Raw genomic sequence first — 57,671 nt, 5'->3', positions numbered from 1 at the left:
AAAAAGAATATCTCGGGTTATTGAGTGACGTGTTCAATGAAGGGCAAACTTTTCAAGAAGAACTAAAACAGTTCTTTGCCAAAATGTACAAACATGTAGTTGAACACTTCAGTGATACTGAATTTCACTTTGAGTTATTTTTACCAAGTGAAGATGAGTCTTTGATAGATCAAGCCAATGCATTAGTTGGCTGGGTATCGGGTTTCTTATTAGGGTTTGGTTTAAAACAAAAAGATTATGGTAAGTTATCTGCTGATGTTAAAGAGGTGATCAGCGATTTTACGGAAATAACCAAACTCGATACACATTTTGATGACACCGAAGAAGACCAACAAGCTCTGCATGAGATCATTGAATATATCCGAGTATCAGCCATGCTGTGTTTTGCTGAAATGGGCAAAGATCTAACAACAACTTCGAAGACTATACACTAATGATTGAAACAAAAGAGTTTTTACAACGCAGAACACGTTTGTTATCACAGTTAGATAAAAACGCAGTGGCTGTGATCCCTGCGGCGGTTGAGTTGACGCGTAGCCGCGACACTGAGTTTCCTTTTCGTCAAGACAGTGACTTTTATTATTTAACCGGCTTCAATGAACCTGATGCTGTACTGGTTTTGTGCAAAGATAGAGATGAACAAGTTAGCAGTCATTTGTTTTGTCGGAACAAAGATAAAATAGCGGAGATTTGGCATGGCCGTCGCGTTGGCTATGAACAAGCAAAAACGCAATATTTATTTGATCACAGCTATCCACTGAGTGAGCTTGATGAGCAATTGCAAGCGCTGGTCAACACCAAGCGTGTACTGTATTACGACAGGGTACATATAGCCACTTTGATGATAAAATTTGGTCGTTATTGAGCACGTTGCGCGGCGCGCCCAAAAAAGGGTTTCGAGCGCCAGAAATCATTAAAGACATTCGTCCTCTAGTGCATGAAATGCGTCTATTCAAATCTGACGCTGAAATTGCGGTAATGCGCAAGGCGGCAAAAATAAGCTGCGAAGCACACAAACGAGCAATGGGTTTTGCCAAAGCGGGTGCTACCGAGTATCAGCTAGAGGCTGAATTACATCATCACTACGCAATGAATGGTGCGCGTCATCCTGCTTATGGCACCATTGTCGGCTCTGGTAACAATGCCAATATTTTACATTACACCGAAAATAATGATGTGCTAAAAAGTGGTGATTTGGTATTGATTGATTCAGGGTGTGAGTTAGAAGGTTATGCCGCAGATATTACTCGTACATTTCCGGTTTCAGGGCGCTTTAGTGATGCACAAAAGCAAGTGTATGAGTTGGTGTTAAAAGCACAACAAGCGGCATTTGAGCATGTTAAACCCGGTGGTACTTTGGTTAAAGCCAACCAAGCAGCCATGAAAGTAATGACACAAGGTTTGATCCAGCTCGGTATTTTGGCTGGAGATATAGATACACTAATGGAAAATCAAGCGTGCAAGGCATTTTATATGCACGGTTTAGGACATTGGTTAGGGTTGGATGTGCATGATGTCGGCGAGTACAAGCTTGATGAAGCTGATAGACCGTTTGAAAGCGGCATGGTGCTAACTATTGAACCTGGGCTGTACTTTGATGAAGATGCTGAAGTACCTGACAAATATAAAGGTATTGGTATTCGTATTGAAGACGATTTACTCGTTACCGAAGATGGCTTTGAGAACTTAACCGCGGATGCGCCAAAGACCATTACAGAAATAGAAGCGCTCATGCAACACTAGGAGAGCAGGTTGCAACACTTTGATATTCTTATTGTTGGTGGTGGTATGGCTGGTGCCACCGCCGCGTTGGCAATTAGCAAGCTTAATGCTGATCACAAAATTGGCGTTGTCGAAGCCTTTACTCCCAAAGATAAGACACATCCTAGCTTTGATGACAGAAGCATTGCACTGGCGCAACAATCGGTATGTTACCTTGAAAAGTTAGGCTTATTTGAGCCGAGTTGGCCTTTTGCACAGGCTATAAAACAAGTACATGTTTCTGATCGCGGCCACTTTGGTAAAACGCATATTCATCATCAAGACTATCAATGTGATGCTTTGGGGTATGTGGTTGAGGTAAACCCCTATGGCGCATATCTACATCAACAGTTAAAAGATGCGGGGGTTACGCTGTTTTGTCCCGCAACAATTGAAGCATTAACGCAAACCACGGATAGCGTGGAACTAACTTTAAGTGTTGGGCAAACCATTTGCACAAAATTGATGGTGATTGCCGATGGGGCACAATCTCCAACCCGAGCACTGTTGAACCTGAACTTTAACAGTCTTGCCTATGAGCAAGGGGCGTTGATCGCTAATGTTAAAGTACAGGATGGTCATAACGGTCATGCTTTTGAGCGCTTTACAGAACATGGGCCCATGGCATTATTGCCAATGAGTAATGACCGATATTCGCTTGTGTGGTGCATGGAAAATAGCCAGTTAGAGCAGTATCAACACATGGATGCTGACCAGTTTATCAAGCAATTACACGATGCGTTTGGATATCGAGCTGGGCTATTCACGCAAGTCGGTATGCGAGCCAGTTACCCGCTAGTACTGGGGCGTGTCGAAAAAGTGGTTCACCATCGGTGTTTGGTCATTGGTAATGCGGCACATGCTATCCATCCGATAGCGGGGCAGGGTTTTAACCTTGGACTACGAGATATACAGTGTTTAGTTGAATTATTGGTAAGTACCGATAAAGAGCAAATTGGCGACTATAACTTCACGCGTCGTTATGAATTATCTAGAGAACAAGATATTAAAACGGTGATGACACTCACTGACTCTTTGGTGCGCTTATTCTCTAATTCTTCAAGACTAATGGCATTAGGCCGCAGTTGTGGTTTGTTTGCAATGGCATTGTCTTCGCGTCTAAAAGCACCACTTGCTAAACAATTAATGGGCCATGTGATCAAAGGAAATCGCTAATGCAGCAAGTTCAAGTATGTATCGTTGGCGGCGGAGCCGTAGGTTTAACGCTCGCACTCGGGCTAGCCAAAGCGGGTATAACTGTTCAAGTGATAGATAGCTCTGGCGAACCGCAGCCTTTAGGAGAGCTATTTGCTAATCGTGTCAGTGCTATCAGTCTTGCTAGCCAAACATTGTTTGAGCGGTTGGAAGTGTGGCAGGACATAAGGGCTTTACGGGCAACGCCTTACACTCATATGGATGTACGCGATCAGGACAGCTTTGGCAAAATCGCTTTTAACAGCAGTGAGTTGGATTTGCCTGAGCTGGGTCATATCATCGAAAATGACGCAATCCGCTACGGGCTCTACAATAAGCTCAAACAATTTAGTAATGTGAGCTTGGCGTTTAATACACGTTATCAAAGTATCCATCAAACCGACAGTGACGTACTTGTAACCTTAGAGTCAGGTACACCATTGATGGCCAAATTACTGGTGGCATGTGATGGCGCAAACTCTGCGATCCGTACTCAGTTTAAGATGCCAATGACATTTTGGGATTATGATCATCACGCCATCGTTGCAACGGTAAAAACCCAACTTCCTCATGATGCCACAGCACGTCAGGTGTTTTTGCCCACCGGACCGCTTGCCTTTTTGCCATTGCATGATGAGTATCATCATTCGATAGTTTGGTCGACCTCACCACAAGAAGCTGAGCGATTAATGGCGTTATCAGATGAGGACTTTAACAAAGCACTGAACGTCGCCATTGATGGGCAATGTGGCTTGTGTGAAGTGGCACCCGACAGAGCGGTGTTTCCTCTGAGAATGCGTTATGCAAAGCAATGGCTTAACAACAAAGTGGTGCTGATGGGCGATGCTGCACATACCATTCATCCTTTAGCTGGTCTGGGTATGAATTTGGGGTTAAAAGACGCAGAGTTATTAATTGATTTGTTGAGCGCAGAGCAAGGTAGTGAGTTTGCGACTCACAGAACTTTACGAGAGTATGAAAGAGCACGCAAACTGGACGCGCAAAAGCATATTGCCATGATGCAAGGGCTCAAAGAACTGTTTGAAGGTGCTCATCCACTTAAAAAGCTAGTACGCGGTGTTGGCCTAAGTATGGTTGACAAGCTTGGCCCTTTGAAACAGTTATTTGCTAAGCAAGCGGTCGGTAAATAATCGGATGTTCTCGTAGAGCTCTGGTTATATACAGAGCTCTACATCACATTTAACTTATTAAATTATAAACTTTTATTTCCTTATCAGTGATTCATCAGTTATTTATCAATAGATTATCAATCCTTTAGTTGCACACTTAAGTTAGGGTTTTGGCTCGTTTTATAAGGAGCCATTATGAAAAACTTATTCATTGCCATCGCTATATGTTTATTTAGCCCATTAAGTTGGGCTATTAACGCTGTACTTCACGAGTTGGATATTCATTCTGACGTTTTACAGCGTCGCCTTAAAGTGAATCTCTATGTGCCATATAATTATGAGAAAACTGATACTAAACAATACCCCTTGCTAGTGACCAGCGCCGGAAGTAGCCGTATGGAAGTGTTACGTTCGCAAGTTGATTGGCTTAGTCATGTTGATTTTGGTCCTATGCCACAAATGATTATTCTTCAACTACCAGATATAGAGGTGGCCCAAAAGGAGGAATTAGCCCAGGGGGCATATACAAACAAGCTTGCTCAAGTATTACACAAAGATATTTTCGTTTATTTAAAAAGCGTTTTTCGCATAGCGCGATATACGGTGTTGGAGGGGTTTTCCTCTCGGGGAAATATCGCACTGGAGCTGTTTGCTCAGTATCCGCAGCAGTATCAAGGGGGTATTATTACCAGTCCAGCGTTGGGGCTGGCGGATGAAGATTGGCGAAAAGCTATGAGTAAAGCGCTAGAAAATACTTTAAAGGGTCGCTCTTTACATTTGTCATTGGGATCGTTCACTGAGAATAAGCCACACTTTGTAGCTTTAACGAAGCCGTTGTACAACTTTGAGGAGAGTTCTTTTGTGGATCTCAGCGCAGAAAACTACTTGAGTGCACCGCTGCTGTCTTTTGAGCAAGGAGCAAAGTGGTTGTTTTCTGATATGCGAATTGTGGACTATGCGCCTTATGCCAAGGGAGGAATAGCTGCTGTGCTTTCACAACAGCAAAGGGCTAATAAAAAGTATGGTTATGACATGTCACCAAACGGCAAGTTACAAGGATTAGCCAACTACTATTTTGAACAAGGGCAGGCGCATAAAGGCAAACAGGTATTTGAACACTTAATCAAACACAACCCAACCAATGTGATCTATCACCTACGCTACGCACAGGCTTTACTTAAAATATCGCAGCCCATTGCCGCAAAGCCTTTGCTAAAAAGTGCTTTAGCACTTGCTAAAGCGCAGCATAATGAAGAAGCACAGAGTTATATTGGGAGCTTAATCAATAATAATTTTCACTAAATTGGCGTGATGTTCACCTGCTGTTGTTGCTAACAGCGACAGTGGTGTCAGTTTTATATCACTGACTAGGTGCACTCGTTCATCGTACTTACTTAGAAACTGCTTGCTGTGCTCGGTTGGATCAAACGCCCAAATTGTTTGGTCCTTTAACGGCACCACCAACCGACTATCACGATAATAAAAACGCCATTGCAGTTTTTGGTCTTTAAAAGCGCTCTCTTGAGTAATGGAGTGGCCCTCAAGGCGCTGGAGATAGCCTGTTTGTGTGGCAAAAAACACCTCATTTTGCTGTGTTTCTTGCGCCCAATTTACTGGCTCATTTAACAAGGTTGTGACTGTCAGTGTGTTAAGGTCAATTTTTAAAAGATGATTGTTGTTGTCTTGGCTGGCTAGTAAATAGCGATTTTCCTGTTCAAACTCCACATGCTGAAAAAGCTGTCCAAGTGTTACCGGTAATGAGAGCATTGTCAGTTGCCCATCCATGGTTAGCCGGTAGAGCTTCGCATCACTTAAAAACCAAAGAGCTTGACCATTTTGCTGCCATACAAAGTTGCTCACGGGCTGTGCAAAAGTGAGCTGCCGAGGTTGCTGTGCTGTGATCCAAAGTTGTGATGAACCTGAGCGAGAGGATAAAAACGCGATGTTATGTGTGTTTGGCTGATATTGAGCATCACCTTCTATAAACTCACTTTCACTGATGAAATGGTCCTGATATTTCCCCGTGTCATCAAACCGTCTTTCGGTAATGTCCTGATCTTGATACGCCTGTGTTGCCAGTAAAGTGTTTGCGTCAATTACATCGTTTAATTCTATCTTGTATGGACTGTGGATGAGTGCTTGCCCCGTTAACGCGCTGTCTTGGTAGAAAAATAGCTGATTGTTATATGCATGAACCTGTTGCTTGTTGTTAAGTTTCACTATGCTTGTTTGCGTTGGCGAAGATGACAATGACTGGGCGTTTAAGGTATTTAGCGTATAGCCCTCAATGCGCACCAACCACAATTTAGCTTCTCCCGTTGGGTTAACTCCGCTGAGCTGCACAGTGCTGGCATCATGCGGTTGTATATCAACTAGGCGCTTAACATCATTAGGTAACTGTAATGCCTGTGCTTGTTCTGGTGACGCGAGCGAGAGCATACTCAATTGGTTGCTTGCCAATAAAACAACTCGGTCTTCGCTAAGCCAGAGTATTTTCTCAATAAATGGTTGAGCACAGTTACCAACATCTTGCTGTTTAGTAGTTGTTAAGTTGATAAGTACTAACTGACTACATTTATGAAGCTGTGGCTGCAAAGGCTTGCGCTGTTGGCTTATCAGCAAACGTTTTGATTGAGGGGCAAAAGCGGGCGCACTATAAAAATGAGCGGCATGAAGTAAGACTTGGCTTTGCTGTGTGCTGCTATTGAGTACCGTGAGCACCTGTTGCTGTGGTGCTATATCAGTAATGTATGCGTAATGATAGTGGCCATATGTGCCGCTGTGTTCGGAGGCTTTGCTGTATGTTATGGGGATGACTTGCCGTATTTGCTTTGTTGTGGCAGCTACGGAAGAGTCGGTTATTAACTTTTGGAGCAGCAACAATGCAAATAGTGATACTAAAAAACAGGCACTCACAAACATAAAAGCTCTATTAGTAAAAAGGTTGCTGTGCTGAGGCTTGAGGCACAAGCGATAACCTTTTTTCGGGAACGTTTGGATCAGTGTCTTGTCGTCATCATCAAGGTGTTTACGCAATTGAGTGATACAACGTTGTAATGCATTTGGTGCAACTACCGTGTTATGCCAGATACTGTCTAGCAAGGTTTGTTGTGAAACCAACTGTCCTTTAGCTTCATATAGTGCCAATAAAACAGCCAAGACCTTGGGCTCAAGTTGAATTACTTTGTCTTTGTATGTGAGCTCATCAGTTATAGGGTCAAGTCGTTTGCCATTTATTATGATCATTGTTTGGCCTTAAAACCTATGTTTATGACGATTAGCCAAGTCGAAGCGCGATAAACTCGGCGAGCTTGTCGACCGCATTAACCGATTCACCAGAGTTCTTAATAAGGCAGATACCAATTTGTCCTAGCTCCGGTAAAATTGCGGTGTGACTTTGATAATTAAGCTCATTGGGCACGGTGCTTTTTGCCAGTACGGTGATCCCTAACCCCTCTTTAAGCGCGGCCGTCAGTCCGGTTAAATCGGCGTTGCTATAAATAATGCGGTGTTTAATGCCTGCTTGCTGTAAGGCTTCAATTGCACGGCGTCGATAAATGCAGCCCTCAGGGGCTGTGACTAACGTCACCATTCCTTCATTGGCTTTGGATAAGTCTCCAACCCAAACCAACTGATCCTGCATAAAAATAGGGTGTTGGCCAGAATCGAGTTGCTCATTCAGTGCCAGCACTAAATCAAATTGATCTTGCCTTGAAGATGACAGTAAATGCTTACTTAAACGCGATTTAACTTCCAGCGATACATCCGGATATAAAGAGACAAAATCACCAATGATGGAAGGTAAAATACGCGCTGCAAATTCACTGGGGATCCCTAAGCGCACTTTACCCGTTACGCTTTCGGAGGTGAATTGCTGAATGATTGCATCGTTGTGTTGCAACATCTGTTTGGCAAGCGGTAATAATAACTCACCGTATTGGTTAAGTACCTGCCTCTGACCTTGCTTTTTAAACAACTTGCAGTTGAGCATGTCTTCTAACCGCTTGATTTGTAATGATACGGCAGGCTGTGACAAGCCTAACAGCTCGCCAGCTTTAGCAAAGCCGCCAACATCAACCACGGTGACTAACGTACGTAGACCATCTATCGATAAGTTCTTCATATTAATAAATACTATTTAACAAAGCTAATTACATAAGCATTATTTATCAATGGATAAATAATTACAATTTGTTGTTGGCTTTTAGGGTCAATATACTCTGTGCTTATCGAAATTTAATTAAGGTGTCTCTATGACATTTGCACCGACAATGTTTGCTAAGCACCGCCAAGGCTGCACACCAGCCGTTAATAGCATGGCGATGACACAAGACTTAACCGTACTTGATTTTAGTGGGTTTGAAGCGACACCTTTTTTAAATCAACAAATGGGTTTAAATCTCAACAAGCTAATGGCGCCGGGTCTTGGTATTCAAGGCAAACTAGATGGCGGTCAATCTTATTGCGTGTATTACTTCAGTGAAACGGCTTATCGTTTTGTGGTACAAAGCGGTGCGGTAGAGATTTTAGAGCAGTTTGTGGCTGCGCATGTTGAAGACTACGACATAGAGCTGGTGGTACGTGATGATTTAGCGATTACCACCGTATCCGGCCAGCAAGCGTTTGAAACCCTAGTTAACAGCTTTGAGTTGACACCAGGATTACGTTTATCCGACGAACAGGTGTGTTACGGCAGACAAAGCGGTGAAGTATTCGTCACCTCTCTATTAGAGCAAGGTGAGCAGCGTTATCAGTTAATTGCACAATTAGCGACGCTGAATAAATGGCAAGCAACATTGCAAGCGCAAGGCTTTGACCTAAACTAAATCAAAATAACAAGGGCACGCTATATGGCGTGCCCTTGTTGCTATTTGAATTAACCCCACCTCGTTTGAGGTAGTGTCAACAACTCAGCTTGTTGATTAAATATTAGTGAAGGAATGATATGACTTCTAAAACAGTTTTACATGCCAAGCACCTTGAAGCTGGCGCAAAAATGGTTGACTTTCACGGTTGGGAAATGCCTATCAACTATGGGTCACAAATTGAAGAGCATAACGCGGTGCGTAACGATGCTGGCATGTTTGATGTTTCTCACATGACCATTGTTGACGTGGCTGGCGATGATGCAAAAGCATTTTTGCGTAAACTTGTTGCCAATGATGTGGCTAAGTTAACTGTACCGGGTAAAGCACTATACACAGGCATGCTTAACGAGCAAGGCGGTGTTATAGACGACCTTATTATCTATTTCTTCACTGAAACTAGCTATCGCTTGGTGGTTAACTCAGCAACACGTGAGAAAGATTTAGCACACATTGCTAAAGTATCTGAAGGTTACGCTGTAGAAGTGACTGAGCGTCCTGAGTACGCGATGATAGCGGTACAAGGTCCAAATGCCAAAGCTAAAACAGCGACCGTATTAAGCGAAGAACAACAAGCAGCGGTTGAAGGTATGAAGCCTTTCTTCGGTGTGCAAGCGGGTGACTTATTTATTGCTACGACAGGTTATACCGGTGAAGACGGTTATGAGATTGTGGTGCACAATGATGACGCAGCGACACTGTGGGCAAAAATTATTAGACGCTGGTGTTGCTCCTGCTGGCTTAGGCGCGCGTGATACGCTACGTTTAGAAGCGGGCATGAACCTGTATGGTTTAGATATGGATGAGTCTGTATCGCCACTGGCTGCAAACATGGCGTGGACCATCGCGTGGGAGCCTGCGGATCGCGACTTTATTGGCCGTGCCGTTTTGGAACAACAACGCGCTGAAAAAAGCACTGATAAATTAGTCGGTTTAGTTTTAGAAAGCAAAGGTGTACTTCGCAGTGGCTCTAAAGTTATCGTAGAGGGTGGCGAAGGGGTGATCACTTCTGGTACATTCTCACCGACTTTAGGCTTTAGTGTGGCATTAGCACGTGTTCCTCGCTCAACGGGCGATACGGCACAGGTTGAAATGCGCAAAAAGTTAGTTGACGTGAAAGTAGTGAAGCCTTGCTTCGTACGTAACGGCAAAGCAGTTATTTAATATTAAGAAAGGGTGGGTTAACCGCCTAAAACACCGAACCAAAGGAACAAAAAGATGAGCAACATTCCTAGCGAGTTAAAGTACGCGTCTTCACACGAGTGGGTTCGCGCTGAAGGCGATGGCACTTACACAGTAGGTATCACTGAGCACGCTCAAGAACTTCTAGGCGACATGGTATTCGTAGAATTACCAGAAGTAGATGATGAAGTAGATGCTGGCGAAGACTGCGCAGTTGCTGAGTCTGTTAAAGCAGCTTCTGATATTTACGCGCCAATCTCAGGCACTATCGTTGCTATCAACGAAGAGCTTGAAGATTCACCAGAAACGGTTAACAACGACGCTTATGGCGACGGTTGGTTATTCCGCATCAAAGCATCTGACGAGTCAGAGCTTGATAACCTTTTAGATGCGGAAGGTTACGCGAATTCAATCGACGAAGACTAATCGTTTTACGTCTTTTTAAAGGCCCCATTTATGGGGCTTTTATTGTTGTCGTAGAGAATTTTTTGGCCCGTGTGCCATATCACATGGGCTGATTTTGTTTTGTTACTCTGCTGTTACCAAGGCTAGCGTGACAAACACACTTTTTAATTTGGATCATAGGAATCTGGACTAATGTCAAACGCCAAATCTCTTGAACAATTAGAGCAAAAGCAAGATTTTATTCGTCGCCATATCGGCCCAAGCCCGGCGCAAGTAACTGACATGCTAAACGCTCTTGGGGTATCGAGTGTTGAAGAGCTGATCGGTCAAACTGTACCTGCGGCTATCCGTTTAGAGCAAGGGTTAAACATCGGCGAAAGCCGCACTGAAGTGGAAACTCTGAGCTACCTAAAATCAGTTGCAAGCAAAAACAAGGTATTCAAGTCATATATCGGTCAGGGTTATCACCCAACGCATGTACCGAACGTAATTTTACGTAACGTACTTGAGAATCCAGGTTGGTACACGGCTTATACTCCTTATCAGCCAGAGATCGCACAAGGCCGTTTAGAATCATTATTAAACTTCCAGACTCTTACCATTGACCTAACAGGTTTAGACCTAGCCTCGGCTTCACTACTTGATGAAGCGACTGCTGCGGCAGAAGCAATGGCATTGGCTAAGCGTGTAGCGAAAGCGAAAAAAGCTAATATCTTCTTTATTGCTGATGACGTACACACACAAACCATCGACGTAGTGGCAACACGCGCTGAACAGTTTGGTTTTGAAGTGGTTGTGGGTCCTGCTGTTGACGCGGCAAACCACGAGATTTTTGGTGCCTTATTCCAATACCCAAGCACAACGGGTGAAGTGGTTGACGTACAAGAGCTAATCGCACAAGTACAAAACAAAAAAGCGATTGCCTGTGTGGCGGCCGACATCATGAGCTTATTGCTACTTAAAGCGCCTGGTCAACTCGGTGCTGATGTAGTATTGGGTTCTGCACAGCGTTTTGGTGTACCTATGGGTTATGGTGGTCCTCACGCGGCGTTCTTTGCAACGCGTGATGCGTATAAGCGTTCACTACCTGGCCGTATCATTGGTGTATCAAAAGACCGTTTAGGTAACGATGCACTGCGTATGGCGATGCAAACACGTGAGCAGCACATCCGCCGCGAAAAAGCCAACTCAAATATTTGTACAGCGCAGGTATTGCTTGCCAACATGGCAGCGTTCTATGCGGTGTACCACGGTCCACAAGGCCTTAAGACAATTGCTCAGCGTATTAACCGTTTTGCAAGCATTGTCGCAACGGGCCTTAAGTCGAAAGGTGTTGCGCTTAAGCATGACACTTGGTTCGACACTTTGACTGTTGTTGCTGATAACAAAGATGAAGTCATTGCACGTGCATTGGCAGCAGAGGTAAACTTTGCCACTAATCACGCAGGTGAATACTCACTCTCAGTAAACGAAACGACTACACGTGCAGACGTGGCGCAGTTGTTTGATATCATCCTTGGTGAAGGCCATGGTTTAGACGTTGACGCGCTAGATGCACAAGTGAGTAAAGACGACATCACGGGTATTCCTGCAAGCCTAGTTCGTGACGACGAAATTTTAACGCACCCTAACTTCAACTCGTACCACAGCGAGACTGAAATGTTGCGTTACATCAAGCGTCTAGAGAACAAAGACTTAGCGCTTAACCACTCAATGATTTCGCTTGGTTCATGTACCATGAAGCTAAATGCGACTGCGGAGATGATCCCAGTCACTTGGCCTGAGTTTGCAGAGCTTCACCCGTTCTGCCCATTAGACCAAGCACAAGGCTACCAAATTATGATCAACGAACTACATGATTGGTTAGTTGACATCACAGGTTATGACGCCGTATCACTACAGCCTAACTCAGGTGCACAAGGTGAATACGCAGGTCTTATCGCAATTCGTAAATACCATGAGTCACGCGGCGAAGGTCATCGTAACATCTGTTTGATCCCAAGCTCAGCGCACGGTACTAACCCAGCATCTGCGCAAATGGCCAGCATGAAAGTTGTGGTGGTTGGCTGTGATAAGAACGGTAACATCGATATGGAAGACCTACGCGCCAAAGCCGCTGACGTAGCAGAAAACCTATCGTGTATCATGGTAACTTACCCATCTACGCACGGTGTTTACGAGCAGACCATCAAAGAAGTGTGTGACATCGTACACCAGTACGGTGGTCAGGTTTACATGGACGGCGCGAACATGAACGCACAGGTAGGCGTAACAAGCCCAGGTTCAATCGGCTCTGACGTATCGCACCTTAACCTGCACAAAACATTCTGTATTCCACACGGAGGCGGTGGCCCAGGTGTTGGCCCAATCGGTGTTAAATCACACCTTGCGCCATTTATGCCTAACCACAGCGTTATTAACGTAGCGGGTACCACAGAAGGTAACGGTGCGGTTTCAGCAGCGCCTTACGGCTCAGCAGCAATCCTACCTATCTCTTGGGCATACATTGCCATGATGGGCAGCGAAGGCTTAAAGCAAGCCACAGAAATGGCGATTGTGAACGCAAACTACCTAACTGAAAAGTTAAGCGAGCACTACCCAATTTTGTATCGTGGTCAAAACAACCGCGTTGCACACGAGTGTATCGTTGACTTACGTCCAATCAAAGAAGCTTCAGGCATCACTGAAATGGATGTAGCGAAGCGTCTACAAGACTACGGCTTCCACTCACCAACCATGTCGTTCCCAGTAGCGGGCACCTTGATGATTGAGCCAACTGAATCTGAGTCTAAAGTAGAAATTGACCGTTTCATCGAAGCGATGGTGTCAATCAAGGGCGAAATCGACAAGATCATCTCAGGCGAGTGGTCAATCGAAAACAACCCACTGGTATTTGCACCGCACACCCAAGCCGACGTACTTGGCAACGAGTGGGATAGAGCATACGACCGCTTCTACGCTGCATTCCCAGTACCAAGCGTAGCAAAAGACAAATTCTGGCCAACGGTAACTCGTATCGACGACGTATACGGCGACCGTAACCTAATTTGTTCATGCCCAGCGGTAGAAACTTACGCGGAGTAAGTGTTGGGTAAAAGCTAAGTTTAGGCTTGGCTTTGATTAGAATTTAAAAACCGCCTTGTGAAAGCAAGGCGGTTTTTTTTTGCAAAGGGTTAACGACAGCGAACGCAGTGAGTGCGTTTCCTTTGCGCAAGGTGCAATGAGATAGTTTAACCACTGTTACGGGAATCTCTTCCGTCGGATGGCGGCGCTGCGCGCCTTATGCCGACCTACGAGTTTGATGTGTAGGTTGGAAAAGCCGAAGGCGCCTTCCAACGTTGATTATTCCTTGCTTATTTGCTGCATTTCGATTGAGATGTTTTTAACAACAAGTTTTTACTAGAATAATTTGCAAGCTAGCAAAAAGGATCGCGCAATTGGAAAATATATTTCTCAGTTTAGGGTGGGTACTGCTATTCGTCGCTATAGCTATAGCTATAGCTATAGCAGCTGCAGTTTTATTTAAATGGGATAGAGAAAGTAAAGATAAAAAAGAGTTTGATTATGGCATTATGCTCGTTCTATTGCTGCTTTGTTCGTTTGGAAGCATTACCTGTTTTTATTTTTACAGATTCGACTTTAGCCTTAAAGAACCTCTCGAGTCGTGGGTCGAAGCTGCTACTTACTTCAATAATGCCTTTAACCCAATCCTTTTAATTGCCACAATTGTTTTGTTGTACAGAACATGGAAAACCAGTAAATCTGAACTTGAAAATACCAGAAGTTTGGTAAGTACACAGGTTCTTCTTGAGCAATCAAATCGCCTAAAAACGAGTTGCGAAAAGCTACAGAGCGTGATTAAAGCTCCTCTGAACACGTATGGTGTGTTAAATGCAGCTGTTTTAAGTGTATTTGAAAATGCAGTAGATGAATCCGAAAGGAATGATGTAAGTACTCTTATCATTAATAGTGGATATAGGCAAAAGGGCGTAGAGGAGATATTGAGTGAGCCAGACTTAGCATTGTTCAAATCAGTGTTAGAAGTATCCAATTGCAACTCTGCGCATACTCACTATCTACAAAATCCAGAGTATAAAGCCTTTTTAAAGTACGAATGTGGAGAACTTGAGTATTTAAAAACCTTTGAAGATTTGGTTTCTGTGTTTATTCACAGCAAGGTTTCAACGAAGAGAGTGAATAGCTTTCAAGAATCAGTATTACAAAGGCTCTTTAGTAGTCTAAGAGAAGACTTTGAATCGCCCTTCATGCTTAGGGCATATGAAACACTGTACTATTTTAATTTGATTGCAGATGAACTAGTAATGCTATTTAAGTTGATAAAAAATGGTCCCCAAAGGGAATTGATTGAGTCATCATATATAAGAACGGTTAAGCTGTCGTTCAATGAGATACAGCTGGATAATCTTTGTTATCTAAGTAATCGTGATGACGTTTTAGAGCTACTGAAAATTGATAGGCAAAGGGATTTCAAATTGTTCACTGAAGATGAACAGAAATCGTAGGTTGGAAAAGCCGAAGGCGCCTTCCAACAAAGGGGATTTATCGTCGGATGGCGCTTCGCTTATCCGACCTACAAAAAAGCAATCACACGGAGGTGGTATGCGGTATCGGCGCAATTATGTGGCGGGTGGCACGTATTTTTTCACGGTGAATTTGTTAAACCGTAACAGCGCATTGCTGGTGGAGCAGATTGATGTTTTACGAGAATCGGTGCGCTGGGTAAAGCAACGGCAGCCGTTTGATATTAATGCTTGGGTGGTATTGCCGGACCATCTGCATGTGGTGTTAACTTTGCCTGATGATGATCATGATTACTCTAACCGTTGGCGTGAGATCAAAAAGCGCTTTTGTAAATCATTACCAAAAACAGAACTTCTAACCGATTCGCGAAAACGAAAAGGTGAGCGCGGCATTTGGCAACGGCGTTTTTGGGAGCATACCATTCGTGACGAGCGTGATTATTGGCACCATGTTAATTACGTTCATTTCAACCCAATGAAACATGGTTTGGTTAATCGAATTATTGATTGGCCGTATTCGAGTTTCCACAAAGCGATTGAGCAGGGTATTTATCAGCCATGTTGGTGTGGAGAGGGGTTAATGCTTGAATTGTAAATAAAAAAGCTGTATTAGCCTGCCAAAAAACTGAGGAGGGACTCTCAATCGTCGGATGGCGGCGCTTCGCACCTATGCCGACCTACGAGAGTTTGACATTTTTGTAAGTTGGAAAAGTCGCAGGCGCCTTCCAACAAGGTGAATGGAGGCAGTTTAAAGATCGTTAAGTGACTCACCATTGTCGGATGGCGGCGCTTCGCACCTTATGCCGACCTACGAGAATTTGACATTTTTGTAGGTTGGAAAAGCCGCAGGCGCCTTCCAACAAGGTGGACGCAGCCAGTTTAAAGATTCTAAGTGACTCACCATTGTCGGGTTTGGCGGCCTCTAAAGTGTGTTCATCTTCAAATTGAAAACATAACAGTAGGGAGCCGAGGAAAAGGGGATATTCCACATCAAACCAGCACTATAGTATACCGACAACGTTGACTACCTTTTGCTGCACCTTAGAGAGCATGTTTCATGAGCACTCCAAATAAATGGCACTATATAGCGATAAACGCGGATTATTACCAAGCTGTCGCTTCGATGGAAAAGCGCAATATTCAACTTAACGCTTCCCATACACATTGTGCTGCGCGGCTGCGACCCTTTTTACTCAAACATACCAGATGAACCGGCTGTTTATCAGGGTGCTGAAAGTCAGGTAATACAGGTACAAGCTGTCCTGATTGGATTTCTGCGTGAATATAGCTGGGATCGATCATAATGATCCCTTGTCCTAGTACAGCAAACTGCACCAGTGCACGTGCGTCATCAAACAGTGCTGCGGGTGTTATTTTTAGGTTACTCACTTTTCCATCAGGGTGAACAAACATCCATTTGTCCATTGTAATTGTTTTGTTTTTGAATACTAAGCAGCGATGAGTTAGTAGAGCTTGAGGGTTAGCGGGTGTCCCTTGGCGAGATAAATAGTCTGGGCTGGCAAACCAAGCAAAGCATTTATCTGCAATTTTTTTTGCCAATAAAGAGGAGTCAGGCAAGTGTCCAATACGTATTGCGATGTCAATTTGATTATCAATTAAATCAACTACTTCATCGGTTAAATTTAACTCAAAACATATTTCTGGGTAAGTGCTGCTAATGTCAGCTAAACGGGGCAATAGGTAACGCTCGGCGACTAGGGTTGAAGCGCCTATTTTGACTTTTCCTTGTGGGCGGCTTTGCTGTTGAACGCTCAATTGTTCGGTATGATGTAACACTTCTAGCAGTTTTTCTGTGCTTTTAAGCAGTTCACTTCCACTGTATGTCAGTGATAGCTTGCGTGTACTGCGTTCTAATAAACGTAAGTTTAGCGCTTGCTCTAATTGTGCAATTCGTTTACTCACCGATGAGCGTGGTAAAGCAACTTTATCAGCGGCTCCTTGAAAACTGCCACATGAGGCAACCAATCTAAATAGGTATAAATTTTCTAGCTGTTTGTGCAATTCCATTTATTGTTTCTCAATAAGAACTTATGAATTCATCTTTTACCATCTAATCAGCACCAATAGCAATTGCTATGCTAGCGCCACACACTTTAAAAATATAAAGGAAAGATGATGTCATTACCCATTATTTTAATTACAGGCGCTACTGCTGGGATTGGTTTCGAAGCCGCAAAACATTATCTGAGCGAGGGCTGGCAGGTTATTTTTACGGGGCGTAACAGCGATAAAATCGCCACTACGCAAGAGCTACTAGCACAATATGCACAATCGCCTGAGCAAGCTCATGGGGTCTTATGTGATAACGGTGATGCTAATCAATTTACTGTACTGTTGGCCGACTTGCAGGCTAGGGCGATAAAACTTGATGCGTTAGTGTTAAATGCTGGGGTGTTTTATCCAAAAGCATTTAGCCAAACGGGCATTGATGATATTGCTACCACGATGCAAATTAATTTCATCGGTCCAGCTATGTTGATGCAAACGTTATTACCTGTGCTAAATAATCCATGCAGTGTGGTGTATGTCTCTAGTATTGCCGTACAGCGAGCGTTTGTATCAGCGTCGGTGTATGCGGCAAGTAAGGCAGCGTTCGAAGCGCTGGCAAATACAGTAAACATAGAACTTGCAGAGCAAGGTGTGCGCGTCAACTTTTTACGCCCTGGGGTTACGCTCACTGAAATTCAAACGAAAGCGGGGATGAGCGAAGAACAAATTGCACTTTTAAATACAAGTCTCGAAGCGACACCACTTGGGCGGATGCTTAAGCCACAAGAGTTAGTTTCAAGCTTAGCTTATTTAACCAGCCCTGCAGCCGCTGCGTTGCGTGGTGCGCACATTACAGTGGATGGTGGTTTTTGTTTATAGCGGCCTTGATAAGTAACTGTGGCCGCTAGAATAAATGTAGGCAAGGTGGAGTGAGCTAGTTTAACCTCTGTAATGGGGCGCTCTATCTCGCTATTGTTGGATGGCGACGCTTTGCGCCTGATGCCAGCCTACGAGTTACCACCTGCAACAGCTCAATCTTCTGGGCCCAAGAGGGTAAAGGTGAGGTGCTTGCGCATATCTTTTAAAATCACGCCTTTTTTAAGCATGGCGGCGCTTAAACGTTTTTGCCATTTGAGTAAGTCGGGTTTGGCGGCCGTTAATGCTTGCTCATCTTCAAATTGAAAACATAACAGTAGGGAGCCGGGGAATAGGTGATATTCCACATCAAACCAGCACTGTACCATACCGGGAATTTCTGCGCGTGCTTGCTCTTCGAGCATATCGGCTACGTTGATAACCAACGTTTGTTGTTTTTGTTGGACCTTGGAGAGTTTTTTCATGAGCATTCCAAATAAATGGCAAAATACAGCGATAGATGAGGATTATAACCAAGCTGTCATGACGATGGAAAGTTGTAGGTTGGAAAAGCCAAAGGCGCCTTTCAACAAAAGTGCAAAGGGTTAATAAGGGCTCCAAGTTCAAACAAATCACAAAAAAAACCGGAGCTGGCTCCGGTTTTGCTGATTGACGGGGGTTATTTCTCTTGCAAGAAGTTTAATAGGTCTTGGTTTAGTTTATCTTTGTGTGTATCGGCGAGGCCATGTGGAGCGCCTTTGTAAACAATAAACCTAGCGCCTTTGATTAACTTGGCAGACACGGCGCCTGATATTTCAATGGGTACGACTTGATCATCATCGCCGTGTATCACAAGCGTAGGTACATCAATTTTTGCCAAATCTGGGCGAAAATCAGTGGCCGAAAACGCAGCTATTGAATCATAGGTATTTTTAGCTCCACCCAGCATGCCTTGTCGCCAGAATGATTGAATTAACCCTTGTGATACTTTTGCGCCCTCACGGTTAAAACTAAAAAATGGACCCGATGCAATATCAAGATATAACTGTGAGCGATTGTCGTTTGACGCTTTACGTATGCCATCAAAGAAGTCTTTTTCTATACCGTTAGGGTTGGTATCAGTTTTCACCATCAAGGGAGTTACAGCGCTGACTAAAGCCACCTTGTTGACACGGTTTGTTCCGTGGCGACCGATGTAACGGGCCACTTCACCACCGCCAGTTGAAAAGCCAACTAGGGTGACTTTGTCTAATTTCAGTGCATCTAATACGGCTTTTAAATCGTCTGCGTAATGGTCCATATCGTTGCCTTGCCAAGGTTGACTTGAGCGGCCGTGGCCGCGACGGTCGTGGGCAATTACGCGGTAGCCTTTATCGGCAAGAAATTGCATTTGTGATTCCCAGCTGTCAGAGGTCAGTGGCCAGCCATGGCTGAAGGTGACCACTTCACCATCTTTAGGACCCCAATCTTTATAATAAAGCTGCACGTTGTCGCTAGTGGTAATGGTGCTGGCTGTGCGATTAAAGTCATCCGCTTGTACGTTGGTAGTAGATAGTGCCAGTACGCTGGCTAAGAGGGTTGTTTTCAGTATGGTGGTGAAGCTTTTCATTATCATTCTCCAATGAATTTAATGGTGTTTTCGCTTTTTGAGCGGTTTGTTTATTTGTTCTGTTGATGGGTGTTATTGTGCACCTCTTTGCGATACTATTTATTACAGTTAGTCCTTAAAACATTGCAGATCGTATTTTTATGGTGGATCGTCTTGCTTCTTTGTTTGAGCACTTCTCTCTAAGTGCGCATACCTTTCAATCAGGCCCGCTGTGTGGCACTAACATTGTTGCAACTGAAGGGTCTTTTGGGCAATTGCATTTAATCCGTGAAGGCAATGTTGCGGTGTGGCATGGTCGCAAACACGCTTACAGCATTACCGAGCCGAGTTTGTTGTTTTATCCGCGCCCGTTACAAAGGCACTTTGTGGTGGCCGAGCAGACACCAGCGCAGTTTTTATGTGCTAACGTGTCGTTTGAGGGGAATGAGGCCAATCCCATAGCAAGCGCTCTACCTGATAGTTTGTGTTTACCACTGAGAGCACTGCCAAATTGCGAGCAGGTATTATCGCTGTTGTTTGCTGAGGCGCAGGCGTGTCATTGTGGGCGACAAGTGCTGCTTGATAGGTTGTTAGAGGTGTTTTTAGTCCAACTGCTCCGAGAGTTAATGGAAAACCAAGTGATCAAAGTGGGAATGTTGGCAGGACTGGCCCATCAAAATTTGCGCAGGGCTATCGTTGCAATGCATGAACAGCCAGAAGAGGATTGGGCGGTTGAACGCCTTGCCAATGAGGCGCATATGTCTCGTAGTGTGTTTTCAAATTTATTTCGTGAAACAATTGGGCAAACTCCAGCTAAGTACTTACAAAGTTGGCGAATTGGCTTGGTACAAAAGTGGCTAAAAAGTGGTATGCCTCTGAAACTTGTTGCTGAGGAGGCAGGTTACAAGAGTGAGTCCGCACTATCGCGCGCATTTAAAGCACAAAGCGGCCTATCACCAAGGCTGTGGCTGATTGACAATCGAAATTGAATCCTAGTCAGTTTGCGCTCACCGTAACAGTAATCGTATCTGAGTACGTACCCGCATCGTTTAAGCCGTTTATCTGTGGGGTGATTTTAAGTAAGGTGGCTTTTGTTTCACCTGCGCTGCCAGTACCTGCCGCTGTGGCGTTTAAGTGCTCATAAGCGCCAGCTTGTAGGTCTACATCGGTTGTATCACCAATATTGAGGGTATAAGCCAGTTTACTATTTTGTGCGTTGTTTGCGATAAGGTAACCGCCATTCGCTGAGCTGTAGGTTGTGGTGGCATTATCGCCGGTGTTACACCACACATCTAACGTGCCAATTTCTTGTGCTTGTGAGGCTGTGCTCAAGTTTAAGCCTGTAACACTGTTTGTGCCACTGCTGGTTTTACACATGGGTTCCACCGTGCCAGTAAAGGAATACTGGGCATCACTGCTGGTAGTGTCAGTCACTGCCGCCAAAGCAGAAACAGAAAAAACAGTTGATATAGCAAAGAGTGGTTTTAATAATGTGTTCATGGCATTGCCCCCTAACACTAAAGTACAGCAGTTGTATTTCAGTTTGCAACTATTTTACTGCATATGTTGCGCCTGTTTTTCGTTACAAGCACAATTAATCCCAAGGGAATGGTTTTTTATTTAATTGATGCGCTTCAATCAACGCTTCCAAATCAGTTAGGCGCTCAGCAGGACAGCGCCAAAAGAAACTGCCACTATCATATAGTGGTTGGTGATAGCTACGCTGTTTAGCGCAGTATATGGCGATTAAAGTGGGGTCATCCTTGTGTTGAAAAATAGCAATATTGTCAGTGGTTTCAAACTCAACCGTCTTGACCTTGGGCAAGAGTACGTAGTGAATGTGTAATTTACACTCCTGTAAGTCTAAGACCAGAGAGTGTGCTATTTTAGCTAGGCCAAATATGATGGTTGATACAAAAATAGTGACAATGACACTGGATAAAATAAATAGGTTCTTAGGATCACTCAAAAAGCCGCGATCATAAAAACGTTTAGCCCCAGCTATCGGATCATACATGTCAAAACCAGCCCAAACACACATTAGGGCCAATAGTCCCAAACAAAGGTAATAGCTACTTTTGTTTAAAGTGAATCGAATTGGTGTCATATAAAAATGCCGAATGTATACACAACAGTGTGCTACGTCTTTCGTTCAACTGATTTTGTTTGAACCTATTCTGGGTAATATTGTGGTGGATGTAAAGTGTTTCTGCTTACAGAGGTTCAATCTTTTGACGATCACCCATCTGTTGCGGCATGGCTCGTAATACCAGCGTGAACGTAAAAGGGGGGAGTTAAATTGCCGTGTGGGCAAAAAAGTGCAGTGGCAATGTGTGTGAATTGCCGCAAGAGAGGTCGGATGGCATAAAGCCAATCCGGCCACTTAGTTCTATTTGCGGGGTAGAGCAGTGAATATTTCTTCACTGCCAAATACAACTATTAGTTAGGGCTTACTGTCACTGTGATAGTATCTGAGTAAGTACCTGCATCGTTCATGCCGTTTGTTTGTGGGGTGATTTTAAGTGAAGTTGCTTGTGTTTCACCCGTACTGCCAGTACCCGCAAGCGTTGTTAGGTGCTTGTAAGTGCCACCTTGTAAGTCAACACCTGTGGTATTACCGATGCTTAGTGTGTATGCAATTTTACTGCTCTGAGCATTGTCTGCGACTAAGAACCCGCCATTTGCTGAGCTATATTCAGTGGTTGCGTTTTCACCTGTGTTACACCACACATCTAATGTACCAATCTCTTGTGTTTCTTGAGTTGAATCTAGATTTAAACCAGTAACGCTGTTTGTGCCGCTATCAGTTTTACACATAGGCTCAATTGTACCTTCAAACGAGAAGCTCGCTTCAGTGCCTGTTGTTTGCGCAACCGCAGCTGCCGCAGACATTGATGTGATTGCAGACGCAACAAATAGTGATTTTAGTAATGTGTTCATGGCGTTTCCCCTAAAATAAAATACAGCAAAATGTTTTTATATAATTTTAATGATTAGGTATTAGTTACCTATTTCCCAAACATAAAGCAAAGGGTGTGCCAAGGTTTTATTTTCTTTGGTGGTTTTTTTATTCCTAAAGTGGTTTGAAGTTGTTAATTGTATATTTTTCAAGTGGTTATCTTGGGTATACTGTCAGCGATAAATTATCACGATAATAACCCGCAGGCATCAACTCGGTGTTACCTAAAATAAATTCAAAGCCAAACCACTTATTTCTGACGCCTGGAAAATAGTTATAGCTACGGATCAGTCGCTCAGAAGACGAGATTTTGACATTATCAAAACTGATCGAATAATCAATCAGTGCTTGAGTGTCGGTTTCATGACGCAAGCCATTGTATTCAGAGTCTAAAACAATGTCATAAGAACTATTGCTGAGGATTTTTATGCCCCAGTAGAAGCGCATATTACTTTCAAGTTCTCCCAAATTGATTTGGTAGTGACCATTGCTGCCCGAGACTTTACCTCTGCTGGCGTTATCTAAAGATACGGCAACCTGTGGCTCGGAGTAGTAAGACATGTTGAGGTATTGCTCTTGGATAACTCGGTTCTTACGCACCACGGAGACTTTGACGCTGCCAGTATAAGCGCCTGCTGGAAACAGACTATAGTGCCGTAACCTTACCCACATCTGAGTGGCTCGATTATTCAAAGGTATACGCCATATGCCATTTTGCGCCCACATGGTATTAAATTGTGAGTCCAATAGCCTTGGGTATTTATATTCAGTTGGTCCTGTAAATACTAATGAATAATAGTATGTGTCCTCGACCCATATTTCATCTGCACAATCCAGCAGTGTGTCAGAAACTTGTACTTTTAAGGGTAGATACACGGAGACGCGGTCACTGTGTTCTTCAATGATTTCGGAAGGGTCTGACGTAGCCAGTAAATTGCCATAACAGCGGCCGTGTTTCGCCCATGCTTGGTTTGAAGACCATAGAAAACTCATAAAAATTAAGATAAAAATCTTTAGTTTCATCTGGTTGAGTCTCCTTTTGAGTGACCTTTCTCAAGTGTAATGGTGTTAATTGTAATAAATCTTTGTTCTGTATCTTTCACCTGAAAACGACCCTTAAAATCATTGATTTCAATGATATATTCACCAACACTAATGCCTTCCACGACAAATCTACCTACTCGGTTGGTAAAAAATGCCCGACTCAGCGGCGCGGTTTCACGTGCGTCACTATTTTGTTGTTTTATCGCCAGCCCTCGTTGCATTGCAATCGGCGTGCCTTGATCATCCACGAGTGTCCCAATGACGGTATAAGATAACTCTGACCCTATCTGGATATGATGTCCTGTATTTGCGCCACCTGTCATTTGATACATTCCGGGGCCCCAGTCGTAGCCGAGCGGTGCTTCAGGTACATCAATGTTAAATTGATAGCTTGTATAACCGGAGCCGAGGTCAATGAGCGCGCCAATCTTTTGACTAGGTGTTGTCTGTGCGCGACCATAATGATCGACGTTAACCAGCACGTCTGTTTCTTTTAAGGTTTTGTGCTTAGTGACCACGGCAAATGGCGTGGTTGTAGTTGCGCCCATACCGATGTGGCCATCTGCCACACCTAAGCTTGTTGATAGATTGATGTTTGCACCGCTTTCGCTGTTTCGCTGCGAGCGAGTATAGTTGTTTGCTCCCACATCCGCCCTAAAAAAGGCACCGGTATAGCTGGCTTTAAATTGCTCTTGTCGGTAGTCACTGCCTTTTTCCGCCCTGACTTCATAACCGTAGTCATTGACAAAATTGTTGTTGGTTCTGCCATAGCTGGCGCTGGCAACTTTACTTTGATTGTTGTACTGCGCTCTGGTGCGAATATTATTGTGGCGATTGTAGTCATTCCAGATAAAGTTAAGCACAAACTGGTTTTCTGATATTGCTCGTGGGTCTTCACTTGCGCTGTGGTTATAGCCGACTCTAACCCGAAAGCCTTCATAGCGCAGGTTTAACTCTGCTGCCATGTTTTTAGTAACTAGCGCATCACTGTTGGTTGAGCGCGACGCATTGAGGTTAAAATCAAGATTATCATCAATGATATAGCTGTAATCTACATAGGCTCTTTTGTTACTGTTTGTTGTACTGAATGACAGCCATGGGGTATTGGTGAAGTCAGTTTTTACTTCATAGCCTAAACGTAAATTTGGTGAGCCATAGTTACCATGGCCAAAAACACTGTGTTCTGTTTCAATCGAGTAAGCGTAACCTTTAGCGCTTGGTGTTTGTATATCGCTTTGCGAATAACGAAACGATATGTTGCCAAGCGCGCTATTGAGTGTGGCGACGGACCCCAATACATGCCCCAAAGGATGAATCGCCCCATTTACGCCAAGCGTCAACTGGTCGGTTACCCCGTATTCATAGCTACCAGATATCAGCAAGTCATCATCATAGTGATAACGACCGTTTTCCACCGATGAGATATAGCCAACAGCGAGAGAGTAATCGCTCAGGCCTTGGGCCAGCAATCTGGCGTTGTAATGCGTAGTAAAATTAAACTGTTGTGTTTCACCGTTTGCATACGTGGCGATGATATGAATATTATTGACACCCGATGTGAGTGGTAAGTCATTTAAGTCATAGCGTCCAGCGCGCAGTTTGAGCCGAGAGATCAAAAAGTCATTGATGAAGATTTCGAGTGTTGCAGGGCGTGGCAATACAAACTGTTGGCTATTCCCCGGCGTGATTTTACGCTGTGGCTGTAATTTCGAGTAGGCTTTTTGTATCTCAAAGCCCGCAAGTTGGCTGCCAGCTAGGTGTCCTCGACTACTCGTTTGTGTATCTCCAAGGGTCATTCGTAAGGGCATATCGGGTTGGTCATAAAACAATGCGATATCCCCACGATAAAATTGTTCCTCAAGGTTATCACCGTTTTCCCAAAATAATGCGCTACGCAGATTAATACCATCACCACCACCGACATTGCCATTAATAAGCCACTCGAATTGCGATTGGTGACTTTGGTTGTTGTCGCTTCGCTCATGGTTTAAGTTGAAGTTGTTTAGTATTGCCCAGCTAGCTTCCCCTTTTGGTAGTTCATAGTGCTTCTTCCTACCGTAGGATAGGCTGTCTGTCGCCATCGCAGCTTCACTCAATGACATCTCAATGGTGAGGTCTTGAGGCTGTAATGACAGTGATATCCCTTGAGCTTGAAACTGCTCAACGCTGACTTCTTGCTCTCCTTTGCTGGCTAACCACGCGAGCACTTCTTTACTGAGTGTCGATTCAAGATTGCGTTTAAATTCAGCGGCTGAAATGGACTGCAAGGTTAGACCGTCCACGGTGGCAGAAACTTGGCCCACTTCGGTCGCATTTAGCTTGATTGGAAAATCCATGACGTACACAGCACAATACGCGCGGGATGTCAGCATGCACAACAGTGCCATCAGCGCACACTGCCACTGAGCTGGCCTACGGGTAAAGCCCATTTTCAACATCGTTTAACGGTTACTTTTTATCGAATAGGTTGATAAGTGCTGCACTTTTGGTTGGCTTGTCTGCGAGTAAAGACTGCAAATCTACCACCATGGAGTGGCCCGGCATAATAAAGCGCCCAGAGGTAACCCCTTGGAACTGAGCCCAGTTGATAACCGTATTTCCTTGATGGAAGTGATATTCAAAGCCAGACAGGTCGAGAACGCGAGCGCCGTCATTGTTGATGGTCAATTTACAGTCTGCAAGCTCTTCACAGCTGATTTTGCTGCTTGCCCGAGCCGCCACACCATCGGGGCTGACAAATACCAAGGTTGCGAAATTAAACACCATTTTTACCCCAGACTTCTCTTCATCACCGGGCAGTGGTAGCTGCTTGAATACGATGCGATAAGAGTGGGTTTGCTTTAGTTCTGGTGAACCTAGGTATTTAGCTCGAAACACCTGATGACCTTTTGCTGGCACTTCAATTTGCGGTGGTAAGACGATAAAGTCTTCCTCTGCGCGTACCAATACTTCTTTGTGACTGTCATCGAAAGTTCGTTTATAGACTTCTATTTCAATGGGTAACGGACTATCACTTGGATTTTGTAGTCGATAGGTTACTAACGATTTTTTACCATGAGACGCGAGATCGACGATCATTGGCTGAACTTGATAGGCCATTGTGGGGGCTGATAAACACAATAATAGTAACAACAGTTTACGCATCTGAATTCCAACTGAGAGACGTGACTTACATTTGTGCTATACGATACCCTGACTTTTTGTTAATACAAGCCTAAATTATGAGGTTATGGAGAATTTCAACAAAAGCAAAGACTCTATTGTGCGTTAGAGCGAAGAGCTGAGCGCCACAAAAGTGGCGGATGGTCGCACTAGACATGATTCTAATGAACATACAGGCTGCTCGCTTTTGCAAAACGCCAACGCATCTTGGGTGTTATGAACAACTGGAATGTTAAAAGAAAGTGCCCATTATATTCTCGGGTACCAGCACATGCACTAAGCCATCATCTTGAACCCGCACCACCAAATCAGCGCCATTTGGCGGGAAAATGGTTGCCTGAGCATAGACATCTTCCGTTGAATCCTCAGTCACTTCACGTTTGGCATACTCTTTTTCGGTCACGGCTTTCCAGCGACAACTGATCCCCCACATTTGATTTGCTCGGGCGGGAACAGGTTGGTTAACTAATTCTAAGGTATAGCCCGCTATGTCAACAGCATCTCCAATGCCCGCATTGCGTATCTGCTGTGCGAGTATCGGAGGCGTAATTTGTTGATTTTTTTTGGTTCGTTCTTCGATGATATCAGCAAGCTTTCGACCAAGCACATAGCCATACTCAGTGAGCACCTTGTCGCCATGCGTTTGCCAATTCTGCATTGCTTTAACGGCTTTGCTTTTTTTTGTAAAGCGTGTTGCTTTGTCAACTCTTGCTTCCGTTTTTACACGGTGATGTAGATATTCATCATCTACAGCAACATGTTTGCCAATGGCATGCGTGTCGCCCTGTTCGTCTTCAACTGAACTTTCAGTGCTCAATATATATGAATCAATATCGCTGCGATGATTAAACAAGTCTCGTATATCGAACTCATAAAAGCTATTTTTTGCACTTAGGTGAATTTCTTTTAGTGCGCTATCACTTAAACAGTGTTTAGGTTTTAGTTTGGCTACTTGTTCAAAGGTACGCCATTGCGCGATAAATGCTTTTACATCATTGTAATCTGAGTCGTCAAATTTTCTTTGGATGGGCTGAACATTTGAGCTAACAGCAGCAGCTTGCAATGCACGATTATCAATAAGTGGTTTTGCAGATAAAGCAGATTGTGCCTGCGCAGCAGTTTGTGTTTGATTGCTTGGCTTTTGCAGTGGCTTAAATTGCATACTATTCATTCCCTGAGAGATAGTCAGTTATTCTATGGGCTGTTTGAAATATAACCTATTAGGTGGTTGCAATACACTCTTATTAGCGCTCTCAAACAACCTTGTTTAAAACTTGTAATTCAATGACAAAAATGCCCCTAAGTCTTCACGAGCAGGCAGGGTATTGATGGGGTAAAACACCGGGGTATCATTGGGTTGATAAACAGACTCATCGAGCAAGTTTTTAATCTCTAGTGACACGGTGAGTTGGTTGTCGGTGTTCACGGTAAATTTGCGGCTAGCTTTAAACGTTAGCCAGTCGTAACCATTAGCAGGTGGGTTCACCAATGCCCTGTTGGGGTCAAAAGAAATGTTGTCGTGATATTTAGAGTAACTCAGTAGGTACATGCCAAACTGCCAGCGCGAGTCATCGTAGCTCAAGCCAAACTTAAAACTGTTATTGGGCGATAAATTAATATTTTCTGTGCCTTGTTTATCTTCATTACGTTGGTGTGTAGCAGACATTTCAGCGTACCAGTGAGCAGTTAACTGGTGTTTATACTCCAACTCAATACCATGTGACGAAATTTCACCACTGTTTTTGTTCTCCAAGGCAAAGTTAGGGTCATCGGAGGGTCTGAGTAAGATCAAATCATGTTCTTCGCTTTTATATAAAGTTGCGGTGAAAAGCTGTTCACCTGTTTGATAAAAAAGCTGTACTTCTGTGGTGTTGATGGTTTCAGAACTCAGATCAGGAGTACCTTTTTGGATACCCGGTGTTTCAATGGTGCGCTCACCCGAAGAGGGGTGTCGAAATGCCTTGGCATGGCGAAATTTCACAGTCCATGCGTCATCCAAGTGATAACTTAGTCCAAGTCTGGGTACAAAGTCTGACTGATTATCTATGTTATTGATAAGTTCAAGCGAAGTTACATATTGCCCACCGAGCTCTACACTCAACTTAGGCGTGACCGCGTACTTTATTTGCGCGTACAAACTTGCATAACGTTCTTTGGCGTCTGGGATCGTCGTTGCATCATAGACTCTGCGATGTTCATGATAAGCACCCACAAGTAGTGAGGTCTTGTCAGATAAGTCACCGCTTAAATTAAATTCCAATAATCTGATATTAAATGGCGATTTGATCCGTATAAAGGCGTCTGCTATCCCTTCACTGCTCCATTCCATTACTTTTTTGATGTTCGTGTAGTGGCTATCTAATTGCCAGTTATTATCAAATCGATACCGATAAGTCAGGTTGGTGAAGGTTGATGGATGAAGCTTGGACCAAGGAATATAGTTTGCTTGTGGAGCATCCCAAAAGTTAGCAAACTTCTGCTGCACGCTTCTAAAATGCGACAGTGAAAGTGCCTTGTAGTTTACGTCTAAGTGTAGCGTTTTTTCTTCTTGGAATGCCTTTTTGCTGAATGTTGTAAGGGTTGTGGGATCCGTCGTCTGAGCATCCCATCCACCAACGTCTGAGTACAGCACATTGATGGCAGCGGATAAATCGTCTTGTTTATATAAGTAACTGGCATCGATTGTTTGTGAATCAAAGCTACCGACAGTAATACTTTGATTAGCTTGCCAGCCATCGGATTTACTCTGGCGAGTAATAATATTGAACACGCCCTGATAGGCATTCGTGCCATACAATACGGACCCCGGACCACGAATATACTCAATGCGCTCAATTGAAGACAGCGCAATTGAAGTGTACAGGTTGTGCGCACCGGAGAGATTACCAAATGGTCTGCCATTGAGTAGTCCAAGGTGTTGCAATAGCCCCGTCCAAGGTTTACTGCCTCGCGTGGTAATTGCCGTGAGTACGCCATAGTTGCTATTGACGGAGACGATGCGCTCGAGTAGTTCATAGAGGCTATGGCCACCGAATTGCTCTATTTGCTGGCGAGAAATAACCGATATACTGGCGTTGGAATTGCGCAATGATTCTGCTTGCTTTGAGGCGGTGATCACCGGAGTGTTTAGCAGCTCTTCCAGCGACATATCAAAAAGCGACTCAAAAACATCATCTTGCGATGCAGCAGAAAACGTCAGCATTGCAGCGGACATGAAGAGAAAATAAGAGCAGCGACGTTTGGAAAGTATCATTTATCGTTATTTGAAAATAATGTACTTAAAGAAAGATAGCAGAGATTGGGGGTGATTCAATAATGGCAAGCTTAACGCCTGCCATCATTTACTGTTTGATTTATAGTTGTTTTATATGTGTACCTGTTTTTATCCTGCTTGACCACCAGCCGTTCTCTTCTAACTCGGTGGTGAGGCTTTCAATGTGGCCTGCCGGTGAAAAGTTGAAGCGGATCTGGTTTTTTCCCTGTACCGCTTTAAAGTCAAATACCGCTTTAGACTTGGCAGTGAGTTCGAACATAAATGACCCTGCTGCGCGTGCAAATAAGCGGTTTTCTGCTAGCAAAACCTCAACTTTCGTTCCGTCATCAAGTAAATAGTTACCCGTATAGTTGGTTAGCTGGGCATGGGTAAGTGGGTAAGGTTGGATAAAGTCGGACTCTAAAAGCATTGCGACTTCTTCAGGGATCCAGCGTTTAGCTGTGGGGTATGCGCTAAAGTTTTTTAACAGAATATTGATGACGTCATCTTTTGCAATTTGCTCAGCGGTCATACCTTGCTTATATAATGTTCCAACACGTTCTGTAAAATCTATATGAAGTTTTTTTACCTTAGCTAATGTTGCCTTGTCTCTCACATAGTGTGCTGGGTTTTTTGAGGTATTACCTGTAACGATAATGGTTTTATCATCTGCCAATGCAAGTGCTTTATCAAAGCTTTCTAATACACCTTTCAAACCATTTGGACCATGCGGTGTTAACCAATGACCTTTAAAGCCGTCACTCATAAAAATTACATTACTGTTTTTGAGATGCACATCAATGTGGTTTAGCTGGTGAGTGGGGGAGTGATATGCCGTGACGACCTCATCTCCCATGGCAACCGATATTTGCTCCCTAAATAACAGCTCAGTATAGGCTTTTTCGTAGCGCATATTTTCATGGGCAATGATGGTCGCGCCTCTGTCTGCAAAATATTGATTTGCATGGTGGTTGTATGGATCTGAATCGATGTTAATTACAAACTTGACTGGTTTGTCGGTCAGCTTTTTTATTTCCCGAGCGAGATAGGGGGCGCTGCTTGCCATCAAAGAGCCAATTAACATAACGCCGTTAGGGCCAATTACGACGCCTGCGTTGCCGTTGTTGTTACCATTCCAAATTTGGGTGATCACATACACGTGATCATTGAGTTTACTGGTGGCGTAGCTAGGTTCGGTTTTGGCAAATAACGGTTTAGTGGCTAGTAATGCCAGCGTTGCGATAAGCAACATGCGTTTGAAATTCATAGTATCGCCTTATTATTTATAGTTTTTCTGTGTCAAAATATGCTTAAACTCGATATTTTCAATGAATTAATGTAGCAATGGCGGTGAGATGAGACCAATTAATTTGGCACTTAAAATTGTTACATAAGTTATCTAATGGCACGGTATTGTAGAAGTGCTCTCATCGAGTATGGTTATGGAAAATCAAGGAAATAGCTGATATAACCGCAGTGCATGCCAACCAACGAATAGCGCTATCGCGTAACTAAACAGGGTGCCTAGCATTACGTATTCCGTCAGCTTCATATCTTGATTTTTGGTTAAATCGCCAAACCTGAAAATTGTTTTCGCCGCCACTAAAAAGCCAATGCCTGCAAATTGCCCCATAAAAATAAAGGAAATCGCTAAACAACGTTCCATGTAGCCAATCCACGCACCTGCTGAGATTAAGCCAACATTGATGGGTTCAGTGCCGGCGGGGTTGTTTGGTCTTTCGTTTTGTCGGTTTGGGGCTGTTAAACAATCGGTATGTTTTTTCAAAGCTAATGCAATCAGTATCGAAGCGGGTTTGCATACTAGTAAATAGGCAAGCGCGATGACAATATTTTTGGCGGTGATAAAGTCACTGAGAAAAAGCTTAACTTGCGCCATTGAAAATCCAGATAAATATATCCAGACCAAACAGATAATGAAAAGGTGTACCGCTTGGTCGAGTAAAAAGGGACGCAAGCTATTGCTCAAGTGAGACTTAACGTAATCCATGGCTAAATGTGAAACAGCAAGGAGCATGACCGTCTTACTTGATTGCCAAAAGGAAAACTCCATCAGCAAGAAAACCAATGAGTAGAGAACAAGGTGAACCAAAAAGTGTTTCCACAAACCCGGTGATTTTAAATGCCGAGTATTTCGGCATTTCACCCACGCTGTTGGTTGTAGATAAAAGTCACCAACAAAATGTGCGCCAATGAGCAGCAGTAGTAGATCCATGTTCTTTTCCTTAAGCTATTGTAACTCTTTGGTTTACGACACCAATGTAGTCGCGTATCAAGGTTGCTCCAATACTGCTAAGTCGATTACTAATATTCTGTCGCGACGTTTTTGTTATTTCAGCAATTTTTTGATGATCTGAAAAGTCATTTATTATGTAAGTGTATAATAGCTCAGCTTGGGTTTTGGTCATCTTATTTAATTGATGACTTAAAAATCCTGTTAGCAATTGCATTTCTTCACTCACGTTGCCCGCTAAGCGAATAGTAAGCTCACCACGTGGGGTTTTGTTTAGGCCTCTGCCTGACTCGATAAAAACTGGGCCTGTTGATGTCGTGGGGTTGTCGCTCTGTAGTGCTTGCTCACCATATGCCAAAGACAGTGTACATAAAAGAGGCTTATCGGTTTGAGGTGCACAGTGCAAAGCCAATTTGAGTAACAGTGTACACTCTATGGCGTGAATGGGATTGGGGAACTGAATTTGAAATTCATCGCCTCTATATATTTCACCTTTAGCACCATATCGTTCATTGGCAAGAATCATGGTGTTTTTCAATATTGATATTGCCTCTGCATAAGTGTTCGCGCTCATTTTACTGGAGTTGACGAGATCACCGGTTAGCACCGCTATCATATATTTTTGCTCATAATTATGATTCTCATACAACTATATTTCATTGCCCTGTCGTATGCAATTAAATATGGTTGCTATGTTATTTGCAATTATATTTAGTTGCTTGTTGATTGTTCAGAGTGGCTGGTAAACGTAAACAAACTTAAAACTGATACCTTAGCCCCGCATAATAGCGTCTGCCATTAACATACACACCTGTCGGGGCAAACTCATTGCGATCAAAGGTGTATATGTGCTCATCAGCCCAGTTGATAAATTCAAATTGTGCGTCAAGAGCGTGACTCAGCTTAATTGTAAGACTCGCGTCTAACTGACCGTAGTTATCCATGATGGTTTCACCGACCCCAGTAGCAAACTGAGTTCGATAGTTATAACTTAGCCGAGTGCTAAACTGGTTGTTTTCGTAGTAAGCGGTCAGGTTGGCACTGTGCTTTGAGGTGCCGGGCACTTTGTTTTTTAAGTGGTGGTCGATATTATCTCGTTCGCCATCAACAAAGGTGTAATTTGCGATGATACCGAAGCCATAGGCCAAAGTTTGTTGATAACTCAACTCCAAACCGCGAATACTGCCACCTGCGCCATTACTTGGTCTATCAATCGACATTAAAATGTCTTCGTGGTACTCCAGTTTGCGATCAAATTCTATGAAAGATTCTACGTCTTTATTGAAGATGGCTATGGATGCAAGTCCTGCGTCGTCAAAATACCACTCTAAACTGGCATCAAATTGAGCTGCGCGATACGGGTCTAAATTGGCATTGCTCCTTGTCCCTGCGCTTGTGTGACATTGTAATTAGTCGATGGCATAAGATGATGAAACTGAGCCCGAGACATAACTCGTGCGACGGAAAACCGACCGACAAGTTCCTCATTCAAATCTACCTTGAGATTAATGCTTGGCAGTATATCCGTGTAATCTCTGGTTTCTTCATGCCATATATAACTGTCAGGCGCCTCGATGGGAGAGGCGACGCGTTTGTATGCACCGGAGTCCTGAAACGTCTTAACAATTCGAACACCTATATTCGCATTAAAGTGTCTAGTGGCCAATTGCAGTTGACCATAGCCCGCAAGTGTTTGCTCAATGATATGAAATCGACTGGCTTTTTCAATTTCTTGGCGAAAATCGAGGCGGTTAAAATCCTCAGCTAACGCATGGATATCTGCAAAACTGTATCGCTTTAAGGTGTTAGAGTTCCCCACGTCGGTTAAAAAGTCATCTACAAATTCGCTAGGGTAATCTGCTAATGTGGTATCGAGTTGACCTGCAAGGCCATCAAGCCCACCTGAAGTAGAACGGTAACGTAAAAAGTCACGTTGGTGATCCTTAAATTTTAGTCCGAACTTGATGCCATCAACAATTTTAAAATCTACCTCATGAGTGAAATCGAGTTGGGTAAACCAAGCTTTATCTTCACCATTTTGGCTATCATTTCTTGCTTCAGTGAGAAACCAGTTGGCGGCGTCCAACGGTGAGGTGGTGTAGTTGGCAATAATATTTCTTCCGTTCGAAGTATCGACACTAAAATGTGTATTAGCGGAAAACTGAGCCGTGATATCTTCTTTGGTTCCCCCTGAGCCATGGCTAACGCCGAATTGCAATTGAGTGAACCAAAAAATCCCATCGTAGGCCAAATCAACATGCGCGCTATAGGTGCTAAGCTGTGAATCTCGCCAAATCGCCTCCATACTGGTATTGAATGGACCTGATACGGGTAAATACTGTGCACTAACAAGTGTGTTGTCTATGATCTTTAAATCTTGAACAGCACCACCTAACCCTACTGATTTTGCGCTTTGCCACAAAAAGTTCTGGTTATTATTGTCTGCATCTAGGTGAGAATATAGTAAGTGGCCATTGAGCCTCCAACGTGGCGAAAGTTGCACGGCGGTATTAATTGTATAAGCCTGTAACTCTCTTTTTTGTTGAAATACGGCTGAGCCTCCCCCTCCGGGGAACCACATGGTTTTTGCTGTATCGTGTTGGCTTTGTGGGGTAGCAAACCAGTTATTGTCATTACCCTGATACAAAGTACGCTCATGCCAGCCCCATGATTCCAGGCCATCGCGCCTTAAACTGCGATCGCGTCTGGTGGCAGTAAATAAAACAGCGTAATCGCCACTATCACTGTGGTAGTTGTAAATCGCACTCAGTTGGGGGTCGAGCTTATCGCTCAAATCACTGTATTGTAGTTGCGCTGTAACCATGCTGTACCCTGCGGGTGTCAGTAAAGGATCACGAGTTTTTATATTGATTGCACCGCCTAACGAGCCTTCATCTTGGGAAGCCTGTGGTGTTTTAAATACCTCTAAGGTAGAGACTATTTCACTGGGGAGTAAGGTGAAGTTAAACCCTCGACTGGGTTGACTCGAAATCCACCAATCTGCGGAGGCGAGATATTGGCCGTTCAAATACGTTCTGTTTTGTTCCGGAGTGGTGCCTCTGACACCTATTCTTTCACCTTCCCCTTGTGCGCGAGAAAGAGAAATACCTGTGATACGCTGAAGTGCTTCTGCGACATTTTTATCTGGAAACTTACCGATATCTTGTGCATTGATTGTGTCTGAAACTTGTTGATTGTGGCGTTTATTACTGAGAGACTTGACAACGCTGTCATGAAAGGCACGAATTTCAATGCGTTCAATTGAATTTTCGACTGTCGGATTTTGCTCTGTCGCATAACTAGAACCTGCAATAAAAAGTGCGCTGCAAGACGCTGTTAATAAGAGAGTATCTGACATTGTGCTCAACTTGTAATACGAGTAAGTTATTGTTTGTTGCTTTTCATAATACGCTTTTATTACGAGCCGAACCATAGTTTTACAATATTTTTAGCGAATGCTTGAAAATCTGAATAAACGTTTTTTAATCAATGAGATACTGGTCGATCTGGGCAACTTGTCTGTGCAGGTGAAAGGATCTTGGAGAAGCATCGAAGCGAAACATGCCGCTTTATTGCGCCTGTTGATTATCAATCATGGCGAGGTGGTAACACGAGAACTAATCCTCAATACCCTTTGGCCTGGCACTATAGTGAGTGACAACTCGGTGAGCCAGCTGGTGGCTCAGTTGCGTAGACTTTTGGACGATAGTCCGGCTGAACCTAAAATTATCAAAACAGTCCCGCGTCTTGGTTATCAATGTATTGCGCACGTTGAAAAGGCACCAACACTGTTTGAGCAAATTGAGGAAGTATCTCGAGGTCGAGGTGTACAATTTGCACTGTCGGGATTTCTGACTGGGGCTATCATTGCATCTGCTGGATTTACGATTAGCCACTATTGGCAACAAGAAGTTGCGCCTCAACAGCTCAATACTACGAGGATCACCTCAGCCCCAGGTGCTGAGTTATTCATTCGCTTTTCACCCAATGGTAAATATCTGGTGTACAGCTATTTGGCTGATGGCGCGGATCAGTTTGACTTAGCTGTATATGACTTGGAAACTAAAACAACACATACCATAAAAAGCAGTGGTTATAGCGAGGAGTCGGCGAGTTGGTCAGCAGATGGTAATTGGTTGATTTATTCACGCTCCGATCCAGTTTCTTGTGAAATACGTGCGCTGGATGTGAAGGGGCCAGTAGAGATGTGGCGTTTGGCACGGGATACGGTTTTAGATACCTGTAATAGTGCCCAAGACTCTGCGCCATGGTTGCCCTACAGCAGCAATCAATTTATCACTAAGGTATGGGACAAAGATGGGGCTTATTTACAGTCGTTACATGTAACTTTTGATGGTAGAGCGCCTAAGGTTGCCAGTAAAACAGCACTGCCTATCAGAGATGTGACTCACTATCACGTGAAGCTGCATTCTTTGCTTTATCAGATCAAAGAACACGGGGTGTTTCAGGCCAATCTCGCAGAGTTGGCAAATATTGAACGAACCATTACTCAAGTTGCAGATAAAACCTATGCCTCATTCAGCCATGGGGATGAACCCGGCTCAATGCTACTGGCTGCGAATGAAATTGAGAAAGTACAAGGGGCGAGTAGGCAATTACTTTATGCCAGTTTTGGGTCAATTACCGAAATAGACCTGCACGCCAATGCAGAGGTATCTGCTCATACAGAGGGCGTGGCGGAAATTAACTATTACCAGTTAGAACTGAACGACGCAAATAAAAGTAAACAAATTCAGCTGACGTCTCCGTCTCGGATGGACTTATTGGCAACACTCTCGCAAGACGGCTTACATTTTGTGTACGCATCTATCGCAGCCAAAAATGAAGGGGTTAGCAAATATGAGCTGTGGCACAAATATGCTTACCGACCGACCTCAAGTTTATTGGGGACCATGCCCCAAGGGGAAACTCCGATTTTATTGCTACTGTCGCCAAGTAGTGAATATTTAGCGGTATTGTCAAAATCCAATAAAGTGTATTTAGTGAGTTCTTTTAGCAAAGAAGTAAAAAAAATCATTGATAACTTTTCAGATATTGCCAGCCTTCGTTGGTCAGATGATAGTCGTAATTTGCAGTATCAAGCCAAATTGTCTGATGATGCTAACTGGCAGGACTGGCAATTTGATATATCCCAAGGTCGTAGCGAGCAAGCACTCACTAGCGATGTAAGTGAATTGCCATTGGTAGTAAAAAATTCGAGCTTTGTGGATTATCAATCTCAGGTGCAAGACTTTTTAATCGCGACACTGGCCAATATGTTTGATGTGGAGCAGTTAAGAGTATCACTTTCTCTGTATCAGAGCGCGGTATATCAAGATGGCATATATTTTATATTAAAAAGAGGGCACCAATTGGTGCTTTATCGTTACCTGAACAGCACTGGAACGGTACAAGAAATACAGGCTGTAGGCTTGCATTTGTACGCGGATATAAAAGAATTACAAGTGTTGTCGAGTTTTGATGGTAGTAAAGTCATATTTAATCGAATCAATAATTACGAAAGCGACATTGTGTTACTTGAACAGCAGTAAGCGGCTATTTTAGTTGCTGTGCAAAAGCTTGTATTTCAGCTGTGCTCCAGCCACGTTCCGTTGCTGACTGAAATGCTTTCGATAGTAACTGTTTTGCTTGCGCGCTGGAGGAACTCAGCTTGGCATGTAGTAATAACAACTGTGGGTGAGTGGCGTCTAACGCGAGCCCTTGATTAACCCAGTAGCGCGCTTTTTCAAGATTTTGTGTGGTATTTAGGTGTGTATTGGTCAGTAAAATAATAGCACGCAGGTGCTGTGCATAGCCCGCCTGTTCGAGCATATTCAAAGCTTTTATCAGTGCTGTTTCTTCATCCGTATTTTGTAATAACAGCGTAGCCAGCCTAAAGCGCGCAATATTCATCGTTTTTGCAGCATGTTCCAGCCAAAGAGTTGCTAACTCTTTCTCGTCTCTATTGAGTAGCTGTATTGCAAGTCGATATTGTGCTAATTCGTAATCATTCTTGGCGGCGGCGAGCAGTAGGCGATTACTGGGATCATCAGTACGCCAGTGGTAACGCAATAGCTGATATGCATTATAGTCTTCCATACTTAGCCAGTTAGCAATATTGTATTGCACCTGTGCAACCCCTTTTTCAGCTGCATCAATATTGAGCATAAGTTGTTGCTCGTAATCCTTTTTTTGCAGTTTTAAAGTGGCGTGATATTGCTCGCCCTTGTAAGTGGCGAAGTGGTAAATAAGTGAGTGATTGGCTTTTGCGCTACTGAAGCGCCATTTTTCCACAGCATTGAGCAGACTTGCGGTAAAGGTATGCTTAGGGTAACTGTCAACCACTTCAATATTGATGGCTTTACCGTTATTGTCGATATCAAATTCCAGCCACACCCATCCTTCAACGCCTTGTCGGATTGCCTCTTCTGGATATTTTGGAAGTGCATCGACGACTTTATTGACAGCTGAAACGGTCTCTTTTTTTTCCAGTTGAGATAATGTTAAATCCAATAAATAAGTCTTTGTCAGGCTGTCTTTTTGCAGGCGCATCGCTTCTTTTAAGCGATGGTGGCCATTCGCTTGTTGTAACACGAGTTGCGCGGTTTGCAGTGCTTCTGGGATACCAAAGTCATGGGCCAGTGAGAACCAAGTAAAAGCATCGGCTGTGCTCTTTTCAACGCCTTGCCCATACAAATACATGACCCCTAGATTATACATAGCGTCTGCATTGCCAAGTTGTGCGAGGTGATTAAACTGTGTAAATGCACTTTGATAATCAGCTTCTTGATAGGCAAGGGTGGCGTCATAGAGGTCTGCTCTGCTGAGCCAACTACATCCAAGCAGGAATGAGAAAATAAGCCTGGTAATGAGGTTGCTATGCATCTTATTTGTTACTCACCCTTTGGCTTGTGTTGTTATGCGTTATTCGACTTGACTGGTTATCTAACCACAATATAAGCGAAATTAAAATAATCCACAGACCAATATTCAGCGAGCGAGATGAAAAAGTCGAATTTCGTTCATAACACAATGAACAAAGCTGATAGCAAGTGCTATCAGCTTTAAGACTCCGGGCAGGGAGTCGATAAAGTCGAACCTGTGTTAGCAGTAGTACGACTTGAGTTTGACGAACATCCATGTTCGCATTCATTACTTCTTACGAAGACTAGAAATTAAACCTGACACCGGCGCTAAAGCGTCGTCCATCCGCATAGACACCTGTTAAAGCCTGTTCCACACCTTTTTCTTGGTAACTGAAGGTATGTTCATCTGTTAAATTGATTGCTTCGACAACAAACGCCAGATTCTCGCTGTAGGTATAGGTGACATTGGCATCTACTTGTCCGTAATCATCCATGTAACCGGGCCAATCTCGGCCAGTATCATAGCCAGTTCTATAATTGTATGAGATGCGTGCGCTGATAACTTCGTTTTCATAGTATGAACTTAAGTTTACGGTATGCTCGGAGTTACCAGGAATGGTAATATCGTTGCCTTGTGCATCTTTTGCTTCACCATCTACGTAAGTGTAGTTTGCCGCAATGCCAAAACCTTCATACAGCTCTTGCTGATACCCAAGCTCTAGGCCTTGAATACGACCAGCCTTACCATTGATGGGGCGACTGATAAGGATCTCTTTGCCCTCGTGGGTTTCAAGTGCAGGCTGGCTTTCAATAAATGACTGAATGTCTTTATAAAAAATGACTGCTGAGAATAAACCAGCATCACTAAAATACCACTCGATGCCAGTATCAAATTGAGTGGCGCGGTATGGGTCGATATCAGGATTACCGCCTGTACCAGTTTGCGTTTCGAGGTTGTACGATGTTGACGCGGTCATATCGGCATAATCCGGACGCGACATGACTCTTGCGGCAGAGAATCTCATTAGCAAGTCATCACTGAGATCAATCGCCAAATTTAAACTCGGCAGTATATCGAAATAGTCTTTCTCTTGGGTGGTCCACACTTCGGCACCTGACTCTCCAGCGTAGGCTGATGAAGTCTGTGTTGTATTGACCAATCTAACACCTAGGTTGCCGCGTAGCCCATCTGCATCTAGGTTTGCTTTGATATAGGCTGCTGTAATTTTTTCATTGATATCAAAAGTACTGGCTTTTAGCACTCGGAAGTTCCATCCCAATGCATCGCCCTCTTTGCGAATTTTATTGGCGTCAGTGATTGCGTAGCTACGCGTTGTACCATCAGAACCTAGGCCTGATAGATAGTCACTGGGCATTGCCATGGAATAGTCTGCCAGACTCCAATTTAGGTCTGTGCGGTTATCTGTGGTGTGTTTGGTATTAAAACGGCTGTGATCTCGGTATTTAACGCCCACTTTAATCTGGTTGAAAATCGCTACGTCAATAGGGCGTTTAAAATCAGCCTGAAAGTAGCTCTCATCATCTTTGGCATCGTTGCTATCGTAACGCAAAAAGCCGAGATGCCACTTTTCACCATCGTTAGGGTTTGCACCATAGCTGGTTTTAATATCTTCTGCTTGTGAAGCGTCAAAGCTGTGTACGTAATTGCCTTCCCAGCCAACCGAGCGATCGGCCTGAGAACCGCCAGAACCTTCAGTGTAACCTAGGTGTAAAGAAGACTCCCAAAGCTCTCCTTGATGCTCAATTTTCAAATCATATGATTTGGTTTTTAATTCTGAGTTTCGTACTTTGGTCTCATCAAGAATATTATTACCATCGGGAGATAAACCGAGTGTTCCACCGACTGCCATTTTCCCGACGATAGGGTGGCTTATTACGTTGATATCGGTGTATTGAGAGTCGCCATAACCCGGTAACCAAAGGAAGTTTTGGTTTTCATTGTCGGCCTCTAATGTGGAGTCTAGCGCATTAAAGGTCACATCCATACTCTCGTTCGGGCGGTATTGTAGCGCTAAATTAATGCCAGTACGGACACGCTCCTGTGAGAACATAGCGGAGCCACCGCCACCTGGACTATACACATTTTCAACAACGCTACCGTCCTCAAGGGTGATATCTCGGTAGGTCCATGACCATGCTTCAATACCATCACGTCTCAGGTTGCGTTGCTGACGTACTACGGAGATGAGGGCACCAAACGATTCATCTTCATTTTTGAAGTTATACATGGCAGAAAGCTGCGGGTCGGTTTCACCAGAAACTTCGCTATGTTGGGCTATTATGGCACCTGCAACTTTATTTGCCTCTAAGTTCAGAGGTTTACGTGTTCTTACGATAACAGTCCCGCCAATTGAACCTTCATCTATGTCAGCTTCTGGTGATTTGTATACTTCCAAAGCCGATATAATTTCAGACGGTAGCATAGTGTAGTTAAAACCACGACTCGCTGCGGAGTTGGTCCACCAATCGGCGGAGCCAACCGCTTGGCCGTTTAGCAACGTACGGTTTTGACTCTCTCCAGTACCACGGATACTGACTCGTTCCCCCTCACCGAAACTGCGAGTGATCGATACACCAGTAATGCGTTGCAAAGATTCGGCAACGTTTTGATCTGGAAATTTGCCAATGTCTTCAGCGGTGACCGCATCAACGATGGCGTCCGAGTAGCGTTTTGTGTTGAGCGACTGAACCACACTACCACGGATCCCGCGAACTTGAATTACTTCGACGTCGTTATTGGCATCTGCGTGTTGCTGATTGTTTTGCTGCGCAGCATAAGCTGGTGTGTACAGCAGTGAGCCAACTAAAATTTGGCTGATGATCACCGCCAACTTTTTCTTGTTATTGTGAACCATAGTTTCCCCTTAAGTACTAATGTGCTTTGGTATAAAAATTGTTTAAGCCAACCTTTGATTGATAGCGTTAAAAATTAAACACTAGAGGAAGTTGTTAAATCTTGAATCAAGATGATTAGTTGTGATTTGTATGAAAATCAGCTGTTTTTCATTTTATTTATATGAAATATAAAGATAAAAAAAATTATTTGAAATCAAAATTTGCCAATAAGTTAAACTTACTTAATTGATGAAGTTGCTTATTTGATTAACATTCACAACTATAAAGAATCCAAGGTCAGGATGTGCAAGTCGCTGAGTTGTTTTCTGTGTGTTACTTATTTGGTTTGTTTGTGGTGGCTGTTTAACGTCCACTTGCGGCGAAACCAATATAGTGTCGGGGCGAGGCAGTGTGGTAAGCAACAAGCAGGCCGGTTTAACGGGCGAGTATGCCATAAAACAAAATAGTGCATGGGCATAGTAACTTTATTTACCCCATGTAAAGCTGTTATTCTACGCCCTTGTAAGTTGTAACAGAGTAAAGAGCATGATCAACGATAACAAAGTAATAGATACCCTAGAAGAGTTGGAGTCGTTTTTACGGTTAGTCGATAGTGGAGGCTTGGGGCTGACAAATGCAGCTGGGGTTGCACTGGCAACGAATAACAGTGACGGTCGTCCGTTTATTGCCGTGCTTGATGACAATCATCAACTATTGTTAGGGCGTTGGGTATCGCAAGAGGTGTTTGATAACGGTAAAGACTTAGTGAGAAGTGGACCGAAGAAATTAAACTAACGCGACCGATATCGGCGCGTGTATACAGCCGCTATCGCATGAGCTTATTTATGGTGAATAAGCTCTTAGCGCAACGTCGACATAAAAATTAGCTGCAAGCGTAAGCAATGAGCGGCTATCAGAGAACAGATCCTTGAATCCTCAGTTTTATCCGCAAATAAATACAGTTCATTATTGTTTGTTTTAGGCACAACTTGTTTTTATCGTTTCTACAGTTCCAATAAACAAGTACGTCATACGCCGGATGTCTGAATAAATAATACTGTTGCGTATGCTGGTATGTAGACACCAGCATGGATCGCGATATTTTGCTTCCTATACACCTAAAACTATTTTCATTTAAGCAAGAACCTTGGCTGGAGTAGTTGTTTTGTAACAAATTATGATTAGCTGTAAATACAAATATATTCATGAGTGATTGTTTAAATAAGTTTAATTTTCATTAAGTTAAACCTGTTTCTGGTGCGTGTGGCTCTTCTTTGTCGAAAAAAGATAAAATGGAATTCGCAAAATTCGAGCTTAGGATTTGATTTAAATCAGACAATAAAAAACTTATTGTTGACACAAAAAATAAACCTGTGGTTTATTAATCCAAATAAAAAATTAACAAAAATAATAAATTTTCACTTGGGGTTAACGAAATGATGCAAGGAATAGCGCACTCCTATCAACAAGGAGCGCAGCAGACCGATATGACAGGTGACTTGCAGTCACTTCTTTTTTCTATTGAGAAGCAAGTTACTAATATTTCATATGATGATGAAAAGTCTTCTTTGACCAACGGCTTGGCCAGCAAAATTTTGTTTATTTCCAGTTTGAACAATATTTACCCAAGTGAGCAGCGTCAGAGCTTGATTGATGAGCTAATGGTTAGACTTTTTGAACAGGCAGCAACTGAAGATCTGAATGCATCACTTGCGGATGGTATCACGGGTCTGGGATGGTTACTGGATCACTTAAATCTTAACAAGGATGAAGACCATAATAGCGACATTGATGCGTGCTTGTTAGAGATACTTAGCGAAGGCACATGGGACGGGGAATATGAGTTGTTATACGGATTGGTTGGTTTCGGCGTCTACGCGGTCAAGCGAGCACATACTTCCAATGGTATGCAGATATGTCATGCTGTGCTGGCCAAACTAACGCAATTGCTCTGTGTTGATGAGGACGGGGTGTGTTGGCATACTCAAATTCATTCAACTTTTTTTAGAGCGGATCTTGGTCATCCTCAAACTGATTTAGGTATCGCGCACGGTAACGTGGGCATTATTGGTTTATTACTTAAATTTTATCATGCAAATATTAACTCTCCGTTATGCCTTAGTTTATTAACGAAGGCTGTTAGCTATTTACAGCGCCAAATTTTAAATGTTCAACAAGTCTCAATGCTGCCTTCACATGGTGGCAAAAACAGCCCGAGTTTATTGGGGTGGTGTTATGGGGATCTGAGTACGGCGCTTATTTTAGTTCGGGCTGCAAAAGAATTGAACTTGCCGGACCTAATGGTGTTTGGTGAGTCTATCGCATTTAAAACATTAAGCAGAACGTCAGACACTGAACACGTGAAGGATGCTTCTTTGTGCCATGGTGTATCTGGTATAGCGCTTATTTATAGGCGTCTTTATCAGCTGACGCGGCGACAGGTATTTTTAGATGCAAGCCAAAACTGGAGTGACGAGTTAATTCGAAGAAGTCGCACACCGTGTGGACTGAGAGGTTTAATGCCAAAACATAAAGTGAGTGATGAACCGTTTGATGGACGGGGCTTACTTGTTGGCTACAGTGGTATTGGTTTAGCAATTATGTCATTACTTCATCCGCAAGCTTCCGGCTGGGATGAGTTTCTTTTGTTATCTTAGTGAGTTATGACTACGATGTCAGAATTAAAGCAGCTGCAGTCTCAGTTTAAGAGCGCCGACTTTTTTGTGATACGCTTTCCAAAGTACAGTATAGACGCGCTGGATCGTTGGCAAGGAGACGAAACTGAGCTTAGGGATCAGCTACAAGTCTGGATACAAGATCCTTTGGTCAAAGAAGCGCTGTACATTGCCTCTCCTTCTTTGCAAGAGCGACTAGACTATTGGATAAAAGATCCAACAAGTAAAAAGGGCAGAAAAATTGAAAGAGTACTGGCCAAGTACTTTATCCGAATGGCGAGCCGATGTACGCCTTTTGGCATGTTTTCAGGCGTCGCGCTCGGCACAATTAGCACTGATACTCGTCTTGCAATTGAAGCATTGCACTATAAGCGAAAAAGTCGCTTAGACATGCTTATCCCGTTTCAGCTCAAACAAAAAGTGTGGCAAAACTTAGATGTGTTTGAAAATCTGAGAATAAAGTCCAATGGCACAATATATAAACTGGGCAGCACCATTCGATACATTGAAAGTCAAAGCAGCGCAACAGAGCAATTATATAGTTTAAGTAGCATTGATAGTAATGAGTTTGTTGAAGCGGCAATCGATATATGTCGTGACGAAATTCAAGTTGCTGAGGCAATCAGCCGCATTTGCGATTTAGATGACGAATTTGAACGTCAAGGTGTTAAAGAGTTTGTCTGGGATTTGATGGCTGCGGATGTGTTGCAAGTCAGTTTACCCATGTCACTCACGCGTTCAGGCTGCATTGCAGGTATTATTGACTATTGTCATCAATGTGGTTTAGATGAGGTTGCTGACACTTTGATACAAAGTCAGAAAAAGCTGGCGGATTTGGATCAAGATTTTGGACATAGCAGTGCCGCGTATCAGGAGGTGTTGCATACGCTCATGCAGTTGCCGATTGATGTAAATGTCAGCTCGTGCGTTCAAACTGACTTATGGTACGACACTGAAAAGCTTAGATTACAACGGCAATTTATTGATAGTTTGATGTCGGATCTCTCGGTATTAGCACAGTTAAGTTGTTATGCTGATCAGAGCTTAGCAGATTTTAAATCACGCTTTATAGCAAAGTATGAAAGTCATAGTATACCGTTACTTGAAGCGCTTGATGATGAAAGCGGGGTAGGGTTTTCTACTTCGTCTGGTGTAAACACCCCCATTCTTGATGGTGTTTCAATCCCAGCTGGGCGCTCTGAACAGAACTATAAATTGACGGCGCTAGATAAGCTGCTTATTGCAAAACTGTCGGGCAATCAACATGTTGACGAAATTGTGCTAACCAAGGCGGATATAGACAAGGTGGGGCCACTTCAAAATGCTCAGCTGCCTCCTTCTTATTATGCCTGTGGCTCTTTAATTGCCGATGCCGCAACGAGCGATGGTAATGATCACATTTCGTTATTCGAATTTAGAGGCATGGGTGGGCCTTCTGCTGCGAATACATTGGGGCGATTTTGTCACTTAGATGAGCAATTGTTGGCTGCTACTCAGTCTGAACTGGCGTTTGAACAGTCATTGTATCAAAATGCGATTCTTGCTGAAATCGTTCACTTCCCAGAAGGGAAAGTGGGCAATGTGATTGCTCGTCCACAATTAAGAGAGTTTGAAATTTCACTTCTGGCAGATGCCAGTGTAGCGCAAGAAAATCAGCTTGAATTAAAAGACCTCCACGTATTTGTCCAAAATAATCGCGTAGTATTGTGGTCACTCAAACATAATAAGGAAGTGGTGCCTAGACTATCGTGTGCCCATAATACTCGGAATAACTCGTTGGGACTGTATGGCTTTTTGGCATCACTGCAAAATCAAAATATTGCTATGCCAGGCTTCGAGTTGCCAGTGGCACTAAAAGAAATGGCCTATACGCCAAGGATCAGACTCGGTAAGCTGGTACTGGCACCACGTCGCTGGCGTGTAGATGTAACTGAGTTGACTGCGCTTTTAAATCATTTTTCAGATGCTACAGTTCATCATTTGCGTCGTAAGTACAAATTGCCCCGTTGCGTTATATATAAAGAATACGATCAAAAGCTACTCGTTGACTTGCATAATGTGTTGGCATTAGGCGCTTTGTTAGACAGTATTAAACAACATACTCAACAGGTTGAACTTGAAGAGTGCTTGCAAAAAGAACTTGGCAGCGCCTTGCATTACAATGACAAACGCTACTTTAATGAAGTTGTTTTACCACTAAGAAATACTGAGTTTAAGCATCAACTCGTTCACTTTCCCGGCTTTATGAATGACGCCAGCTATCAGAGTAAATTTCTCAATGGAGATCAATGGCTGTGTTGCAAAATTTACTGTGGCGAATCTTTAGCAGAAGACATATTAACCGATGTTTTGGCTCCTTGGTTGACAGACAAATATGCTAAGGGTGAGCTGCAACGGTACTTTTTTCTACGATATGCAGATCCTGAGTTTCATATTCGACTGCGGCTTTATATTCCAGAGCAAAGTTCGCTTAAACTGCTTCAGGAGCAGCTATCTTCCTTACTGAACGACTTGTATCAGCGTAGCTACATAAGTGATGTGGCATGGATATCATATACCAGAGAAACTCAAAGGTATGGCGGCGCAAAAGCTATGCCTCTCATTGAAGAAATATTTACCGCAGATAGTGTGTGCACCTTGCAATTGCTCTCTTTAGGGATCAGTGATGAGTTACTGTGGAAAGTCGTCATCAAAGGGTGCGAGCAGTTGTTAACAGACCTTAATTTGTCGTTGAGTGCCAAACTTAATGTGACAAATAACTTACGTGCTGCTTATGGGAGAGAGTTTCATGAGAACATTGATACAAGGACATCCTTAGGCCGCAAATTTAGAACCAACAAAGCGTTCTTGCAGGCTTTGTTTGAGAACCAAAACCATGACCCTGAGTTACAACACATAACAGATATTTTGGCTATACGTTCAAATGCAATTCGATCTATTGTTGCTCAGTTAAACCGCCTTAACCAGCAAGACCAGCTAATTTGTTCACTGGAAATGATCGCTGCGAGCCTGCTACACATGCATACCAATCGATTACTGAAAGGAAATGGTCGTATGCAAGAGCTCTGTATTTATGACTTCTTACTAAAACTTTATAACCAGAAAAAACACCTAGAAAAATGATAAACAGTGAGTTAGGCATTGGCCAGCCTGACTTACCTACAACATAGGCCAATAAATAAAAATTAAAGGAAATAAAATGAAAAACAAACTAACGTTCAACAAGAAATCTGTAATGGGCCTTTCAAAAGATAGCGCAAAGCTTTCGAAAGAGCAGTTAAATCAAGTAGCAGGTGGTATGCCGCCTAAGTCTGAGCACACTATATACAACAATGCTTCAAGCTGGATGTGTTGCAACGGCTAATCCTATTGACTGGGGCTGAGCATTCATGCCCCTCTCGTTATCAGATGTCAGGCGTACAGAAATGTTTAATGTGCACGTTATGGCTAAATGCTCAATGTAGCAAATTCAAGGAAATAAAAATGAAAAACAAATTAACATTCAATAAAAAATCAGTAATGGGCCTTTCAAAAGATAGTGCAAAGCTTTCAAAAGAGCAGTTAAATCAAGTGGCAGGTGGTATGCCGCCTAAGTCAGAGCACACTATATACAACAATGCTTCAAGCTGGATGTGTTGTAACGGCTAATTGGCAAAATTGGGGCTGAGTATGCAGCCCTTTTTTATTCAATCTGAGACAATACCAAAGTGCTGTTGGTACCGCAGTCATGTAGTGCGTTTGACAGCAAAATAAATTGCGTCTGATTTTGCGGTTATTGTTTCTGTAATTAAGGCGTTTACGCATTATAAAATGGTGTATGTGTACACATTTCTCCTGCCAAGTATTGAGCGCCCGCTGAGTATTACCTACAATAGCTATCACTTTATTTATCGAAGAACAGATTATGAACGACACAACTGCAAGACCAGATATTCCTGACCAGCTTTCTATCAACCCACGCAGCCGATTCTATAACGAAGAAGTGTTAAAGCACGATATTGGTGTGCGCATCAATGGTAAAGAACGTGATGATGTAGAGGAATATTGTATCAGCGAGGGATGGATCAAGGTTGCTTCGCCAAAAGCGTTAGACCGCCGCGGCCAGCCACTTCTTCTTAAAACCAAAGGGACAGTGGAAGTATTTTATCGCTGATAATTAGCGAGCAGGCATTGCTCTTACAGGTTATGCCTCGATGGTAAAATGTAAAGATAAGCACTGGTAATTATCGCCTGCGCTTATCTTAATTCCGGCTTTGATTTGGTCACATTACAGTGGGCATTGGCCGTTGCCAAAGTCTGAAAATTGTACCTCCTCCCCACCTACTGAAAAGCACATAAAACGAAGGCGAGCGTATCTTTTTTGGGGATATTGTTGCTATTTTTTTTCCTGTCCGTCAATTTTCTTTTGACTCAGCCGTTTACCTTTTGATGTAAAAAACACAATACAGTACCTATGCTTTGCAATTGTGAAATTGGGATGTTTTTTAGCAAAAAATTTGGCTGTATATGCATCCATATTGATCACCTTAATCAGGATTGCATTTAATAACTTACCAAAAAAGCATGATATAAACCCATATTTTTGTACCAATAAACATTGTTGACATCTCATACTCCTGTACTAGGTTTGGGCTGACTAGTTACTAGTCAAATTCACTTATTTAGAAGGAGATTAAATTATGAGTAAAGGTGTAGGAATCCGAACCAGTGAGGCCGTAAAGGCCTTCAGACAGCCAGCTGAATTAAGGCTTGATAAGCTAGATGTTCAGTCTCTAAACGAGGAGCTTGGTAAGTCCAGAATCATGGAAGCTGTGAAGGGTCATATTATTGATGACTTAAAGCTTGATGCATCACAGATTAGCTTTTCTTTGAGCTTTACTTTGGACATCTAACCCGCGTGTGCTTAACCCGGCACTTCACTTAATGTGAGGTGCCGATTTGCCAAAAAGGAGTGTTTATTATGGCGTTTAGTGCAGCAATAGTGAAGCTCAATAGTGTGTGTAATCTGAACTGCAGTTATTGTTATATGTTTAATGGACCCGATCGTACTTTTGAAGAAACGGCCAATAAAATGGATGTCGCGACGGCGACACTCATGATAGATCAAATTGCTCAGTATTGTGTAAGTACAGCACAACAGCATTTTAAGGTGACGTTACATGGAGGGGAGCCAACTTTGTGGCCCGTTAAGCGTTTCGCTGCCTTGTTTGCGCATACAGATGAATTAAATCGTAGGTATGACCTTGCTATCAGGTTTTCAATCCAATCAAACGGTATCACCGTACCGGACAGTTTATTAGCGCTGTGCCTGAAATATCAGGTGTCTATTAGTGTCAGTATTGATGGCCCACAACAGTATAACGACCAGTTTCGCGTCGATCATAGTGGCCATGGTAGTTATCAGCGCATAATGAAAACGGTACAATATATCGCCAGCAGTCAATACAAGTCTTTGTTAAGTGGCTTCTTAAGTGTGATTAATCTCAATATTAGCCCGCAGGAATACTTTGACTGGATCAAAACATTGCCCGTCACCAGGATAGATGTGTTGTGGCCGATAGAGATAAATCATGACACAGTAAAACAGGATGTGTTGCATGATAGCACCATTAAACAACACCGCTATGGCAAATGGCTACAGGCGTTGTTTAATATTTGGATGCGCAACGATGACCCCAATATTTATATCCGCTCATTTTTCAATATTCTAACGGTATTACATGGCAGCAAGGTACACATTGACTCCATTGGCAATGATGTACTGAATATGTTTGTGGTCAATACACAAGGACAAATCGAATACCCAGACTATTTCCGCTCAGCCAAAGATGGTGGATGCAAAACGGACTTACATATTTCAGATGGAATCTCTCAACTTGAACAAGAACCCATGTTTGCTAAGTTACTGACGTTGAAAGACTATCAGCCTCAAGATTGTCAGCAGTGTCCTCACAGAGCGCTGTGCGGAGGAGGCTTTTTACCTGGCAGGGTCAAAGGGCAACAGTTGGATTTAAGTCAAAAGTCTATTTTGTGTGATGATCATTATATGTTGTTCAGTACCGTTAAAAATATATTGGGGCAGGGTTAAGCGACGTAATTAACTGCGATTATATACCTCACTGTGGGTTGAGTATGGGTTCTAAACAAAGGACTTTGAGTTGCTAGGCCGCTGGTGTGATAGGAAAGGCCTGTAAAAAAAGCAGCCAAGCGGCTGCTTTTGGATATATCTAAGGGAGATATGTCTAATTAGTTACTACATTTTTTGCCTTTACATGGCTTATCTGTGCCGCCATCACCACTGTTGGTGACAGTGACGCTCAGCCATGACGTCCAATCTGAAGCTGCGACTTCATTGATGGCGCGTACTCGATAACGAAACACTCCTTTATCACTATAGTCTGTGTAAGCTGTGTCATCGGCATTCACTGACGCGATTATCTGATTGGCTTGCCAGCGGCCGTTTTTATGCTGTGATTCACGTTGTATTTCGAACCTCTGCTCGTTATCACTGTTGTCTTGCCAAGTTAACTGGGCTGTACCATCTTGTCCGTCTTGCACAGATAAATTGCTTGCCGGATTAGGGGGTAATGGCGCAGGCGGAGGTGTTTGAGTGGTGGCGCACAAACTGGCAGAAGGTAGTGTGGTGTTGGCACTCAAGTCTTTGGCTTGTACGCTGAAACAGTACTGAGTTTGTGGCTGCAAGGATGTCGCTGTAAACTGAGTGTCACTTTGCCAATCACTGCCTTGGCAGACGTTACCGTTTTGTGTGCAGTTGAAACGGTAGCTGACCACACCGCCATTATCATCCATGGCACTGACAGCTTGCATTGCGATTTGTGAATCACTCACTCCTGTTGGAGCTTGAGCAAAACTCATTGGGTTAGGGTCCGGTGGTGTATTATCTGGGGTTGCCGGTGTAACTTGACCCTGTAAATAGAAGTGGCCTTGGCTTGCATAGTCGCTTGCATATGGCCCCTCAGCACCAAATACTTCAAGGGTATAAACCCCTTGTGCTAGGTCTATCTGAATATGCGCGTTGGTATTGCTGTATTCGTTACTGGTATTGATGAGTGTTCCGTTCCCATCGTATAGACGCAGGCCTATATCAAGGTTTGCGCCGCGCTTGCTACTGCGTGTAAACGCATCCCAAGCAGGGGTTGCGATAAACTCCGCTGGGCCCGCGCCGACACTAAACTGGAACCAGTCGCTGTCACTAACTTGTACGCTGCCTTTATTGTATGTGGATACATTATCTGGATCGATTTGGCGGTTGGTCGCGGAAAATACCCCATGGCTGTCCACATTTAAAATCACAGGGTTATCGGCGCTGCCCTCTGTATCTAATGTCATACCTAGCTTGGTTGCTATAATAGCGATGTCGTCTTGGGTTTGATTCGCGTCAGGGTATTCACCTTTGCTCCATTGCGTTACATTTTTATAGTAACTGACGCCCATGATAGGCGCCCAACTGCTGGGTTCGCTATCACTACCTAAACCCGCATAATAGCTTTGCGTTGAGGTGCCATCGTGGCTTAAGCCCAAATTATGACCCAGCTCATGAGAGCCTGCCTCAGCCATATAAGTTGCTACGCCTGCGCCGAGACGATTGTAGTAAACAAACGCCGGCTGGTAATAACTGAAATTACTGCGTCCCCACACATTAACATACGCTACACCGCCTGCACCTTGATGTGGCATCGCCTTACCCGATAAGTCTGTATCTTTGGTAAATAATACCCAGCCAACATTGGGGCCAAATTCAACGGGCGCTTCTGTCGTTACATCAATATCAAAAGCGGCGAAGTCATCCGCCATACGGTTCCAGATCTCATGGATACGTGCACGTTCATTGTCGTTGAAAGTCGTAGGGTCGCCATCTAAATCATAGGGAACAGAATCATAACTGGATCCGCTTCCCCAAGCACGGTTGCTGACAGTACCGCCATCGAAATCTAAAAATACTTTGTTATTTGAGTGCTCATTGCTATGTAGTTTAAACACATCAACAGGCGGTAAAGTATATGCTTCCTCACTATCGGGGGAAGTGGTTTCAACCAACCCTTCTTCGATATAGAACAGTTCACCGCTGCTATCTGCCTGCATAAGCAAGGTATCAATGGCTGGAATTGCCAGTTCGTTGAGCTGCACGAGCGCTTTTTGTTGGGCATGAGGGGGGAGTTTACTCAGGCTAGTTTTTAGTTTGCCATTTGGTAAGTTCTCAATGGCTTGTATTGGGAGTGTGGTTTGTGCAACACCGTTGTTCGCGGCATAAGACGCAGAACTCAAAGCGATACCAACACACCCACAAAGCTTAGCAACTTTGCTTTTCGTTAATAACTTCATTATATGCTCCAAATAATAACAACTTGGTCATTTGGAACGGAAAGATAGGCAGCCGCATAGCTTGGCTGCGCTAGCAATCCCGCTATCATAGGGCTTTACTGCCCCTTAGACCGGTGACTTTGCGCCCCATCCTTTCGAATGGTTTGCCCATAGCGTCGAATATAGCCGACCCATGAACTCTAACAAATAATTGCAAAGATGAAAACAAACTAATCAACTGTGTTAAATATAGGTAATGTTTTATACATCTGTAAGATCTCGTGAAGTCATCTACACCCTAGTCATAGCTAGCTTCTTGATTGTTGAAAGAATGTGGAATTACACAAAATATTAGCGACACAAATAATTAACGTTTTTACTCTAAAAAGGGCTGGTAATCGTGAGATGAGCTTGTATACTGCGAACAAACTTGAGTACCCGTTACGGGGTCTTTGTCTGAAGTATGACAAATTATCTCATTGTTAGAGAATATGACTATGGTCCAGGGGGGATGATGAGCAGTGAAGAGATCGGACAGCAAATTTTGTTGAGTAAAATGAACACGCAATTTCGATTAGAAGGAGAGCTTGAGAAGTTACGTCCAGGTATATTTATCCATTGTTTGAAGGCGATGATTGTTTGTGCTTTGGTATTTGGTTGGAGCGCTCTGCTGCCCAGTGTATCGGATCAAATCACCTCTTACTTTTTGCTGTATGGTACGATTTTGATGGGGGTTAGCCTATGTTACGAAAATTATCGCACCAATAAACGCATTGATACTCTCTACAAACTTTTAAAAAAATCAGCTTAAAATTGCGATATGTTTTTCAGTAGGTGAATGAACGCACGGGATTGTGTACGATGACACTTTTTGAGTTTAAGTACAGACTATGCAGTACCTTATTTCAGTGACCGTGTTATGGGCTTTTTCATTCAGTTTGATAGGCGTCTATTTGGCAGGGCAGGTAGACGCTTGGTTCAGCGTTTTAGTGCGCATAGCATTGGCGACCTGCGTGTTTCTTCCCTTCCTAGAGTTTTCCGTCATACCTAAAAAGCTCGCTGCTAAATTGATGTTAATCGGGGCCATTCAACTAGGTGTGATGTATGGCTTTTACTACCATTCATTTTTATTTTTAAGTGTACCCGAGGTGCTGCTTTTTACCGTTATGACGCCTCTTTATATTACCTTGCTGAACGATCTGTTAGATAGGCGCTTTCATATTGGTTTTTTAGTCGCGGCTTTAATTGCGGTTATTGGTGCCATCGCGATTCGTTATGAAGGTGTGGATGGTCAGTTTGTGATTGGCATGTTGTTGGTACAAGGTGCAAACATGTGCTTTGCAACAGGGCAGGTTTTGTATAAACGTCTTATGCAAGATAAACATATTGCTCAGCAAAGTGTGTTTGGTTGGTTTTTTATTGGCGCATTGTTAGTCGCGGTAACCAGTTTTGCTGCGTTTGGCGACTTATCTCGTTTACCTACCACCAGCGTACAATGGAGCGTTCTTATATATTTGGGCGTGGTCGCATCGGGTCTAGGTTACTTTGCGTGGAATAAAGGGGCCATCGAAGTGGACGTGGGTGTACTAGCTGTTATGAATAATATGCTGATCCCAGCCGGTATTTTGGTTAACGTTGCAATTTGGAACCGAGATGCGGACATTATGCGACTCGTTATTGGTGGAGCCATAATAATGTCGGCGCTTTGGGTGAATAAGCGATTTAGTAAAACTTAACTGATGAACCCAGCATCGGGTGCTGGGCTCGAGTCCGTTATTGGCAATCCACAAGACTACCTGTTTGGTTGTAGCAGGTTTCTTCCTGTTGCAAAATATGCTTGCACATGTAGGCAACATTGTTTTCCATACAGTTTACGTAAGTGCCGTAAATACCTGACCCTACACTGAAATCTACACGCCACTCGTAGTACGAATAGGGTTTTGTTGTTTGGTCCTCAAGCCAGCGCTTGAATACGACGCTTGAAACAATGTCGAACAAAGCAATGGGACGTATTGAGTAGCTGCGCCAACCGTTATTAAAACCAGTGTATGAGCCTGGCATTGTGACAACACTGTTGGCTGCCTTGTAGTATGGGTTACTAAAGTTACTTTTCTTAGCAACCTTAGTTAATAGGCCTTGGTAATCATCTACCCAGGTGATGCCTTCGCAACTATTTAAAAATAATACGCCTTTATCGTCGCCGCTACCGCAGCTGCCTTCTGGAAACATATCAGCAGTCCAAATATAATCGGCATTTTGACCGCCTTGGATTTTTGCATCAAACTCCGTTGATGAGGTGATGATCACGTCGTTGCCACTGCCACCTTCTTGAACTGAGTTTTCCAAGTAAGTAAATAGGATGTCGTCTCCAGCGTTGCCCCATGCTTTGTGCCACTTGCTGGTGTTAACCACGCCACCATCGCCCACTTCAAACAAGGCATCATTCCCATTGCCTCCATACAGACGGTCTTCACGGCCTTTGTTTCCCGCGAGGTAATCATCGCCGTCTCCACCATAGAGCTTGTCGTTACCTTTATCGCCACTTAAGACGTCATCACCGCTGCCACCATTTAAGATATCATCGCCATCATTGTCACTATTACAGCCGCTTTGTTCGTAGATATAACCATTATTTGCATTGGCAAGGCGACAGCCGCCACCGAGATAGTCATTGTCATTTCCACCGATCAACAGGTCTCTACCTTGACCACCCATTAACAAGTCGCCGCCGTTATCACCGCTAATCACATCATCATTGTGATCACCAAACAATTGGTCGTGGCCATTTCCACCCATGATTTGGTCATTGCCGTAGCCACCATAGATCACGTCGTTACCGTCTTCCCCAAATAGGGTGTCGTTGCCGCCACTGCCAAAAATGGTGTCATCACCTGCGCCACCATACACTCTATCTTGTTGAGAGCCCGTGGTGATTGTGTCGTCGCCATTTCCACCATAAATGTATTGCATGACGGCGATATCTTTTGCACCGAAGCTGTCATTGCCATCGCCTAAGCGGGCATCAATTTGCCGAACTTGGCTTAGGTAAAAGGTATCGCAGCTGGTGTTACCGTTGGCCGTTCGGGTAACCGTTAATGTGTCTTGTGAACTAGTTAATGAAAAAGATTCTGACTCATCAGAGCCTAACACTCTTAGCGACATACCTTCTAAAGACACACTGGCTCCATCGCCGATGCCGTTGCAAGCAGCCGCTGCATAGTTTGAAAGTCCTAGCGATAATGCAAGGCACAGAGAATTAAGTTTAAACGCCATGGTTCTATCCTTATGTTCTATTTTAATGGTTGTGTGAGTACAGCAGACACAGACTTTATTTGGCGCTAAGGTAGCGTCGAATCGTGCAAAAAAGATGGAGAAATATGAATTGTTTGAGAGAATAAAGGCACTGAACTAAGAAGCGTTCAATGCCGTTAGATGGCGAGTTAACGGTTTAAATTCATCACCTTGGTTCACGCTTTTAGAAAGTCTTCCACACACTTTTTAGATGTGTTAAATGCGTACACTTGTGCAACAGCGCGTAACTGTGAGTTCGAACCAAATTACAGTAGTGTAAGAATATTTGCTGGTATGTTCGCATTTGCCAGACTGACAACAGGTTTAACAGGGGTCATTTGCGCGACACCATTTGGGCGAGTCAGTAAAAATCGTGGCGAAATCATTTGTAACTGACTGTGTGTCAGTTTTGTGAACTGAATTCCACCGCTTTGCGTGCTGCGACCACCTGTGGGGGCTCCTATGAGTTGAGCAAATTGATAATCCTGTACAGTGTTTGCAAATACGATAGATGATGAGTAAGTACCCGTACCTATCAATAATGATACTTTGCCTGTGTAGAAGTTTTCTAGCTGTAAGTCAGGTTGGATCAGTCGGGTATTTTCTCCTTGTTCTATGTTGCCAACTATTTGCCCTGGATCTCGATATTTTAATAAAATTTTCGAACGATATGTGGAAAAGTGTCGGTAAGGTTTATCGGCGATATACCTCAATATTCCTGCCATCCACATGTCGTCGTTACCCCCACCATTTTTACTAATGTCTATGATCAAATGGCTAATTCCTTTGGCTTTAATATCGCTGAATATTGAATCCATAAAGGTTAGATATTGTTTTAAGTCATCCCATGCGAAAGTATTCACGCGCAATATGGCAGTGTTATCTTGGAAGGTCACATTGAATGCCTCAGCAAAGGAAGACACGACGAGACTTTGCGGCAGTGCGGCTTTGGCATTAAGGGTAATACGATGTTTTTTATTATCGTCAACCAAGTCAATATCAAAGGAATCTTGAGGACCAAATGTCATATAAAACAAACGATTAAATTGATCTTGCAAGACGTTTTGGCGAAAAGCCAGTGTGTCACCATGGGTATTCTCAAGTAGCGTTTGTAAAATGCTGGTTATGCCTTTGCCATTTATTGCTTCAATTTTAGCGCCTTGGTAGTGACTACTTTGAGCACTTAGATCTCGTGCTACATACATCCCGTCATTGGTAATGTGTACTTCTAATGGAAAAAGCGCAGTTCCTTGTGCTATCCACTGGCGCCATTGTGAGGCTGAACCATGTCCTACTTTGATATGGCCGTCTGCGAGCATGGAGTTAAGAGGTGCCATGGCTTGCCAGAGTGTCATGGCGGTTATAGGTGCTTTGAGAGTACTTTTTATCTCGGCCACTTTTTGATAGAAGGCGTCAATATCTTTTACGCTATGTGATAAATCTGGGTGGGTCTGATGAAGC

At 43.5% G+C, this 57,671-nt stretch carries 44 protein-coding genes, 3 pseudogenes and 1 riboswitch (2 of these 48 running past the window's edge); of the genes and pseudogenes, 24 read left to right on the top strand and 23 right to left on the bottom strand.

Features of this window, described 5'->3' with window-relative positions; translation table 11 throughout:
* From C2M32_RS15020 to C2M32_RS15000, 5 genes and pseudogenes are all read left to right on the top strand, one after another.
* Positions 1–434: the 3' portion of a UPF0149 family protein gene (locus tag C2M32_RS15020; RefSeq protein ID WP_105169316.1), read on the top strand. Its footprint begins 124 nt before the window's first position; 434 of the gene's 558 nt are visible here — the last part of the coding sequence; its start codon lies beyond the left edge, outside the window; its stop codon occupies positions 432–434.
* Positions 434–1,743 (top strand): annotated as a pseudogene (pepP, locus tag C2M32_RS15015) (Xaa-Pro aminopeptidase). Before C2M32_RS15020 ends, pepP begins: the two are co-directional and overlap by 1 nt.
* A gap of 9 nt (positions 1,744–1,752) precedes the next feature.
* Positions 1,753–2,937: a 2-octaprenyl-6-methoxyphenyl hydroxylase gene (gene ubiH / locus C2M32_RS15010; protein WP_105169119.1), complete on the top strand. Its 1,185-nt coding sequence runs from the start codon at positions 1,753–1,755 to the stop codon at positions 2,935–2,937.
* Positions 2,937–4,106 carry an FAD-dependent monooxygenase gene (locus tag C2M32_RS15005; protein ID WP_105169118.1) on the top strand — a complete coding sequence of 390 codons (1,170 nt, stop codon included), beginning with the start codon at positions 2,937–2,939 and terminating at the stop codon, positions 4,104–4,106. Before ubiH ends, C2M32_RS15005 begins: the two co-directional genes overlap by 1 nt.
* Before the next feature lie 174 nt (positions 4,107–4,280).
* Entirely contained in the window at positions 4,281–5,387 is a 1,107-nt protein-coding gene (locus C2M32_RS15000) for an alpha/beta hydrolase-fold protein (RefSeq protein WP_105169117.1), read from the top strand.
* Here the strand turns inward: C2M32_RS15000 and C2M32_RS14995 are convergent.
* Complete coding sequence (locus C2M32_RS14995) at positions 5,364–7,331, bottom strand: winged helix-turn-helix domain-containing protein (RefSeq protein WP_105169116.1); 1,968 nt, start codon at positions 7,329–7,331, stop codon at positions 5,364–5,366. The two genes, C2M32_RS15000 and C2M32_RS14995, sit on opposite strands and share 24 nt — an antisense overlap.
* A 31-nt stretch (positions 7,332–7,362) precedes the next feature.
* On the bottom strand, positions 7,363–8,208 hold the full coding sequence (locus tag C2M32_RS14990) for a LysR family transcriptional regulator (RefSeq protein WP_105169115.1): 846 nt from the start codon (positions 8,206–8,208) through the stop codon (positions 7,363–7,365).
* Positions 8,209–8,338: 130 nt separating this feature from the next.
* Here C2M32_RS14990 and C2M32_RS14985 point away from each other — a divergent pair, with 130 nt between their 5' ends.
* The 6 genes and pseudogenes from C2M32_RS14985 (at position 8,339) to C2M32_RS14960 (ending at position 15,673) form a co-directional block, all read left to right on the top strand.
* Positions 8,339–8,911 (top strand): hypothetical protein, encoded by a 573-nt coding sequence (locus tag C2M32_RS14985; protein WP_105169114.1) that lies wholly within the window; start codon positions 8,339–8,341, stop codon positions 8,909–8,911.
* Positions 8,912–9,030: 119 nt separating this feature from the next.
* A pseudogene (gene gcvT / locus C2M32_RS14980) lies at positions 9,031–10,114 on the top strand (glycine cleavage system aminomethyltransferase GcvT).
* 54 nt (positions 10,115–10,168) lie between these two features.
* Positions 10,169–10,558, top strand: a complete 390-nt coding sequence (gcvH, locus tag C2M32_RS14975; RefSeq protein WP_105169113.1) for a glycine cleavage system protein GcvH — start codon at positions 10,169–10,171, stop codon at positions 10,556–10,558.
* Positions 10,559–10,729: 171 nt separating this feature from the next.
* A complete protein-coding gene (gene gcvP / locus C2M32_RS14970) occupies positions 10,730–13,621 on the top strand; it encodes an aminomethyl-transferring glycine dehydrogenase (protein WP_105169112.1) in 2,892 nt (963 codons plus the stop codon).
* 353 nt (positions 13,622–13,974) lie between these two features.
* Positions 13,975–15,060 carry a hypothetical protein gene (locus tag C2M32_RS14965; RefSeq protein WP_105169111.1) on the top strand — a complete coding sequence of 362 codons (1,086 nt, stop codon included), beginning with the start codon at positions 13,975–13,977 and terminating at the stop codon, positions 15,058–15,060.
* 97 nt (positions 15,061–15,157) lie between these two features.
* On the top strand, positions 15,158–15,673 hold the full coding sequence (locus C2M32_RS14960; RefSeq protein WP_105169315.1) for an REP-associated tyrosine transposase: 516 nt from the start codon (positions 15,158–15,160) through the stop codon (positions 15,671–15,673).
* Positions 15,674–16,218: 545 nt separating this feature from the next.
* On the opposite strand, the gene C2M32_RS14955 is transcribed toward C2M32_RS14960, so the two are convergent.
* On the bottom strand, positions 16,219–17,106 hold the full coding sequence (locus C2M32_RS14955; protein WP_105169110.1) for a LysR family transcriptional regulator: 888 nt from the start codon (positions 17,104–17,106) through the stop codon (positions 16,219–16,221).
* A gap of 108 nt (positions 17,107–17,214) precedes the next feature.
* On the opposite strand from C2M32_RS14955, the gene C2M32_RS14950 reads away from it, so the two are divergent.
* Complete coding sequence (locus C2M32_RS14950; RefSeq protein ID WP_105169109.1) at positions 17,215–17,967, top strand: SDR family NAD(P)-dependent oxidoreductase; 753 nt, start codon at positions 17,215–17,217, stop codon at positions 17,965–17,967.
* Between the two features lie 152 nt (positions 17,968–18,119).
* On the opposite strand, the gene C2M32_RS14945 is transcribed toward C2M32_RS14950, so the two are convergent.
* Together C2M32_RS14945 and C2M32_RS14940 are read right to left on the bottom strand one after the other, a co-directional pair.
* Positions 18,120–18,428: a hypothetical protein gene (locus tag C2M32_RS14945; protein WP_105169108.1), complete on the bottom strand. Its 309-nt coding sequence runs from the start codon at positions 18,426–18,428 to the stop codon at positions 18,120–18,122.
* Positions 18,429–18,622: 194 nt separating this feature from the next.
* Positions 18,623–19,552 (bottom strand): alpha/beta fold hydrolase, encoded by a 930-nt coding sequence (locus tag C2M32_RS14940; RefSeq protein ID WP_105169107.1) that lies wholly within the window; start codon positions 19,550–19,552, stop codon positions 18,623–18,625.
* A gap of 140 nt (positions 19,553–19,692) precedes the next feature.
* On the opposite strand from C2M32_RS14940, the gene C2M32_RS14935 reads away from it, so the two are divergent.
* Positions 19,693–20,520 carry an AraC family transcriptional regulator gene (locus tag C2M32_RS14935; RefSeq protein ID WP_105169106.1) on the top strand — a complete coding sequence of 276 codons (828 nt, stop codon included), beginning with the start codon at positions 19,693–19,695 and terminating at the stop codon, positions 20,518–20,520.
* A gap of 7 nt (positions 20,521–20,527) precedes the next feature.
* Here the strand turns inward: C2M32_RS14935 and C2M32_RS14930 are convergent, their stop codons facing one another.
* From C2M32_RS14930 to C2M32_RS14875, 13 genes and pseudogenes are all read right to left on the bottom strand, one after another.
* Entirely contained in the window at positions 20,528–21,031 is a 504-nt protein-coding gene (locus C2M32_RS14930; RefSeq protein WP_105169105.1) for a hypothetical protein, read from the bottom strand.
* 94 nt (positions 21,032–21,125) lie between these two features.
* The gene (locus C2M32_RS14925; protein ID WP_234401307.1) at positions 21,126–21,638 is read right to left on the bottom strand and encodes a hypothetical protein; all 513 of its coding nucleotides are present in this window, start codon (positions 21,636–21,638) and stop codon (positions 21,126–21,128) included.
* Positions 21,639–21,970: 332 nt separating this feature from the next.
* Complete coding sequence (locus C2M32_RS14920; RefSeq protein ID WP_105169103.1) at positions 21,971–22,471, bottom strand: hypothetical protein; 501 nt, start codon at positions 22,469–22,471, stop codon at positions 21,971–21,973.
* Between the two features lie 175 nt (positions 22,472–22,646).
* The gene (locus C2M32_RS14915; RefSeq protein WP_105169102.1) at positions 22,647–23,513 is read right to left on the bottom strand and encodes a hypothetical protein; all 867 of its coding nucleotides are present in this window, start codon (positions 23,511–23,513) and stop codon (positions 22,647–22,649) included.
* Positions 23,510–25,906, bottom strand: a complete 2,397-nt coding sequence (locus C2M32_RS14910) for a fimbria/pilus outer membrane usher protein (protein ID WP_234401306.1) — start codon at positions 25,904–25,906, stop codon at positions 23,510–23,512. Before C2M32_RS14910 ends, C2M32_RS14915 begins: the two co-directional genes overlap by 4 nt.
* 76 nt (positions 25,907–25,982) lie before the next feature.
* Positions 25,983–26,678: a fimbrial biogenesis chaperone gene (locus C2M32_RS14905; protein WP_105169101.1), complete on the bottom strand. Its 696-nt coding sequence runs from the start codon at positions 26,676–26,678 to the stop codon at positions 25,983–25,985.
* A 250-nt stretch (positions 26,679–26,928) separates the two neighbouring features.
* On the bottom strand, positions 26,929–27,858 hold the full coding sequence (locus C2M32_RS14900; RefSeq protein WP_105169100.1) for a hypothetical protein: 930 nt from the start codon (positions 27,856–27,858) through the stop codon (positions 26,929–26,931).
* A 105-nt stretch (positions 27,859–27,963) separates the two neighbouring features.
* Positions 27,964–29,949: a TonB-dependent receptor plug domain-containing protein gene (locus tag C2M32_RS14895; protein ID WP_105169099.1), complete on the bottom strand. Its 1,986-nt coding sequence runs from the start codon at positions 29,947–29,949 to the stop codon at positions 27,964–27,966.
* Positions 29,950–30,049: 100 nt separating this feature from the next.
* The gene (locus C2M32_RS14890; RefSeq protein WP_105169098.1) at positions 30,050–31,216 is read right to left on the bottom strand and encodes a hypothetical protein; all 1,167 of its coding nucleotides are present in this window, start codon (positions 31,214–31,216) and stop codon (positions 30,050–30,052) included.
* Between the two features lie 183 nt (positions 31,217–31,399).
* Positions 31,400–32,182: a DUF3307 domain-containing protein gene (locus C2M32_RS14885; RefSeq protein ID WP_105169097.1), complete on the bottom strand. Its 783-nt coding sequence runs from the start codon at positions 32,180–32,182 to the stop codon at positions 31,400–31,402.
* Positions 32,183–32,192: 10 nt separating this feature from the next.
* Positions 32,193–32,816: a hypothetical protein gene (locus C2M32_RS14880; protein WP_158678235.1), complete on the bottom strand. Its 624-nt coding sequence runs from the start codon at positions 32,814–32,816 to the stop codon at positions 32,193–32,195.
* Positions 32,817–32,958: 142 nt separating this feature from the next.
* Positions 32,959–33,534: pseudogene (locus C2M32_RS20860) on the bottom strand (TonB-dependent receptor domain-containing protein); the annotation flags it as partial.
* A gap of 29 nt (positions 33,535–33,563) precedes the next feature.
* Positions 33,564–35,558, bottom strand: coding sequence for a TonB-dependent receptor (locus C2M32_RS14875; protein ID WP_234401305.1), 1,995 nt, complete (start codon positions 35,556–35,558; stop codon positions 33,564–33,566).
* Positions 35,559–35,655: 97 nt separating this feature from the next.
* Here C2M32_RS14875 and C2M32_RS14870 point away from each other — a divergent pair, with 97 nt between their 5' ends.
* A complete protein-coding gene (locus C2M32_RS14870) occupies positions 35,656–37,752 on the top strand; it encodes a winged helix-turn-helix domain-containing protein (protein ID WP_105169095.1) in 2,097 nt (698 codons plus the stop codon).
* Positions 37,753–37,756: 4 nt separating this feature from the next.
* Here C2M32_RS14870 and C2M32_RS14865 read toward each other — a convergent pair whose 3' ends face one another.
* Together C2M32_RS14865 and C2M32_RS14860 are read right to left on the bottom strand one after the other, a co-directional pair.
* Positions 37,757–39,085, bottom strand: coding sequence for a TonB family protein (locus tag C2M32_RS14865; protein ID WP_105169094.1), 1,329 nt, complete (start codon positions 39,083–39,085; stop codon positions 37,757–37,759).
* Positions 39,086–39,368: 283 nt separating this feature from the next.
* Entirely contained in the window at positions 39,369–41,942 is a 2,574-nt protein-coding gene (locus tag C2M32_RS14860) for a TonB-dependent receptor (protein ID WP_105169093.1), read from the bottom strand.
* Between the two features lie 526 nt (positions 41,943–42,468).
* Between C2M32_RS14860 and C2M32_RS14855 the strand changes: the two genes are divergently transcribed.
* The 8 genes from C2M32_RS14855 (at position 42,469) to C2M32_RS14830 (ending at position 50,685) form a co-directional block, all read left to right on the top strand.
* Positions 42,469–42,717, top strand: a complete 249-nt coding sequence (locus C2M32_RS14855; protein WP_105169092.1) for a hypothetical protein — start codon at positions 42,469–42,471, stop codon at positions 42,715–42,717.
* Between the two features lie 641 nt (positions 42,718–43,358).
* Entirely contained in the window at positions 43,359–44,579 is a 1,221-nt protein-coding gene (locus C2M32_RS14850) for a lanthionine synthetase LanC family protein (protein WP_105169091.1), read from the top strand.
* Positions 44,580–44,585: 6 nt separating this feature from the next.
* On the top strand, positions 44,586–47,720 hold the full coding sequence (locus tag C2M32_RS14845) for a lantibiotic dehydratase (RefSeq protein WP_105169090.1): 3,135 nt from the start codon (positions 44,586–44,588) through the stop codon (positions 47,718–47,720).
* A gap of 76 nt (positions 47,721–47,796) precedes the next feature.
* Positions 47,797–47,961: a hypothetical protein gene (locus C2M32_RS20575; RefSeq protein WP_158678233.1), complete on the top strand. Its 165-nt coding sequence runs from the start codon at positions 47,797–47,799 to the stop codon at positions 47,959–47,961.
* Between the two features lie 119 nt (positions 47,962–48,080).
* Positions 48,081–48,245: a hypothetical protein gene (locus tag C2M32_RS20570; RefSeq protein ID WP_158678233.1), complete on the top strand. Its 165-nt coding sequence runs from the start codon at positions 48,081–48,083 to the stop codon at positions 48,243–48,245.
* 256 nt (positions 48,246–48,501) lie between these two features.
* Positions 48,502–48,750 (top strand): DUF3297 family protein, encoded by a 249-nt coding sequence (locus tag C2M32_RS14840; RefSeq protein ID WP_199886161.1) that lies wholly within the window; start codon positions 48,502–48,504, stop codon positions 48,748–48,750.
* A gap of 526 nt (positions 48,751–49,276) precedes the next feature.
* Positions 49,277–49,489 carry a hypothetical protein gene (locus C2M32_RS14835; RefSeq protein WP_105169088.1) on the top strand — a complete coding sequence of 71 codons (213 nt, stop codon included), beginning with the start codon at positions 49,277–49,279 and terminating at the stop codon, positions 49,487–49,489.
* A 68-nt stretch (positions 49,490–49,557) separates the two neighbouring features.
* Positions 49,558–50,685: a radical SAM protein gene (locus C2M32_RS14830; RefSeq protein WP_105169087.1), complete on the top strand. Its 1,128-nt coding sequence runs from the start codon at positions 49,558–49,560 to the stop codon at positions 50,683–50,685.
* A 158-nt stretch (positions 50,686–50,843) separates the two neighbouring features.
* Here the strand turns inward: C2M32_RS14830 and C2M32_RS14825 are convergent, their stop codons facing one another.
* Positions 50,844–52,940 carry a M12 family metallo-peptidase gene (locus C2M32_RS14825; protein WP_105169086.1) on the bottom strand — a complete coding sequence of 699 codons (2,097 nt, stop codon included), beginning with the start codon at positions 52,938–52,940 and terminating at the stop codon, positions 50,844–50,846.
* A gap of 69 nt (positions 52,941–53,009) precedes the next feature.
* Positions 53,010–53,098: riboswitch (cyclic di-GMP riboswitch) on the bottom strand.
* A 284-nt stretch (positions 53,099–53,382) separates the two neighbouring features.
* Between C2M32_RS14825 and C2M32_RS14820 the strand changes: the two genes are divergently transcribed.
* Complete coding sequence (locus C2M32_RS14820) at positions 53,383–53,730, top strand: hypothetical protein (RefSeq protein ID WP_158678232.1); 348 nt, start codon at positions 53,383–53,385, stop codon at positions 53,728–53,730.
* 79 nt (positions 53,731–53,809) lie between these two features.
* Complete coding sequence (locus tag C2M32_RS14815) at positions 53,810–54,655, top strand: carboxylate/amino acid/amine transporter (RefSeq protein WP_105169084.1); 846 nt, start codon at positions 53,810–53,812, stop codon at positions 54,653–54,655.
* Positions 54,656–54,692: 37 nt separating this feature from the next.
* On the opposite strand, the gene C2M32_RS14810 is transcribed toward C2M32_RS14815, so the two are convergent.
* Entirely contained in the window at positions 54,693–56,192 is a 1,500-nt protein-coding gene (locus C2M32_RS14810; protein ID WP_105169083.1) for a calcium-binding protein, read from the bottom strand.
* 284 nt (positions 56,193–56,476) lie between these two features.
* On the bottom strand, positions 56,477–57,671 hold the 3' portion of the coding sequence (locus tag C2M32_RS21180; protein WP_442792711.1) for a S41 family peptidase. The gene runs 158 nt beyond the window's last position; only the last 1,195 of its 1,353 coding nucleotides appear in the window; its start codon lies off the right edge, out of view; its stop codon occupies positions 56,477–56,479.

Origin of the sequence: Pseudoalteromonas sp. T1lg23B, assembly GCF_002964665.1 — a bacterium.
Lineage (GTDB): Bacteria > Pseudomonadota > Gammaproteobacteria > Enterobacterales > Alteromonadaceae > Pseudoalteromonas.
The sequence above is the reverse complement of the archived record's forward strand: the minus strand, read 5'-3'. Positions and strand labels throughout refer to the sequence as shown.

Coding starts and splice junctions, on each gene's coding strand:
- C2M32_RS15005 (WP_105169118.1), top strand. CDS start 2,937: ATGCAGCAAGTTCAAGTATGTATCGTTGGCGGCGGAGCCGTAGGTTTA.
- C2M32_RS15000 (WP_105169117.1), top strand. CDS start 4,281: ATGAAAAACTTATTCATTGCCATCGCTATATGTTTATTTAGCCCATTA.
- C2M32_RS14995 (WP_105169116.1), bottom strand. CDS start 7,331: ATGATCATAATAAATGGCAAACGACTTGACCCTATAACTGATGAGCTC.
- C2M32_RS14990 (WP_105169115.1), bottom strand. CDS start 8,208: ATGAAGAACTTATCGATAGATGGTCTACGTACGTTAGTCACCGTGGTT.
- C2M32_RS14985 (WP_105169114.1), top strand. CDS start 8,339: ATGACATTTGCACCGACAATGTTTGCTAAGCACCGCCAAGGCTGCACA.
- gcvH (WP_105169113.1), top strand. CDS start 10,169: ATGAGCAACATTCCTAGCGAGTTAAAGTACGCGTCTTCACACGAGTGG.
- gcvP (WP_105169112.1), top strand. CDS start 10,730: ATGTCAAACGCCAAATCTCTTGAACAATTAGAGCAAAAGCAAGATTTT.
- C2M32_RS14960 (WP_105169315.1), top strand. CDS start 15,158: ATGCGGTATCGGCGCAATTATGTGGCGGGTGGCACGTATTTTTTCACG.
- C2M32_RS14955 (WP_105169110.1), bottom strand. CDS start 17,106: ATGGAATTGCACAAACAGCTAGAAAATTTATACCTATTTAGATTGGTT.
- C2M32_RS14950 (WP_105169109.1), top strand. CDS start 17,215: ATGTCATTACCCATTATTTTAATTACAGGCGCTACTGCTGGGATTGGT.
- C2M32_RS14945 (WP_105169108.1), bottom strand. CDS start 18,428: ATGAAAAAACTCTCCAAGGTCCAACAAAAACAACAAACGTTGGTTATC.
- C2M32_RS14940 (WP_105169107.1), bottom strand. CDS start 19,552: ATGAAAAGCTTCACCACCATACTGAAAACAACCCTCTTAGCCAGCGTA.
- C2M32_RS14935 (WP_105169106.1), top strand. CDS start 19,693: ATGGTGGATCGTCTTGCTTCTTTGTTTGAGCACTTCTCTCTAAGTGCG.
- C2M32_RS14930 (WP_105169105.1), bottom strand. CDS start 21,031: ATGAACACATTATTAAAACCACTCTTTGCTATATCAACTGTTTTTTCT.
- C2M32_RS14925 (WP_234401307.1), bottom strand. CDS start 21,638: ATGACACCAATTCGATTCACTTTAAACAAAAGTAGCTATTACCTTTGT.
- C2M32_RS14920 (WP_105169103.1), bottom strand. CDS start 22,471: ATGAACACATTACTAAAATCACTATTTGTTGCGTCTGCAATCACATCA.
- C2M32_RS14915 (WP_105169102.1), bottom strand. CDS start 23,513: ATGAAACTAAAGATTTTTATCTTAATTTTTATGAGTTTTCTATGGTCT.
- C2M32_RS14910 (WP_234401306.1), bottom strand. CDS start 25,906: ATGCTGACATCCCGCGCGTATTGTGCTGTGTACGTCATGGATTTTCCA.
- C2M32_RS14905 (WP_105169101.1), bottom strand. CDS start 26,678: ATGCGTAAACTGTTGTTACTATTATTGTGTTTATCAGCCCCCACAATG.
- C2M32_RS14900 (WP_105169100.1), bottom strand. CDS start 27,858: ATGCAATTTAAGCCACTGCAAAAGCCAAGCAATCAAACACAAACTGCT.
- C2M32_RS14895 (WP_105169099.1), bottom strand. CDS start 29,949: ATGATACTTTCCAAACGTCGCTGCTCTTATTTTCTCTTCATGTCCGCT.
- C2M32_RS14890 (WP_105169098.1), bottom strand. CDS start 31,216: ATGAATTTCAAACGCATGTTGCTTATCGCAACGCTGGCATTACTAGCC.
- C2M32_RS14885 (WP_105169097.1), bottom strand. CDS start 32,182: ATGGATCTACTACTGCTGCTCATTGGCGCACATTTTGTTGGTGACTTT.
- C2M32_RS14880 (WP_158678235.1), bottom strand. CDS start 32,816: ATGATAGCGGTGCTAACCGGTGATCTCGTCAACTCCAGTAAAATGAGC.
- C2M32_RS14875 (WP_234401305.1), bottom strand. CDS start 35,558: ATGTCAGATACTCTCTTATTAACAGCGTCTTGCAGCGCACTTTTTATT.
- C2M32_RS14870 (WP_105169095.1), top strand. CDS start 35,656: ATGCTTGAAAATCTGAATAAACGTTTTTTAATCAATGAGATACTGGTC.
- C2M32_RS14865 (WP_105169094.1), bottom strand. CDS start 39,085: ATGCATAGCAACCTCATTACCAGGCTTATTTTCTCATTCCTGCTTGGA.
- C2M32_RS14860 (WP_105169093.1), bottom strand. CDS start 41,942: ATGGTTCACAATAACAAGAAAAAGTTGGCGGTGATCATCAGCCAAATT.
- C2M32_RS14855 (WP_105169092.1), top strand. CDS start 42,469: ATGATCAACGATAACAAAGTAATAGATACCCTAGAAGAGTTGGAGTCG.
- C2M32_RS14850 (WP_105169091.1), top strand. CDS start 43,359: ATGATGCAAGGAATAGCGCACTCCTATCAACAAGGAGCGCAGCAGACC.
- C2M32_RS14845 (WP_105169090.1), top strand. CDS start 44,586: ATGACTACGATGTCAGAATTAAAGCAGCTGCAGTCTCAGTTTAAGAGC.
- C2M32_RS20575 (WP_158678233.1), top strand. CDS start 47,797: ATGAAAAACAAACTAACGTTCAACAAGAAATCTGTAATGGGCCTTTCA.
- C2M32_RS20570 (WP_158678233.1), top strand. CDS start 48,081: ATGAAAAACAAATTAACATTCAATAAAAAATCAGTAATGGGCCTTTCA.
- C2M32_RS14840 (WP_199886161.1), top strand. CDS start 48,502: ATGAACGACACAACTGCAAGACCAGATATTCCTGACCAGCTTTCTATC.
- C2M32_RS14835 (WP_105169088.1), top strand. CDS start 49,277: ATGAGTAAAGGTGTAGGAATCCGAACCAGTGAGGCCGTAAAGGCCTTC.
- C2M32_RS14830 (WP_105169087.1), top strand. CDS start 49,558: ATGGCGTTTAGTGCAGCAATAGTGAAGCTCAATAGTGTGTGTAATCTG.
- C2M32_RS14825 (WP_105169086.1), bottom strand. CDS start 52,940: ATGAAGTTATTAACGAAAAGCAAAGTTGCTAAGCTTTGTGGGTGTGTT.
- C2M32_RS14820 (WP_158678232.1), top strand. CDS start 53,383: ATGACAAATTATCTCATTGTTAGAGAATATGACTATGGTCCAGGGGGG.
- C2M32_RS14815 (WP_105169084.1), top strand. CDS start 53,810: ATGCAGTACCTTATTTCAGTGACCGTGTTATGGGCTTTTTCATTCAGT.
- C2M32_RS14810 (WP_105169083.1), bottom strand. CDS start 56,192: ATGGCGTTTAAACTTAATTCTCTGTGCCTTGCATTATCGCTAGGACTT.